The 57,671-nt window shown below is 52.9% G+C and carries 48 protein-coding genes and 1 riboswitch (2 of these 49 only partly in view); of the genes, 22 read left to right on the top strand and 26 right to left on the bottom strand.

All coding sequences use genetic code 11. The annotated features are described in order from the left end of the window. Positions 1-983, bottom strand: the 5' portion of a protein-coding gene (locus LX87_RS17140) for an MFS transporter (RefSeq protein WP_170139383.1). The gene continues 370 nt to the left of window position 1, outside the view; only the first 983 of its 1,353 coding nucleotides appear in the window; the start codon lies at positions 981-983; its stop codon lies off the left edge, out of view. A gap of 151 nt (positions 984-1,134) precedes the next feature. On the opposite strand from LX87_RS17140, the gene LX87_RS17135 reads away from it, so the two are divergent. From LX87_RS17135 to LX87_RS17125, 3 genes are all read left to right on the top strand, one after another. Beyond that, positions 1,135-2,541, top strand: a complete 1,407-nt coding sequence (locus LX87_RS17135; protein ID WP_111629491.1) for a BamA/TamA family outer membrane protein — start codon at positions 1,135-1,137, stop codon at positions 2,539-2,541. Between the two features lie 22 nt (positions 2,542-2,563). Continuing rightward, positions 2,564-4,390 carry an ABC transporter ATP-binding protein gene (locus LX87_RS17130; RefSeq protein ID WP_111629490.1) on the top strand — a complete coding sequence of 609 codons (1,827 nt, stop codon included), beginning with the start codon at positions 2,564-2,566 and terminating at the stop codon, positions 4,388-4,390. Positions 4,391-4,543: 153 nt separating this feature from the next. Next, positions 4,544-4,912, top strand: coding sequence for an iron chaperone (locus LX87_RS17125; protein ID WP_111629489.1), 369 nt, complete (start codon positions 4,544-4,546; stop codon positions 4,910-4,912). Positions 4,913-4,915: 3 nt separating this feature from the next. Here LX87_RS17125 and LX87_RS17120 read toward each other — a convergent pair whose 3' ends face one another. Further along, positions 4,916-5,899: an App1 family protein phosphatidate phosphatase gene (locus tag LX87_RS17120; protein WP_229310702.1), complete on the bottom strand. Its 984-nt coding sequence runs from the start codon at positions 5,897-5,899 to the stop codon at positions 4,916-4,918. A 204-nt stretch (positions 5,900-6,103) separates the two neighbouring features. Between LX87_RS17120 and LX87_RS17115 the strand changes: the two genes are divergently transcribed. Continuing rightward, positions 6,104-6,988, top strand: coding sequence for a diacylglycerol/lipid kinase family protein (locus LX87_RS17115; protein WP_111629487.1), 885 nt, complete (start codon positions 6,104-6,106; stop codon positions 6,986-6,988). Positions 6,989-6,993: 5 nt separating this feature from the next. On the opposite strand, the gene LX87_RS17110 is transcribed toward LX87_RS17115, so the two are convergent. From LX87_RS17110 to LX87_RS17070, 9 genes are all read right to left on the bottom strand, one after another. Next, positions 6,994-7,410: a hypothetical protein gene (locus LX87_RS17110; RefSeq protein ID WP_111629486.1), complete on the bottom strand. Its 417-nt coding sequence runs from the start codon at positions 7,408-7,410 to the stop codon at positions 6,994-6,996. 165 nt (positions 7,411-7,575) lie between these two features. Further along, positions 7,576-9,999 carry a T9SS type A sorting domain-containing protein gene (locus tag LX87_RS17105; protein WP_111629485.1) on the bottom strand — a complete coding sequence of 808 codons (2,424 nt, stop codon included), beginning with the start codon at positions 9,997-9,999 and terminating at the stop codon, positions 7,576-7,578. A 3-nt stretch (positions 10,000-10,002) separates the two neighbouring features. Beyond that, a complete protein-coding gene (locus LX87_RS17100) occupies positions 10,003-10,671 on the bottom strand; it encodes an SGNH/GDSL hydrolase family protein (protein WP_111629484.1) in 669 nt (222 codons plus the stop codon). Positions 10,672-10,709: 38 nt separating this feature from the next. After that, positions 10,710-11,819, bottom strand: a complete 1,110-nt coding sequence (locus LX87_RS17095) for a D-TA family PLP-dependent enzyme (RefSeq protein ID WP_111629483.1) — start codon at positions 11,817-11,819, stop codon at positions 10,710-10,712. Between the two features lie 54 nt (positions 11,820-11,873). Beyond that, positions 11,874-12,338, bottom strand: a complete 465-nt coding sequence (locus LX87_RS17090; RefSeq protein WP_111629873.1) for a RidA family protein — start codon at positions 12,336-12,338, stop codon at positions 11,874-11,876. Positions 12,339-12,480: 142 nt separating this feature from the next. Continuing rightward, positions 12,481-13,800 (bottom strand): gluconate:H+ symporter, encoded by a 1,320-nt coding sequence (locus LX87_RS17085; protein ID WP_111629482.1) that lies wholly within the window; start codon positions 13,798-13,800, stop codon positions 12,481-12,483. Between the two features lie 101 nt (positions 13,801-13,901). Beyond that, the gene (locus tag LX87_RS17080) at positions 13,902-15,167 is read right to left on the bottom strand and encodes an McrC family protein (protein ID WP_111629481.1); all 1,266 of its coding nucleotides are present in this window, start codon (positions 15,165-15,167) and stop codon (positions 13,902-13,904) included. Between the two features lie 30 nt (positions 15,168-15,197). Further along, on the bottom strand, positions 15,198-16,067 hold the full coding sequence (locus LX87_RS17075) for an META domain-containing protein (RefSeq protein ID WP_170139382.1): 870 nt from the start codon (positions 16,065-16,067) through the stop codon (positions 15,198-15,200). Between the two features lie 57 nt (positions 16,068-16,124). Then, entirely contained in the window at positions 16,125-17,201 is a 1,077-nt protein-coding gene (locus LX87_RS17070; RefSeq protein WP_111629872.1) for a Gfo/Idh/MocA family protein, read from the bottom strand. Positions 17,202-17,312: 111 nt separating this feature from the next. Here LX87_RS17070 and LX87_RS17065 point away from each other — a divergent pair, with 111 nt between their 5' ends. Continuing rightward, the gene (locus LX87_RS17065) at positions 17,313-17,735 is read left to right on the top strand and encodes a hypothetical protein (protein WP_111629479.1); all 423 of its coding nucleotides are present in this window, start codon (positions 17,313-17,315) and stop codon (positions 17,733-17,735) included. A gap of 181 nt (positions 17,736-17,916) precedes the next feature. On the opposite strand, the gene LX87_RS17060 is transcribed toward LX87_RS17065, so the two are convergent. Further along, the gene (locus tag LX87_RS17060; RefSeq protein ID WP_111629478.1) at positions 17,917-18,948 is read right to left on the bottom strand and encodes a galactitol-1-phosphate 5-dehydrogenase; all 1,032 of its coding nucleotides are present in this window, start codon (positions 18,946-18,948) and stop codon (positions 17,917-17,919) included. Positions 18,949-18,984: 36 nt separating this feature from the next. Next, on the bottom strand, positions 18,985-20,571 hold the full coding sequence (locus LX87_RS17055; RefSeq protein ID WP_111629871.1) for an McrB family protein: 1,587 nt from the start codon (positions 20,569-20,571) through the stop codon (positions 18,985-18,987). Between the two features lie 88 nt (positions 20,572-20,659). Between LX87_RS17055 and LX87_RS17050 the strand changes: the two genes are divergently transcribed. Continuing rightward, complete coding sequence (locus LX87_RS17050; RefSeq protein WP_146624498.1) at positions 20,660-21,544, top strand: hypothetical protein; 885 nt, start codon at positions 20,660-20,662, stop codon at positions 21,542-21,544. Positions 21,545-21,556: 12 nt separating this feature from the next. On the opposite strand, the gene LX87_RS17045 is transcribed toward LX87_RS17050, so the two are convergent. After that, positions 21,557-24,520: an FAD-binding and (Fe-S)-binding domain-containing protein gene (locus LX87_RS17045; RefSeq protein WP_111629476.1), complete on the bottom strand. Its 2,964-nt coding sequence runs from the start codon at positions 24,518-24,520 to the stop codon at positions 21,557-21,559. Positions 24,521-24,675: 155 nt separating this feature from the next. Here LX87_RS17045 and LX87_RS17040 point away from each other — a divergent pair, with 155 nt between their 5' ends. Next, positions 24,676-24,858 carry a hypothetical protein gene (locus LX87_RS17040; RefSeq protein ID WP_111629475.1) on the top strand — a complete coding sequence of 61 codons (183 nt, stop codon included), beginning with the start codon at positions 24,676-24,678 and terminating at the stop codon, positions 24,856-24,858. Positions 24,859-24,869: 11 nt separating this feature from the next. On the opposite strand, the gene LX87_RS17035 is transcribed toward LX87_RS17040, so the two are convergent. Further along, complete coding sequence (locus tag LX87_RS17035) at positions 24,870-25,355, bottom strand: DUF1648 domain-containing protein (protein ID WP_111629474.1); 486 nt, start codon at positions 25,353-25,355, stop codon at positions 24,870-24,872. 12 nt (positions 25,356-25,367) lie between these two features. Further along, positions 25,368-26,747, bottom strand: coding sequence for an MATE family efflux transporter (locus tag LX87_RS17030; protein WP_111629473.1), 1,380 nt, complete (start codon positions 26,745-26,747; stop codon positions 25,368-25,370). A 110-nt stretch (positions 26,748-26,857) separates the two neighbouring features. Here LX87_RS17030 and LX87_RS17025 point away from each other — a divergent pair, with 110 nt between their 5' ends. The 11 genes from LX87_RS17025 (at position 26,858) to LX87_RS16975 (ending at position 39,910) form a co-directional block, all read left to right on the top strand. After that, a complete protein-coding gene (locus tag LX87_RS17025) occupies positions 26,858-27,625 on the top strand; it encodes a DUF4290 domain-containing protein (RefSeq protein ID WP_111629472.1) in 768 nt (255 codons plus the stop codon). A gap of 121 nt (positions 27,626-27,746) precedes the next feature. Continuing rightward, a complete protein-coding gene (murA, locus tag LX87_RS17020; RefSeq protein ID WP_111629471.1) occupies positions 27,747-29,054 on the top strand; it encodes a UDP-N-acetylglucosamine 1-carboxyvinyltransferase in 1,308 nt (435 codons plus the stop codon). A 240-nt stretch (positions 29,055-29,294) separates the two neighbouring features. Then, on the top strand, positions 29,295-29,486 hold the full coding sequence (locus LX87_RS17015) for a hypothetical protein (protein ID WP_146624497.1): 192 nt from the start codon (positions 29,295-29,297) through the stop codon (positions 29,484-29,486). 636 nt (positions 29,487-30,122) lie between these two features. Further along, positions 30,123-30,755: a ribonuclease H1 domain-containing protein gene (locus tag LX87_RS17010; RefSeq protein WP_111629469.1), complete on the top strand. Its 633-nt coding sequence runs from the start codon at positions 30,123-30,125 to the stop codon at positions 30,753-30,755. Positions 30,756-30,837: 82 nt separating this feature from the next. Further along, positions 30,838-31,536 carry a tRNA1(Val) (adenine(37)-N6)-methyltransferase gene (locus tag LX87_RS17005; RefSeq protein ID WP_111629468.1) on the top strand — a complete coding sequence of 233 codons (699 nt, stop codon included), beginning with the start codon at positions 30,838-30,840 and terminating at the stop codon, positions 31,534-31,536. Positions 31,537-31,617: 81 nt separating this feature from the next. Beyond that, positions 31,618-32,586, top strand: coding sequence for a glycosyltransferase family 2 protein (locus tag LX87_RS17000; RefSeq protein WP_111629467.1), 969 nt, complete (start codon positions 31,618-31,620; stop codon positions 32,584-32,586). Positions 32,587-32,734: 148 nt separating this feature from the next. Next, complete coding sequence (locus tag LX87_RS16995; protein ID WP_111629466.1) at positions 32,735-33,364, top strand: inorganic pyrophosphatase; 630 nt, start codon at positions 32,735-32,737, stop codon at positions 33,362-33,364. Between the two features lie 268 nt (positions 33,365-33,632). Next, positions 33,633-35,396, top strand: a complete 1,764-nt coding sequence (gene sppA / locus LX87_RS16990; protein WP_111629465.1) for a signal peptide peptidase SppA — start codon at positions 33,633-33,635, stop codon at positions 35,394-35,396. Positions 35,397-35,495: 99 nt separating this feature from the next. Beyond that, positions 35,496-36,692, top strand: coding sequence for a helix-turn-helix domain-containing protein (locus LX87_RS16985; protein ID WP_111629464.1), 1,197 nt, complete (start codon positions 35,496-35,498; stop codon positions 36,690-36,692). A gap of 74 nt (positions 36,693-36,766) precedes the next feature. Beyond that, a complete protein-coding gene (locus LX87_RS16980; protein ID WP_111629463.1) occupies positions 36,767-37,948 on the top strand; it encodes an acyltransferase family protein in 1,182 nt (393 codons plus the stop codon). Positions 37,949-37,972: 24 nt separating this feature from the next. Beyond that, a complete protein-coding gene (locus LX87_RS16975; protein ID WP_111629462.1) occupies positions 37,973-39,910 on the top strand; it encodes a pyrroloquinoline quinone-dependent dehydrogenase in 1,938 nt (645 codons plus the stop codon). A gap of 334 nt (positions 39,911-40,244) precedes the next feature. Here the strand turns inward: LX87_RS16975 and LX87_RS16970 are convergent, their stop codons facing one another. The 3 genes from LX87_RS16970 to metE are packed head-to-tail and all read right to left on the bottom strand — an operon-like array spanning position 40,245 to position 43,274. After that, the gene (locus LX87_RS16970; RefSeq protein ID WP_111629461.1) at positions 40,245-40,631 is read right to left on the bottom strand and encodes an acyl-CoA thioesterase; all 387 of its coding nucleotides are present in this window, start codon (positions 40,629-40,631) and stop codon (positions 40,245-40,247) included. Between the two features lie 21 nt (positions 40,632-40,652). Continuing rightward, complete coding sequence (locus LX87_RS16965; RefSeq protein ID WP_111629460.1) at positions 40,653-40,898, bottom strand: cysteine-rich CWC family protein; 246 nt, start codon at positions 40,896-40,898, stop codon at positions 40,653-40,655. A gap of 48 nt (positions 40,899-40,946) precedes the next feature. After that, entirely contained in the window at positions 40,947-43,274 is a 2,328-nt protein-coding gene (gene metE, locus LX87_RS16960; protein ID WP_111629870.1) for a 5-methyltetrahydropteroyltriglutamate--homocysteine S-methyltransferase, read from the bottom strand. A gap of 160 nt (positions 43,275-43,434) precedes the next feature. After that, a riboswitch (cobalamin riboswitch) is annotated at positions 43,435-43,651 on the bottom strand. 99 nt (positions 43,652-43,750) lie between these two features. Between metE and LX87_RS16955 the strand changes: the two genes are divergently transcribed. The 4 genes from LX87_RS16955 to bioB all read left to right on the top strand — a co-directional run bounded on the left by LX87_RS16955 (position 43,751) and on the right by bioB (position 47,993). After that, positions 43,751-44,194 (top strand): hypothetical protein, encoded by a 444-nt coding sequence (locus LX87_RS16955; RefSeq protein WP_111629459.1) that lies wholly within the window; start codon positions 43,751-43,753, stop codon positions 44,192-44,194. A 163-nt stretch (positions 44,195-44,357) separates the two neighbouring features. Then, positions 44,358-45,674, top strand: a complete 1,317-nt coding sequence (locus tag LX87_RS16950; protein WP_211325322.1) for a hypothetical protein — start codon at positions 44,358-44,360, stop codon at positions 45,672-45,674. Between the two features lie 30 nt (positions 45,675-45,704). Beyond that, positions 45,705-46,955: a hypothetical protein gene (locus LX87_RS16945; RefSeq protein ID WP_111629458.1), complete on the top strand. Its 1,251-nt coding sequence runs from the start codon at positions 45,705-45,707 to the stop codon at positions 46,953-46,955. 36 nt (positions 46,956-46,991) lie between these two features. Next, complete coding sequence (gene bioB / locus LX87_RS16940; RefSeq protein WP_111629457.1) at positions 46,992-47,993, top strand: biotin synthase BioB; 1,002 nt, start codon at positions 46,992-46,994, stop codon at positions 47,991-47,993. 74 nt (positions 47,994-48,067) lie between these two features. Here the strand turns inward: bioB and LX87_RS16935 are convergent, their stop codons facing one another. The 7 genes from LX87_RS16935 to LX87_RS16905 form a co-directional block, all read right to left on the bottom strand. Continuing rightward, positions 48,068-49,318, bottom strand: coding sequence for a glycosyltransferase family 4 protein (locus tag LX87_RS16935; protein ID WP_111629456.1), 1,251 nt, complete (start codon positions 49,316-49,318; stop codon positions 48,068-48,070). 60 nt (positions 49,319-49,378) lie between these two features. Next, complete coding sequence (locus LX87_RS16930; RefSeq protein ID WP_111629455.1) at positions 49,379-49,876, bottom strand: metallophosphoesterase family protein; 498 nt, start codon at positions 49,874-49,876, stop codon at positions 49,379-49,381. Positions 49,877-49,973: 97 nt separating this feature from the next. Beyond that, positions 49,974-51,431, bottom strand: coding sequence for a TolC family protein (locus LX87_RS16925; RefSeq protein WP_111629454.1), 1,458 nt, complete (start codon positions 51,429-51,431; stop codon positions 49,974-49,976). After that, on the bottom strand, positions 51,409-54,597 hold the full coding sequence (locus tag LX87_RS16920; protein ID WP_111629453.1) for an efflux RND transporter permease subunit: 3,189 nt from the start codon (positions 54,595-54,597) through the stop codon (positions 51,409-51,411). Before LX87_RS16920 ends, LX87_RS16925 begins: the two co-directional genes overlap by 23 nt. Before the next feature lie 108 nt (positions 54,598-54,705). Then, positions 54,706-55,866, bottom strand: a complete 1,161-nt coding sequence (locus LX87_RS16915) for an efflux RND transporter periplasmic adaptor subunit (RefSeq protein ID WP_111629452.1) — start codon at positions 55,864-55,866, stop codon at positions 54,706-54,708. A 138-nt stretch (positions 55,867-56,004) separates the two neighbouring features. Continuing rightward, positions 56,005-56,349 carry a hypothetical protein gene (locus LX87_RS16910; protein ID WP_111629451.1) on the bottom strand — a complete coding sequence of 115 codons (345 nt, stop codon included), beginning with the start codon at positions 56,347-56,349 and terminating at the stop codon, positions 56,005-56,007. A 380-nt stretch (positions 56,350-56,729) separates the two neighbouring features. Then, on the bottom strand, positions 56,730-57,671 hold the 3' portion of the coding sequence (locus LX87_RS16905; RefSeq protein ID WP_111629450.1) for a NupC/NupG family nucleoside CNT transporter. Its footprint extends 300 nt past the window's final position; the window shows 942 of its 1,242 coding nt (coding positions 301-1,242); the start codon falls outside the window, past its right edge — the gene reads right to left on this strand; it ends in the stop codon at positions 56,730-56,732.

The following is a 57,671-nucleotide window of genomic DNA, read 5'->3' as shown; positions in this document are numbered from 1 at the left end:
GTCAGAAAAACCGCGTGGGTGCTGCGCCGACCCAGCCGGGCAGCAATCGGCGGCAAGAGGAACGAGATACCAAAACAGCCGACGTTGAACAAGGCAAAACACAGGTTGCTCCATTCCAGCCCTTTCGCAAAACCGACGGGATTGGTGTTGGCGTCGGGGGCGTTGAACGCATGGCGGGCAATGGACAGTGACAGATACTGCCACATCAGCGGTAGCCCGTACCAGGTAAAAAACTTCACCCACCAAAGCTGTTTCATCGTCGGCGGCATGTTGCGCAGGGCTTCGAACACGTCGGCAAACGCATGGAACACGCCCCGCTTTTCCTGCTTCATGCGCCTAAATTCTTCCATGTTGTCAGGTGGGTACTCGCTGGTGGTGTATAACGTCCAGAAAACCGCCCCCAGAATAGCGACCGCCCCAATGTAAAAGGAATATTTGACAAAATCCGGGATGTGGTTCCCGCCGGAAGCCGCCAGTGTAACGCCAAAGAGGGGGAGCAGGAACGGCATGAGATTGGCCAGCGTTTGTCCGAAACCGACGAAAAAACTCTGCACGGCAAACCCCAGATTGCGTTGCTCTACATTCAACTTATCGCCAATGAACGCCCGAAACGGTTCCATCGTAATATTCAACCCGGCATCGAGCAGCCACATCAGACTGGCCGCCATCCAGAGTGCCGACGAGTTGGGCATCATAAACAGGGCGAAACTTGTAATAATGGCACCAACCAGAAAATACGGTTTTCGGCGGCCCCAGCGTTCTGACCACGTACGGTCGCTCATCGCCCCAATAATGGGCTGCACCAGCAACCCCGTTACCGGCCCGGCCAGCCACAGAATGGGAATAGCGGATTCTTCGGCGTTCAGGTAGCGAAAGATTGGGCTCATGTTGGCCTGCTGGAGACCAAAACCGTATTGAATACCCAGAAATCCGAAACTCATGTTCCAGATTTGCCAGAACCGCAGCCGGGGCTTGTCGTGCATGAAGAATGGAAATTAGTCTGGTTTGTATCGGATCGCAAAACGGCTCAATTCTGACAATAATAAGGATTTTATTGCAAGATTTTAAGATCGTTTTTACCTATTTTTTTATTGCGGTACTTTTAAAGATTCATCGGTCAAGACCGCGTATTTCATGCTTCTTTCCATCCTGATCTGGTCATTGTCACTGTCGGACACAACGGCAACACCGCAGCCCGTCGCCGATTCGGTGCAGACGGATTACTGGGTGGTCCGGTCGGTACAGATTCGCGGCAATCAGCGGACGCGGGAGCGCATCATTCTGCGCGAAATGGAACTGAAAGCGGGTGACACGATCCGACGGCCCGTATTGACCGAGAAACTAGCCTGGGACCAACGCAAAATCACCAACACCAATCTGTTCGTTACGGTCGATGTGGCGGCCCGGGAAGTGGGTTCGCAGCAGATTGATATTGATGTAAACCTGAAGGAACGCTGGTACTTTTTTGTGATCCCGATTTTTGACCTGGCCGACCGTAATTTCAACGAATGGTGGTACGAGCGGGGCCGCAGTCTCCGGCGCACCATTTACGGTGCCCGGATCAACTACAAAAATGTAACCGGCAATGCCGACCGGCTCAATGCCATTTTTGAATTTGGCTTTGCCCGCCGGACCCAGGTGCTGTACACGCTGCCGTACATTGACCGGGCGCAGAAAACGGGTCTGAGCGTGGGAGCCTCCTACCAGACCAACAAGGAGGTAGCCTACCGCTCGGCGCTGGACAAACTGGTGTATTTCAGAAGCGAAGACCTCATGCGCGAGCGGTTTTACACCAACGTGATTCTGACCCGCCGAAACCAGTTCTACAACTTCCACCGCCTGGAACTCCGCTACGTCCGCAACTCGATTGCCGATACCGTTGCCCGGCTCAACCCGGACTATTTTCTGAACGGCCAAAGCCGCCAACGGTATTTTCTCTTAAGTTACCTCTTTACCCACGACCGGCGCGATGCGGTGGCCTATCCGCTTCAGGGCCATTATTTTAATCTGGCGGCTAATCAGTACGGTTTGTTACCGTCCGATAATCTGCGCCTGTTCGAACTCACTGCCAGTTATACCCGTTACTGGCCCATAGGTGCCAGATTGTACGCCAGCAACAGCCTGCGCGGCAAGCTATCCTGGCCCGAACGCCAGCCGTACCTTAATTTGCGGGGGCTGGGTTATACGTCGGATTTTGTTCGTGGCTATGAACTGTATGTGATCGATGGGCAACGATATGGCCTCTTACGCAACACCCTGAAATACCAACTGCTGAACACCCGAAAGCAGCTAAACTGGATGCCATTAAAACAATTTAATACGGTGCCTTTGGCATTATATTTGAACGTGTTTGGTGACATGGGTTTTGTGGATAATTCACTGGCTCAGAACTATAACAGCCGTTTGGCAAATTCGCTATTGTATGGAGGGGGACTGGCGTTGGATATCGTTACTTTTTACAACATTGTCGGGCGAATTAGCTACTCCGTAAACCGGCAGAGACAAACTGGAATTTTCTTCAGCTTCACGTACGATTTATAATAAAATAATCACCGTAACTTTCATGCAAAATCCCTACCTGGCCCTGCTCCGCACGGCTTGGCAATACGCACGTCAGGAGAAACGACGGTTTGTTTTCGTTTACTTTCTGTTTATTCTGGCAAACATCATTGCCGCCATGCACCCGCTTTTATTCGGGTGGTTTGTTACGACGATTCAGCAAAAAGACGCCCCCGTTCAGTCCATCGTTTTATGGTATGCCGCCGGTTATCTGGCCCTGCGGCTGGGCGAATGGTGTTTCCACGGTCCGGCCCGCGTTATGGAGCGCGAACTGGCCTTTACGCTGAGCCGGAACTTTCTGATGGAGCTTTACCACCAGACGATCAATCTACCCGTTAGCTGGCACAAGGACCACCATAGCGGCTCGACGATCAACCGGATCCGGAAGGCTAATGACGCTCTTAAGACCTTCTTTCAGAGCGGCTTTGTGTACCTGCACACCATTTTCAAATGCCTGTTTTCGTTCGGTGCCATGATGTATTTCTCGCCGGTTTTCGGAACCATCGGCGTTATGCTCGGTGCGCTGACGGTGTGGCTGATCATGAAATTCGACAAGCCGTTTATCAAAGCCGTCGACGAGTCCAACGAACGCGAACACCAGGTATCCTCCACGCTTTTCGACAGCCTTTCCAATATCATTACCGTCATCACGCTCCGGCTGGAAAAACAGATGGAAACCAGCCTGTTGGGCAAAGTGATGGCCGTCCTTCCTCCGTTCCGGCGGCACGTCCGTATCAACGAATGGAAGTGGTTTGTGGCCAGCATGATGATTGCTCTGATCTACGGTGTTATTACAGCGGGTTACGTTTACCAGCATTATATACCCGGTGAGGTGTTTGTCATCGGCGGCCTGGTGACACTGCTGGGCTACATCAATCAGTTTAACAGCGTGTTTACGGATATAGCGTTTCAGTACACTGAAATTGTGCAGTTCAATACTGATGTGCAAACGGCCCGCAGCATTGGTCAGGCTTACGCCCAGCAACACCGCCCCGAAACTGTCGAAACCCTGCCCGCCCGTTGGCAAACCATCGACATTGAAGGGTTGAATTTCAGACACACCAAGGACGATGACCTCTTCCAGCAACTCGGTCGGTTCAAGCGGGCGGGTCTGCACGACCTCAGCATCCGTATCCAGCGCGGTCAGCGTATTGCCCTGATTGGCGAAAGCGGCAGCGGAAAAAGTACCTTACTGACTCTGTTACGCGGTCTTTACAAACCCGAACCGGGTATAGACCTCCGGGTGGATGATCAGGCGTATGCGGATTTGAGCCTGATTGCCGATACGGTGACGCTGATGCCCCAGGAACCGGAGATTTTCGAGAACACCATTGAGTATAACATCACGCTGGGCCTGCCGTTTAGCGAAGACGATATTCAGCAAGCCTGCGAAACGGCCCGGTTTACGGATGTGGTCAACCAACTGCCCAACGGCATGGAAACCAGTATTCAGGAGAAAGGCGTGAACCTGTCGGGTGGGCAGAAACAACGGCTGGCGCTGGCCCGGGGTGTTCTGGCGGCCCGCAGCAGCGACATTATCCTGCTCGACGAACCGACCAGCAGCGTAGACCCGAAAACCGAATTTGAAATCTACCACCGGATGCTCACTAACTTCCGGGGAAAAGCCGTCATCTCGACCCTGCACCGACTCCACCTGCTGACGATGTTCGACTATATTTACATTCTCGGCAACGGCCATGTTATTGATGAGGGCAGCTTCGTCGAGCTTAGAGAGCGTAGTTCTACCTTCCAGAAGATGTGGGAACACCAGAAAGTGCAGCAGCACGAAGCGCACGAAGTTGAACGGATACCCGTAGAGGCTGTGCTCTGAATTAGCCTGGCAGGCAGGTACTTAAATCGACAGGCATCAGTAAATACCCAATCCAGCGATCTTTTGTAACAGGAACGGCTCACGTCGTTCCTGTTTTGGTAGCTATCCCGCTCGACGTTCCCCAAAAGCCGTTCTCTCCAGACCTTAATTGCCATGACGACCGCTAAACCCGAAACCATTGATGACTACATTGCCAGCTTCCCCGCCAACATTCAAACGCTTTTGGAGCTAGTTCGCAACACGGTGAAGGCCGCAGCGCCGGACGCGCAGGAAACCATCAAATACGCCATGCCGACGTTCGTACTGAACGGCAATCTGGTTCATTTTGCGGCTTTCAAAAACCACATCGGCTTTTACTCAACCCCGTCGGGGCATACCGCCTTTCAGGAAGAGCTTTCGGCCTATAAGGGAGCCAAAGGTTCGGTACAGTTTCCGATTAACCAACCCATGCCGCTGGACCTGATTACCCGCATTGTTAAATTCAGGGCGCAGGAGAATCTGGAAAAAGGCGGGAAGAAATAACCCCTACTCCCGCACGTCGGCCTTCTCGACCAGCCCGATTTTGGCAGAATGACGGATGGCTTCGGAACTGTGTCTGAAGTAACAGCAGGGCACACCGGCCGCTATGATCTGATCGACGAAACCCTGCGTCCGCCCTTCGTTTTTCTGGTGTACCCGGCGCAAATACACACACCGAATCTGCCGCGGGAAGTGTTGCACCAGCGAAGCATAAATATTGGGGTCTTCCTGGGTGTCGTCGCCCAGAAGCACGAATCTCATTTCCGGAAAAGCGTCCAGAATCCGGACAATCCGCGTAAACTTGGTCATGTGTTTGTTCTGACCGGTTTTCCAGACTTCCCGTAACTGCTTGATCTGATTTAGTAAGAAAACACCGTCAGGAATGCCGTTTCTTTCACAAAACGTCAGAATGTAATCGTACAGATTCCATTCGCTGCTCGATACGAAAAAGAAAGGGTTGGGGGCCTTTTCGTCGGTTCCGGAGCGGGCCAGCAGTTGGTAGTGTTCCACCACATCCTCAAACGGATCACGGCTGTAGGCATTTTCGGTCAGCAGAACGAGCAGTCGTTTGCGAAGGTTGGCCGAATGCGAAATCAGAAACGTATCATCGATGTCGGAGATAAAACCGTATTGCGTCGAATGCGCCTGAAACACCTTCCCTTCGCCCGTCGTAATGGGATCATTTTCGCCCAGATTGGCGGTAATTAATTCCACTTTTACCGAATGCCAACCGGGCGACAACGGTTTTTGGGGCTTCCACTCCAGCCGAAAAAAACCGTCTTTTTCGGTAATATACCGTACATCTTCTTCAATACCGGCCACTTTTACTGTCATACCGGCCACGGGTCGCGCCATAAAAAGCCGTAGCAGCGCGAAGCTATTGGACCAGAAATTCTGCCGGTATTTTTTGCGGGGCAACGCGCTTCTCCGCAGGACATGACCAAATACAACGATGTTGCCCTGATGAACATACCCCCGATATACTTTCACGACGGGCCTGTCACTAATCCGCAGCCACGTTAAGATTTTGCTTTTTGTTCCGCCACTTGCCTCCATTCTTTGTTTATTGTACGTAACGGGTCGTTGAACGGCCCTTTACACGTGATAATCCGATAATTTAGTACGTTAGCTGCCAAAAACGGCAAACGTCAGATTTATTTCACTTCATAACCTAATCATTGCTGAATCAGGAACATGCCGGAAGCTAAAAAGTTAAAATTTCTGTTCGCCATCAATCCAATTTCTGGCGGGCAGGACAAATCAGTATGGGAAACGGGTATTCAGGATTTTTTCAAAGAACAACCGCATTCGGCCGATCTGTTCCTGTTAGACGGCAAAACTGACCATGAAAAGCTTCCGGAGCGCATTGCTTCGTACCAACCTGACCGGCTGGTAGCCGTGGGCGGTGACGGCACCATCAAATTTGTGGCCGAATACGCCCTGGAAGCCAACCTGCCGCTGGGGATTCTCCCGGCTGGCTCGGCCAACGGCATGGCCCGCGAACTGGGCATTCCCCCCGCGCTGGAAGACAGTCTGGCGGTGGTCGTCAATGGCATGGTGAAACCGATTGATCTGATTTCCATCAACGGAACCGAACACTGCCTGCACCTGAGCGACATCGGCATGAACGCCCAACTGGTGAAGTACTTCGACGAAGGGAATATGCGGGGCAAGCTGGGGTACGCACGGGGCGTTTTGCGGGTGCTGATGCGCCGGAGGCTGCTGCGGCTGCAAATCAATCTGGGCGACCACGTGGTGCATCGGTCGGCCTTTATGGTTGTGTTGGCCAACGCCCGGATGTACGGAACGGGCGCCGTTATCAACCCCGACGGTGACGTTTCCGACGGGAAATTTGAAGTCGTCGTGATCCGGAAGCTGTCGTTTCTGGCCATTCTGCGGATGTTTATTAATTTCCGCCCCTTCGATCCGAGCCACATCGAAATCTTCCCGGCCACGTCGGTCCACATCGTTACGAAGCGGAAAGCCTATTTCCAGATCGACGGGGAATACCGGGGCAAAATCCGGGAGATTACCGCCGAAATCTGGCCCGGCAAATTGCAGGTGATCTTGCCGGAGTAAACGGGTTACTGAACCGTCCCGAACGGTTTCCTGCGGAACGTTACCTGACTCATCGCGTCTTTCTCGTAGAGGGCCAGGCAATACGGTTCAAATTTGCGGTCAAAATTCGGTTGTTTCCGAAAAAGTTCGAGCGGAGCGGGTTTGTCGGCCGGGAAGAAGTACACTTTGGTGTTGCCGTATTTGGTATACAGCATCAAATCGCCGTATTGCCGCATTTCGTCCCAGCGCGTTGTGTCGCTTACCGTCACGGCATAAATCCGGATGATGGGGCCGGTGTTGTTTTCATTCCGGTACATGGCCACCTCCTTGTAGGTGCCCTTCAGGTCGTCAATTCCCGGCTCTTCGCTCGCATCGTAGAGAATATACCCAACCAGCAGCGCGACCAGACCCAAAAGAATGTATTTAACTCGTTTGCTCAGCATGATGCCGTAAAGTTAATGGATTGTTTAAAGAAGTGGCTGTTGCAACAATCTCACAATTAATTACCTGAGTAGCCAGCCACTAAAATTGCTATTTGCAACTCCATGTCATCCTTTAAATCGACCTGATTCAGGTGGGTAAACGAATCTCTCTAGCTATGATTTCCACTATTTATAAACCATAAACCGTAACGTCTGGTGCCCCCGGCTGCCGGTCGCCCGGATGACGTAGGAACCCGCCGGCCATAGGGACACATTGATCTCCTGTTGTTGAGGCAAACCGGTCCCCTTGAGCGGAATGGTTCGCAGCACCTGCCCTTTCGGATTGATTACCGCCAGATTGACCGTCCGCCCCGGCTGCTCAGTCCATTCCACATATACTTTGTTTTGACTGGGATTCGGCCACAACCGTACGGTCAGGGTTCGGGAATAAACCGGGGGGCTGCCTAACGGTTTTAAGACCGTTACGGTGGTTGAGCCGGAAGCCGTACCCGCTCCGCAGGCATTCTGAACGGTGGTAACGCGGTATGCGGTGGTTTCAACGGGTTTCACCACAACCGTCGCCGGACTCTGGCTGGCCGTAAATGATTGACCGTTCGAGAGCGTGTACGACCAGGGCGGTTCGCCCGTAAAGGCAATGGTTAGCCGGGTGCGGTCGGCCACATAGATCGACACCGGTTCGGAAGTTACGGTGGCCTGCGGTCGGGGCCGAACGGTTAGTGGCGGGCTTGGTTCGCCCACAATCCGGCCCTGGGGTGTTCGGATCATCAGCCGGGTACGGTAGCTGCTGCCCATCGGTAAACTGCTGGGCAAAACGGCCTGAATAGCACCCGTACGGCTTTCGCCAATGATGGTCGTCGAGTCATCCGCAAACTGCCCGTTCTGGTCCGACAACTGGAGCAGGTAATTCCCGGCCATCACTTCAGTGGGTATATCCGACTGAAACGGCACGTTAATGGTTTGCCCGGCACAGGCCGAGAATCCGGCCGGAAGCTGCGTTTTCAGCACCGGGGGCCGAACAATGACGGTCAGTTTACCGTTCACCCGGGCGCTACCACACGGTACGCGAACGTCCCGGATTTCCACACTACTGTTTTTAAAGAATCGTACGGGCGTCTGATAGTCCGTTTCTACCTGTTTCCAGGACGTTACCCCGGCTTCGAAAAAGGGAATTACCTGATCGTTGATCCGGAGTGTAAGCTTCTGATACCCTTCGCTCTCGGTAGTAACCCGCACCGGAACGGCTTCTCCGAACCCCACCGTAATCGACTCTGCTGACGTGGTTGCGGCTGCTAACCGAACCGTGGGCGTTTCGATGATATTGACAATTTTGCTGTTAAGGCAGCCCGATAAAGCCGGGTGGGTCGATACCACCTGAACCTGGTAAACAGTCAGTTCTTTTAACGCTTCGGGAATCGAGAACGCCAGTGTATGCGGTTTTCCCGGTACGGCGGCAGCCGACACTTCGGTCACTTTTCGGACTAACATATCCCGATCAGACGCCCAGATCGCCACCTTAAATTCATTATCAGGCTGAAAGCTCCCTACGGGCGTAAAAGAAGTGTACACCGTTGCGTTCCTGCAAAATGCCAGCGGATTATTTGCGGCCTGCCCCCCAGCCGGTTCATAGAGCGAATCGGCCAACATATACGTATCCGGCAACGTTCCGGTTACGGAATACCGCTCCTTCCCCACGCAGGTTTCCCGCAACCGGAACTGTAACCCCACTTTCATGCGTAGATACTGGCCCGGCGTAAAATGATAGTTGGCCGGGCAGAATGGCGTGAAATAAGACATGAAATTGTCAAAATCGGGCGTGTACACCTCTCCCCGCTCGTCGGTCACCCGGCAATAGCGTTCACAAACTTTGGTATCCGAGTCGTAGCTACGGAAACAATTTCCGTACGGAGTTGGATCGGCGGGGGTATCACAGATCAAATCCCCGGTTGTTTCGCAATTAGCCTCAGGCCCGCGTGTCACCAGTTCCCGGCCCATTCCCGTTTCGAAGGGATGGAACAACCCGAAATAATGGCCAAATTCGTGGGGAAGCAGGTATTTACACAGGTTTTCAAAATCGCTGAAATTATTGATAAATATAAAGTTCGAGTTGGCTGAATTGCTTGGAAACATAGCATACGAACTGCTCGTCAGTGGATTAGAGATCATGTAAAGGTTAATGGCCTGATTGACATCATACAACCGGCGCATCGCCTGCACTTCGTCGTTGTTTGTGAGAGAAGCCCAGCGGTCATCTTTCACAAAATTGACCTGACCATCCAGATGAAACCGTATCCCGGCGGGCAGAAACGCCTGATTCAGATACGCAATACAGGTATCGACCTGCGGTTTGGTCACCGGTCCGTCGCCGTTGCTGAACTGCATCACGTTAACCCGGATGGCCACATCCGTCACTTCGTCAGTCAGCCGCTTTCCGGCCTGCTGCCGGAGATACTGCCTTTCAAGCTCCAGTAGAGCCTGCCCGAATGCCCGGGTGGGCGGAGGGGTGCTGCAAACGGGCGTTTGCCCGGCTGCCTGAATAGCAAAAAAGGCCACGAAATACATCGCGGCCAGTGAGCTTCCAAACGGTTTCATGACTTATTTCGCAGTAACCATCAGCTTATACATCTCGTCAGCTACCAATTGGTTACCGGCGTCGTTCAAATGAACGCGGTCGGTCGTCAGAATGCCTTTTTCCTGGTTTTGGGGATTATTTTTAAGATTATAGTCCAGAAACGCTTTCCGAAGGTCGCACAGGGGCAGGTTGTGCCGGGCGGCAATGTCGCGAATCAGTTTGGAATACTGTTGCAGATCACCGTCCTGGTCGTTGGAATAATCGGTTTTTTCGCCAATCACGGCGGGCGTACACAGAATCACCCTGCTCCCGGCAGCTTGCAGTTTTTTAATCACCGCATCGTAAAACTTCACAAACTTGTCCGCGTCGGTACCGGTGCCGTGGGTCCGCTTGTGCCAGACATCATTCACCCCGACGTAGACAAAGGTAATGTTGGGCTGTTTGACCAGCACATCCTCGTCCATGCGCAGAAACAGGTCGTAGATTTTGTTGCCGCCAATACCGGCTCCAATTAATTCGTACGCATTGCCCAGGTTGTTTTTTTTCAGCATATCGCCGATGCGGGTGATATACCCACCCGGCTGAACGCCAGCCTGCGTGATGGAATCACCGAAGAAGATCACCCGGGTCGGTTTGGAGGGTGTCAGGGCCAGCCACATAAACGTCAGCAGCAGAATAGGAAACGTACGCATGATTCAGGTTCAGGAGTAGGGTTTGATTTGTTGCCTGGTTAATAGGTAATTCGGCGTTTGCGGGCATCGATGAGCCAGCGCCCGGCTACCTCGCCGTCCAGAATAATCTGAGCTTCGTCGTGCAGGGCCACCGTTGGGCAAATGTGATAGGGAACACCGTACAGCACATCGCCAATCTGAATGGCATCCCAGTTGGAGACCTGCAACACCAGATGCTCCTCGCTTTGCCCGGTGATTTCGTACCCGTTCAGATTCAGAAACTTCACCCGTTTGTTCAGCGGATTTTCGGCGGCTACGGCTTTATGGCCCAGATCGGTCGTCACAATGCCGGGAGCCGGTTTCGACACCACCCGCGTAATCAGCAGCGCGGCCCACTCAAAGCCTTGCTCGGTCAGCAGATCGCCGTATCCCCAGTCCCACAACAGGCAGGTTCCGGGGCTGCACCAGACGTTGGGCCGGTGGGCATGGTTCGAAAACGTCGGTGTTCCGCCCACAACAATCAGCGGTCGGGTCTCCCCTTCCTCTTCCAGCTTATCGGCCAGTTCTTCCAGCGGTTTTAGGGCCGCATCGGCCTGGGCCTGCCGAACGGTAACGTCCGGATTGTGCAAATGCCCGTCGTACGCGTGGAATCCCCGGACGTCAAACCGTTCATCGGCTTTCAGTTGCCGGTAGAGTTCTTCCAGCTGTTCATCCACGGCATGGCCCGTCCGGTTCATGCCCAGGTTCACGTCGATGTACACCACGGGTTTGTGGGTTGTTTTTTCAAACTCATGCGCGAGTTCTTCTGCCGACACCCAGTTATCGACCAGCGACGCCCACTCGACCCAGTTGTAGGCCTGCACGAGTTCACAGAACCGGTGGAGTTTCGGGCCGGTCAGCTGGTAGGCAATCAGGACGTGTCGCGCACCGGTATCGGCCAGCATTTCGGCTTCCGCGACGGTGGCGCATTTGAACCTGGTAATGCCCGCTTCGACCTGCATCTTGGCCACTTCGGCCATTTTGTGCGTTTTAACGTGCGGAATCAGCTTGTCGGCGTCGCCATCCACCATGTCCAGCATGGTCTGGATGTTGTGGGCAATGCGCTCAGGGTACAGCACCAGGGCCGGCGAATCGATCAGCTGAACGTTTTGAATCAGATAGTCATCCATAAAAAAACTACCCCAACCCCGAAAGAATCACGTCCGGGATTGGGGTAAAAATGGTTAGTCGGCCAGTTCAAACATGACTTCAATCTCCACCGGAATGTTATCCGGCAGCGTTCCCATGCCCACGGCCGAACGAACGCCAATGCCGTTTTCCTCACCCCAGACTTTGGCGAACAATTCGCTACAGCCGTTGATGACGTACGGATGGCGCTGGAAATCGGTGGTACCATTCACCATGCCCAGGGTTTTCACAACCCGTTTGATTTTGTTCAGGCTGCCCAGATTGGCTTTGAGCGTCGACAGAATGGTTAATCCAACCTGTTGCGCGGCCAGTTTTCCTTTTTCCATGTCCAGGTCAGCGCCCACACGGCCAATGATCAGGCTCCCATCGTCCTGCACGGGACCATGTCCGGACACATACACGAAGCGATCTACAATCAGGAACGGTTTGTAAACACCCAACGGTTTGGGGGCGGGCGGCAGATTCAGGCCCAACTGAGCAAATTTTTCGTCTGGAGTCATAAGTGAAGGATCAACACTATTGTCAATAGCGTCAGGTTCTGGTTCGAAATTTAAATTTTTATCTGGTTCAAAGCCCAGGTTCAGATACATATGCGAGGTATATTCCATGGCGTAAAGCGGTTTGGTAACTTGACTACCGTAATTAAACCACCAAATTTAACGCTAAAACCCCGAACAGACCGATAATCGATACAATTGTTTCCATCACCGTCCAGGTTTGCAGGGTTTCCCGAATGCTCAGGTTGAAATATTCCTTAAACAGCCAGAATCCGCCGTCGTTCAGGTGCGACATCATCAGGCTGCCGGAGCCAATGGCCAATACCATCAGCTCGGGTTTTATGTTGGTCTGGTTTTCGATCAGCGGCAGAATTATCCCAACCGTCGTTAAACCGGCCACCGTTGCCGACCCGACACAAACCCGAATGACAGCCGCAATGCCCCAGCCGAGCAGCAGGGGCGAAATCGAAACATCCTGCAACAGAAAACCAATGTATTTGCTCGTTCCGCTGTCGATAAAAATCTGCTTCAGCGCACCGGCCCCGGCAATAACCAGCAGCACCGGCGATGCGGCTTTGATGGCTTCTTCGAGGTCTTTCATGACGGCCTTCATCGTCAGCCCCCGCTGGATGCCCAGGGCGTACACTGCCACCAGCACCGACAGCAGCATACCAATGTACGGTTCGGCCAGCAGGGTAATGAGTTTATCGGCAAACGATCCTTCCGGAAAAACCGTTTTGAGCGGCCCCGTCAGCGTCAGCAGCAACACCGGCAATAACGCGACAAAAAAGCTGATGCCCGCGCCCGGCAATTCATGGTCTGGAATCTGGCGGATTTTAAACAGATCGTGGTCAATCTGGGGACGGTATTTGGTCAGCGTTTTTCCGAAAATCGGTCCCGCAATGACAATGGCCGGAATGGACACAATGATACCGTACACCAGCGTACGGCCAATGTTGGCGCCCAGCTGACCGGCAATGGCTGCGGGGGAAGGGTGCGGGGGCAGATACCCGTGTGCCACCGACAGAGCCGCCAGCATCGGAACCGCTACCGTCATCATCGGCAGGCCCGAAGACGCGGCAATCGTAATAATCAGCGGGAAGACAATAATGAAACCGGCATTGTAGAACAACGGTATGCCGATGATGAAACCGGCCAGCGCCAGCCCCCACCGCAGGTTTTTAACCCCAAATACTTTAATCAGGACGTTCGTAATGCGCATGGCGGCCCCGCTTTCGGCCACCAGTCGGCCCAGCATGGCCCCAAAACCCACAATCAGGACCAGTTCGCCCAGCGTACCGCCGATACCGGTCTGAATGGATTTGCCAATGGCTACCACATCCATACCCGCTGCCAGACCAATGGCGAGCGATACGAGAACAAACGAAATAAACGTATCAATCTTGATAAATGCGATCAGAAAGACCAGGGCCAGAATGCCCAGAAAGGTAAGTACGAGTGGCATTTAGGGAAGCTGAGGTTGTTTAGGAGCTCGTAAGATAGTCAGGAATGATGATTTATGAATAATGAGCAAGGAATTATCTCTATCTCTGCTCCCCTCAGCGTTCATCCTTTCTCCTCCTTCATAACCTTCACAACGGCTTCTTCCAGCGGCTGATTGATGTCGAACGGCACCACCCGCAGGTGCATGGTTTCATCGTAGCCGAACAGTTCCAGCGGCTCCTGAAATTGCTCGGTGGCCGGGTAAATCAGCACCAGTTCAGTGGCGCCGTATTTTTTGCCGTAGGCGTAAAGCTGGTACAAATCCGCCTGATCAATGCCGTAATTTCCGGCGGTATTGGTTGCATCGATGCGCTTCCATTTGGTATCCAGAACCGTCGTTATGCCGTTCCGGCGCAGCAGAATGTCGGGCCGTAACCGGAATTTCCGCCCCCCGCCGTGGTTCTCAATCAGATGTTGCGAGGATTCCTGAAGCGTCACGTCGCCATCCGTCACATACCGTTTAAAACCAGTTCCTACATACTCTTCAAACACCCGTTCCATCGGAAACAGCAACGCCAGGGTCAGGTGCCGGCCCGCCGTCAGGCCAAACGCCCGGCCACTCAGCAAGGCTTCTGCCCACTGAAGGGCCGGTTGATAATGAGCAAAAAGCCGGTTTTGCGTAGCTACAGCCCGTAAATCGTCCGAAAGCCGTTTGGAAGTCGGAACGTCGTCCATCGCAAACAGCAGTTGTCGGATGCGGCTCTGGTTGGGAATCGTCCGGGCACGCTTCTGCACGAATTCCAGTGCGGATTTCAGCAGCCGGTTCGGTGGCAGGTCGGCGGTCTGTTCGTCGAATGTAGTCACCAGGCGCTCGGCGTGAAATCCGTTCTGCCGAATCTGTGCAGCCAGTTCCAGCTTGCCCTTTAAAAACCGTTGATTAGCCGTTTGCGCGACGTACGACTTTTGTAAGCCCCTCGTAACAACCGGCGTTACCGCATCCAGAAATAACGTGATGAAAATTTCCCACAATGGTAGTTCATTAGAACCCTGCCAGGCCGATTCGACGGACCGGAATGGGCTGTTGCGCCAATACCGCAGCATCCGCAGCAGGGTTTTGCGGCCCTGCCGGGCATCAACGGCTTTGGGTAAAATTTCGAGTTGGCTCCCATCCCGGGTTTCGAGCAGCCCGACATAGTTCTTCACCCGAATACACTCCCGGCCTTTTTGCAGAAAAAAAGTCAGGATTGCATCGGCTTCGGTTTCGGTCACAAAATCCCGAAGGGCTTCAAAGGGCGCATCCGGCAGGTATAATTCCGTCAGCGAACTGACGGCTTCGGGGAAATCCCGGCTGCGCCGAATCAGGCCGTATTCAGTGATAACAAAGGGCATTGGCGTACTAACAATCGGAATCCATCCGGACTACGGCCCGGTGGCCGGGGTTTCTTTTTTCACGGTTTTCCGAAACGTCATCACGTACTTGCCATCGGCCAGCAGCGTCAGGCGGTTGTTGCTGATGCGGTAAAGCGTCACGCTCTGCAAGGCCGCCAGAAAACCGGTTTCGAAATCATACGGACACGCCCGGCGCGTGGTAGAAACGGCTTCGAAGCGGACGTTATCGCCGTCGGCCTTTACTTGTCCCTGTAGGGTGTTGCAACCCGTAAATCCCTGCAACCGCTTTTCTTTCACGTTGATGTCCAGCGTCGGCATTTTCCGGTTGACAAACTGCTCGGCATGAAGCCGCTGTCCGCGGTAGGTTTCGAGCACCCACTGGCTGTTGAGCCGGGCCATCCCGTTCAGAAACATTCCGCAGCCGCTATACCGCTGGCCGTTGGTTTCCACCGTTACGCCGTACGCATACACCTGTCCGTTGCGGTTATCCCGGCACACCACCGGACTGATGATGACTTTTAGCCGGTCGTTCCGGCGGCTGGCTGATGCCGGTCGGCTGGCGGTTCGGCGGGTTGACCCGGCGGGGTCAGGCAGGACCTGGGCATCGAAAAGGATACCGCTTCCGCCCGGTTCGCGCTGCGATTTCGGCACGGCAGCAATGAGTACCGGCCCATTCGGAGCCTGGAAACGAATGGCCTTGGTAAAATCAATATCCAGCGCCCAGCCCGGCGTTGCACCGTGCGCCGTAAAATCGATTCCCTGCCGTCGTTTGCTGTCCAGATCCGTCGCCAGTGCGGAACCCGATGCCGCCGGTTTTGTGTGACCGACGGGCATTTTTCGGCAACCGTCGGTCAGTATCATGATGAGGATAAGAGAAAAAAGCGGTGTTAGTTGCTTCATAATCCGATGAATTACTCTGAAAACGTACATCCATCGGTTTTTGTTGAATCGAAGCTCCTAAAAGCGGACGGGCTGCTTCGTACGGGTCGATTCGTAAATGGCCTCAAACAAAGCAACCACTTTGCGCCCCTCCTCACCCGTCACCAGCGACGGACGGCCTTCATTAATCGCCTGGCAGAAGTCGGCCAGTTGCCGCGCAAAGTAATGGCTTGACGAATCAACGCTATTGAACACCTTATCATCTTCTGCCTTCCAGACGCTTTGCAGATCGGCCTCGTCGGGCACCGACCAGACATCGTTGTAGGGTGCATCCTGAATGGAAGTCATCCCGGCAATAAACATCGAGCCACCGTCGGTTTGGACGCCAATCGAAGCGCCGTTCTGTCCGTGAATGTGAACTTTCCCGTAGAGTCCCGGTTTTTGCGAATTGCTGACGATCACGTTGCCAATACCGCCGTTTTTGAAACGAACAACGGCCACCGCCGTGTCATCCACTTCAATTTCCGGGTGGTTCAGGTTGGACCAGACGCCGTACACTTCTTCCATTTCGCCCATATACCAGAGCAGCAAATCCAGTTGGTGCGGAGCCTGATTAACCAATACGCCCCCGCCTTCGTGCTCCCACGAACCGCGCCAGGGGTCGCTGCGGTAATACTCCTCGCTTCGCCAGCCGAACAATTGCGCGTGCCCCAGTACCGGTTGGCCGATTTTGCCGTCGTCGATGGCCTGCCGCATCCGCATACAAGGTTCGTAGAACCGTCGCTGGCTCACCACAGCGAGCTGCCGGTTGGCTTTGCGGGCGGCTTCAATCATGGCATCGCAATCCGCGAGCGACGACGCCAGTGGTTTTTCGACCAGCACATTGGCCCCGGCTTCAAAAGCGGCCACGGTCACTTCACGGTGGGCCGGGTGCGGGGTGCAGACAATGCAGACGTCTACCTTCTCGCGCTCCACCATGTCATAAATATCGGAGTAGGCGGCAATACCGTATTTATCGGCAAACTCCGTGGCCCGGGCGTGGTTCCGCCCATAAACGGCGACAAGTTTGGTATCCGGTGTTTCAAGAACGGCCCGGGCGTGGTTATGCGCCACTTTTCCGGGGCCAATTAAGGCAATGTTGAGGATTTTCGGCATGGGTAAAAGGAGAATGATAAAATAGAGGTATTCGTTGAAGTGCATGATCTTTGCAATGGACTCCAACGATTCGCCCACAAAATGACTCTTGCTTACAAATGTAGAAAAGTCATGAAACAACTGATTCTATTTGTCTTGATTTTGGGCATGTCGATTTCCTGCCACAAAGCCGATCAGGACGCCACTCCTGCCGATCCACTGTATCAAACGTGGAAGCTGGTCGAAATCCAAAATAGTAAGGGTACCTGGGAGTCGGTTTCCTACGAATCCGTCCTGGAACTCCGCGCTGATGGCGACATTCTCTATCCGAAATCCGAACCGGGCTGCTGCTCACCCATTCGTTTTGAACGCCAGGACGAAACGCTCAAAATCACCGAAACGTATGGCGGAGGAGATTGTATTTACGTGGATTGCGCGGCCCCTTCGGCCTATAAAATCGTATCGGTAACAGCCAGCGAGCTGGTTCTTGACATGGTATACGGCATTTCTGTTCCGGTCAGCTATAGTAGCATGAAGTATATCCCAATCAGGTAGGCCGTCCAAAACCTGTTACTTTAGTCAGCTTCCCTACTCCTGAAAATCCGGCTTCGACATATTGGCTTCACTCCTTGTCTGTTAATTAATAAGGATTTTCTAGTTTACGGTTTTGGGATTGACTCGTTTTTGAAAGCAACTCCGGATTAGTACAACCCCAAAACCGTACACCCGATTGTTATCAAGGCTTCAATACAACCTTGATCAAGCCCTTTTCTTTATCGTATAACCGCCGAAACCAACTGGCACCCTCTTCCAGCGGTACTTCGGCGCTCAGAATTGCTTCCACGTTGATTTTGCCGGACGAAATCAGATCCAGGGCCGCTTCGTATTCGCCGTTGATGGCGCAGGAGCCCTGCAACCGCAATTGACGCGTCACAACCGCCTGCAACGGAATAGAAACAGATTTGGCGAGATTACCGACCAGCGTAACCGTAGCTCCTTTTCGCACACAGTCGATGGCAGTTTGGACCGTGGGTTCAATTCCCACCACTTCAAACGAAATATCAGCCCCGCGCCCGTGCGTCAGCGTCAGCACTTCCGCCGTCACGTCCTGCCGACCGGTGTTGATCGCTACGTCTGCCCCCAGTTTTTGGGCCAGCACCAGCCGGTCATCGTCCAGATCAACCGCGATGATAGAACCACAACCCGCCAGTTTCAGCGCCTGAATGACAAACAACCCGATCATTCCGGCCCCCACGACCACCGCCGTATCATTTACCTGAATGGGGGTCAGACTGAGCGCGTGCAGCGCCACCGCCACCGGTTCCACCAAAGCCGCCTGCGTAAAGCTGACGTTCTCCGGAATCTGATAAAGAATGTGCTGCGGCACCACAATAAATTCGGCAAAAGCGCCCTGCCGCCGGAAATCCGGGGTCGAAACGCCCAGCACTTCGCGGCCATCGCTGAGGTTATACATCCCCCGACGGCTGTACCAGTCGTCCAGCGCATACACCGTTGAATCGAAGGTAACCCGGTCTCCAATCTGCCAGTTTTTAACGGCTTCACCGGTTTCGACAATGATACCCGAGGCTTCGTGCCCCATCACAATCGGCGGAATCCTCCGGCCGCTGCTGCCGTCCATGCCGTGAACATCGCTGCCGCAGATTCCTACGGCCTGGACTTTCACCAGCACATCGTTCGGGCCGGGTTGCGGACGCGAAAGGTCTTGTAGTTCAAAATGGTTATACTCAGTCAGGACGAGAGCTTTCATACTTTTGGCATACCAGCAACGTCAATTGCTGGTACTTTATGGTTTTTGATAAATGGTACTAAAGGCTTCTCCGGGTATCTGGTCGTATTCGCGCCGGAGCAAATGCGGGTTAATTTCAAATGTAACTACTTCCGTCAGTTCGTCCGGTTCTTCACCGAACAGTTCTTTTGTCAGAGCAGGCCGGTATTGTTTTTTTACCCAGATTAATTTCTGATCGGGCGTTTTTCCCCAGGCCGGATTGTCGCCCAGCACAAATTGGATTTTTCGCCAATCGTTGTAAAAGTACTCCTGCAACAACGGGATGATCCGGTCGCTAAACACATCGCAAAGGTCTTCGTGCGACTGAACGTTCATCAGATACGCATGGCCCAGCAGGTGATCGCGGTCGTAAAGGTACTCAATTCGCTCATTCAGCGTGCGCAATAACGCGCTCAGATCCACGCCATCGGCCATCGAAAGCAAACCCATGTCTGGTAATACTTCCCGGAAATGAAACCGGCGACGCAGGGCAATGTCCAGCAAGGCAATCGACCGGTCGGCGGTGTTCATGGTGCCCACCAGATACAGATTGGCCGGCACCCCAAACCGCTCCTGCGAGTACGGCAGCGTCAGCCACAGTTCGTGGGTCGCTCCGAGTCGTTTATCGGGTTCAATCAGCGTGATCAGTTCGCCAAACACCTTGGAAATATTCGCCCGGTTGATTTCGTCGATGATCAGCAGATGGGCGTCGGCCCCGGCAATTTTCTGTTGACGGGTTTCGGGCACGTCGTTCAGGCAGTCGGCCAGCGTTGCATAACCGGCTTTTTGCAGGGCTGTCAGACAGGCTTTATAAAAAATACCTTTGGCAATTTTGTAACTGATCTGACTACCACGGGTTTCAGGACGGATTCCTTCCACAAACTCTTCGTAACCAAACGAAGGGTGAAACGTAATCCAGTCGCTCTCAAACGCCTGACTCAATTGCCGGGCTTCAAACGACTTGCCGGTTCCGGGCGGACCATACAGAATCAGATTCTGCGGAATCGGGGGCCGCGCCGGTTCTTTTTTCTCGTAGACCGCCGGTTCTTCGGCCACGCCATTCCAGTGATCGGCAGCCGTTTCTGATCGGAACGCATCCGCCATGATTTCGCCCCGAACGGCCTCATCGTCGGCCGCCTGATAAATAAACCGGTTGTGGCTGGCCGTGTGCGGACCCCGTTTGGTCGTCACCAGTAATTCCATTAACGAGTCTTCCCAGCAGCTTCGCAGCACGGGATGGTTCAACAAATGGTCGGAAGACTGGCCGATGATGACGGAAATGTATTCTGACTTTTCGGACAACGGCTTTACATCCACCACCGCCAGCGATTCAATCCGTTCGCGACAGTCCTTTTTAACGGTCAGCCAGAATTCAATTTCGCCCTGCCGGGGCCGGTAGAGCCGTAGTGCCAGAAAAAAGTTGATATACGCCGAAATGGCCTTTTGATCCCGATTCACGACAAACGCCAGCCGGCTGTCGCCATTGGGCAGGTTCACGGTTTCGATCAGTTCTTTCAACAAGCCAAAGTATTTCCGAATCGCTTCCGGCTGGTCGATTGCCCGTAATTTTTCAATGAATAGATGTCGTTGCTGAGTTAAGGTCATGGTATTGTTGGGCCTCCCGCCCATCGAAACTACGACATTTTGCCAAATAGTTCGTATTTTGGTGGTCTCGTTGTTTCCTGTTCTGTTAATGATGAAAAACTGGTTTAGCTACGGATGGATTGCCCTTTTTTTATTAGGTTGTACAGTCAACGGAACCAACCCGATCAACACGGCTTGTTTCGTTTCCGAAATTATTCGGTACCAACTGGATCAGAATGTCCCGCAGGAACTTAGCCGCCAGACGATTAACTACCAAAACGGTCGATTATTGCATTATAGCGACCGGAGTTCGGAGCGCTCCATTTCGTTTGAATTTAAATACATCGGTGGAAAAGTGGCCTCCGCTTATACGTCGGATGGCAGCACCGTCCTCAGTCTCGACTATGACGAACTGGATCGCATCCAGACGGCTTCGTATATCGTCAACAACAAGGAACAGTCGGTTTTTTCGCTTTATTACGATCCCGAGGACCGTGTTGCCCGCCTGATTCGCCTGGTTGAGACGCGGGTAACCATTCCTACCAATTCGTTTATTTCCAGCCGGATCTTTCAATTTTCGTACGCCGAAATTGCCCCCAATACCGTCGATGTTGTTGCCCAAACGGTCCAGAATGGCTACCGGGACGGTTCGCGGACGGAAGAGGAAATGACCTTCGTGCAAAGTGCCGACAACCACTCGCCTTTTTACGATTCCGCCCAGAGCATTGTGCTGACACTGCTGGCGCTGACGAACCATACCGAATTCAATGCGGCTTACTACCTGCAACGGTTTGATACAAAATCCCATACCCGCCAGATTATTGCGGCCGACGGCGGTATTACCCTGCGGGAAACCAGCCAGTTTACCAGCGAATACGACAGCTATTTTAATCCGGTTCGGTCTATCCAGTCTTCGCACATAACGGCTCCGGCCGACTCAGACCCCGCCCACCGAACCTATCAGCAGACGTTTCAATACCGTTGTGAGGAGTAAGCCCGCCAGCGGTTACAGCAACGCATCGAACAGAATTTCGGCCGGGTGTTTCGCAATCCGGCCCGTACCGTCCTTAATCTGGTGGCGACAACTGGTTCCGGGCGCGGCAATCAGCACATCCGCGGGCTGCTGACGAACCGTTGGAAACAGGACCAGCTCCCCGACCTGCATCGAAACGTCGTAATGTTCTTTTTCGTACCCAAACGATCCGGCCATACCGCAGCAGCCTGATGGAATCAGTTGCACCTCGTAATTTTCGGGCAGCGACAGCATTCTTTTCGTGGGTACCAGCGAGGTCAGCGCCTTCTGGTGGCAGTGACCATGCAGTTTGATCAGCCTTTTTTCGGTTGTGAAAGCGGTTTTGGCGATGCGTCCTTTATCAATCTCCTGCGCGATAAATTCCTCAACCAGTAACGAATGTTTGGCCAGGTGCTGGGCGTCGGCTTTCAACTGCTGCGGAACCAGATCCGGGTACTCGTCGCGGAAGCCCAGAATGGCCGAGGGTTCAATGCCAATCAACGGCGTTTCGGCCGTAATCAGGTCTTTCAGACGCCTAACGTTTTCGGTAGCAATCTTTTGTGCATCCCGAACCAGGCCCTTCGACAAGTAGGTACGTCCGCTTTCCAGATGGTCCGGAATACTAACTGCATACCCCAGCCGTTCCAGTAGCTGCACGGTTTTCATGCCCACTTCTACGTCGTTGTAATTGGTAAACTCGTCGCAGAACAGATAGACTTTTTGCGGTGAAGCAGACCGGGGGCGGCCTTTTACCCACTGCCGCAGCGTGGTTTTTCCTAGCTCCGGCATGGTCCGTTCGGGATGGAAACCGGCCATTCGGTTGGCCATCCGGCGCAGGGCGGGCGTGTCATAAATTGCGTTGTAAGCCCAGGGTGCCAGACTCGCCAGCGACATGAGTTTTGTAAAATTACCGACCAGCCGGGAGCGTAATGGCACCCCGTTGGCGTCGTAGTAATGCTGCAAAAATTCCGCCTTCATCCGGCTAATGTCAACGCTCGACGGGCATTCGGATTTGCAGCCCTTACACGACAGGCAGAGATCCATCACCTCCTTGATTTCCTCGTGGTCGAAGGGGTTGGGCTTGTCGGAATGGGTTAGAAACTGGCGGAGGATGTTGGCCCGCGCCCGGGTAGTATCCCGTTCCCGACGGGTGACCATATAACTCGGACACATGGTTCCGCCCGTCACAGCGGTTTTGCGGCAATCGCCCGAACCACTGCACTTTTCGGCCAGATTCAGGATATTCTCTTCCGCCGAAAAATCAAAAATGGTGTCAGGTACACCGGTCTTCTGGTCCGGTTCATACCGTAAAAAAGCGTTCATGGCGGGCGTATCGACAATCTTGCCGGGATTGAAAATACCGTTCGGGTCCCACGACTTTTTCACCTCCTGCACCAGCCGGAAATTGGCCTCTCCGATCATAAACGGAATAAATTCACCCCGCAGCCGACCGTCGCCGTGTTCACCCGACAGCGAGCCGCCGTATTTTTTAACCAGAGCCGCCGTATCGGCCAGCAGATCGCGGAACTGCTGGCGCCCCTGCTCCGATTTAAGGTTGATCAACGGCAAAACGTGCAGTTCACCCGCCCCGGCGTGGGCCGAGTACTCGAGTGTCAGGCCGTGTTTTTCGGCGGCCATCCGGTCCAGTTCGTCAATGTAATCAGGCAGGTCGCGAACATCCACGGCACAGTCTTCAATGACGTTGGCCGGTTTCTGATCGCCCGGAATGTTATACATGATGCTCAAACCCGCCTTTCGCAGATTCCAGGCTTTAACCGCATCGGTCCCGAACAACACCGGATAGGCGTACCCCAGCCCCTGCTGCTGCAAGGCCGCAATAAGCTCCGAGGCCCGCCGGGTAACTTCCTCCACGGTGTCGGCGAAAAACTCGATCATGAGCACGGCTTTGGGGTCGCCCTCCACAAAATCGCGGTTTTTGGCCTGCTCAATGTTGCCTTTGGTCAGTTGAAGAATGTAATCATCGACCAGTTCCGACGCCGAGCAACCGTGTTCCAGCGCCACCAGATTGGCTTCCAGCGATTGCCGGATGGTGCTGAAATGGGCACAGACCAGGGCGCTTTTCTGCGGAGGCAACGGTAGCAGGTTCAGTTTGGCTTCGGTAACAAAACAGAGGGTTCCTTCCGAACCCGCAATCAGGTTACAGAAATTAAAGGATTGGTCCGAAGGGCGTTCATCCGGATGCTGCTCAAAAAACGGCACCAGCGCATCCAGCGCGTAACCCGTATTCCGACGCGTGATGGTCGGCTTGGGAAAACCGTCCCGAATCTGCTGCTGGACCGCCGAATTGCCCAGCACATGCCGGATTTGCTGGTAGATTTTCTGTTCCAGCGGGCTCACCACCTTTTCGCCCCGGCATTTCTGTTCAAACTCATCGCGGCTCAAACGACGGAACGTTACCTCTGCACCGTCGCTCAAAACCGCCCGAACCTCCAGCAAATGATGCCGCGTAGTGCCCCAGATAATCGAATGCAAACCGCAGGAATTATTGCCGATCATACCGCCCACCATCGCCCGGCTGGCCGTTGAGGTTTCCGGCCCAAACATCAGACCATGCGGTTTTAGAAGGGCATTCAGGTCGTCGCGAATGACACCCGGCTGCACCCGCACCCACCCTTCGGCGGCATTGATTTCCAGCACACCCGTGAAGTATTTGGAACAATCGACCACGATACCACCGCCCACCACCTGCCCGGCCAGCGACGTACCCGCGGCCCGGGGAATCAGCGACGTATGGTTCTGGCGGGCAAACCGCACCAGCCGCCGGATGTCTTCTACGGTTTTCGGGATGGCAACGGCCAGCGGCTTTTCCTGATACACGGAGGCATCCGTAGCATAGAGCAGACGCATGGCGTGGTGTTCCGGGGACTCGTCGAAATACAGATCGCCCTCAAACGTAGGGGCAAGCGATGAAAATGTGGGGTCAGGAATTCTAAACATACTAGGTTAAAGCCGGTCTGGAAGTCGGCAAAATTAGGGTCTAATTTACCGAAAAAAAACAAAAGACGGGCCTTGCAGAAAGATACTGCACCGGTTGACAGCCATTTTTGGCGGAAAATAGTTTACTAAGGTGTCAACCTTTTCAAGTCACAGAAATGAGCGTAAAAAGCATCTTTGGAATTATCCTGACGCTGGTCGGATTGATCGGTCTGATTTACGGGGGCATGGACCTCACCAGCGGGGGGGTGGCCCGGGCGTCGTGGGTGTACCTGTTCCTGGGCGGTATTTTCTTTTTCTCCGGCATCAGTCTGATCCGGAGTACAAAGGACGCCACCTAGCCGAAAAACCGTCAAGCCCGTCGGACGTAGAAGATGGTGATGCCAGCGATAGCCAGTAGTAAAAAAGCAATGGGAAGCCCCTTCTCCACGACCGGTTCAGAAGCCGAGGCCGCCTGTAGCCAGTTCCAGAATGTCCATGTCATAAAGACCATGACAACGAACAGCAACATTGCCAGCATCTCATGCGTGTTGCGAACCAGACGGCCCCGGTTTTCGGGCGTCAGCGGAGCCGACTGATTATAATACTCCGCCGGGATCTGGCGCATTCCCCAGAATAACATCAAAAAGAATACTGAAAGCCCTGGAACCACAAGCAGGTTTGCGCGTCCACCCCACCGATCTGGTCTGCCGTCCAGCCCGAAATGAACCGGAATGCGTTCGGGCAGATTGGAGTAATACCCAAAAACCAGCACCAACTGACTCATAATCAGCAGCAACGCCAGGGCATTTAAAAGCCGTTCGGTTGGCGGGACGGTGGTGGATAAGAGGGCTTTCATTTCGCCATCATTTTAGTTGTAAAGAGGCTTCTCCGTGGTTTCAACTTTCATCCGGCGAATGAGTCGGAAAAACCGGAGCGGCAGCAGGACAGCCGCCATCGTCAGGCCCGCCAGTAGTCCCACCCAGATACCGGCTGCGTTCAGATTCAGCCAGAAGCCCAGCACATAGCTAAGCGGCAATCCAACAATCCAGTAGGCAAATAAGGTGATGATGGTGGGCACATTCACGTCGGATATACCTCGTAAAATACCGACCCCAACAACCTGCACGCCGTCGGATAGCTGGAAAAACCCGCCCATGATGACCAGCGAAGCCGCCACCGCAGCCACGTCGGCATTATCCCGAATGTACAAACTGACCAGCCAGTCGTTGGCCGTCAGAAAAATCAGGGCGGTAAAGCCCATAAAACCCGTAACCAGCCACAAAGCCGCCACGCCCGCCCGGCGCACCGCCGTCTGACTGGACCGGCCCAGGGCACTCCCCACCCGAATGGCTCCCGCAGACGAAATACCGGTGGCCATCATGTAAGTCGTGGAGGCCATGTTGATGGCAATCTGGTGGGCCGCCAGTTGATCAGCCCCCAGCCAGCCCGCCATCATAGCCGCCAGCGAAAATGTGGCCGCTTCAAAGAAGTAGGTAAAGCCACCCGGCAAGCCCAGCCGCAGGATTTTCCGGACGTAATCGCCCACCCGAAACGCCCCAAACGCGGGCTGAAAATACCGCTGAAACAGGTCGGCCCGCCGAATGTACAGAATAATGGCAACCGCCATAAAAACCCGCGACAGCAAGGTTGCTACCGCCGAACCATAAACGCCCCATGCGGGAAACGGCCCAACGCCCTTAATGAGTACGTAGTTGAATACCGCATTCAGCACCAGCGCCGACAGGGTGATCGACATCGCCACCCGCGGCTGGGCCAGCCCGTCGCACAACTGCCGGGCGGCAATGAACAGAAAGAGCGGAATGTTTGACAGGCTGAGAATCAGCATAAAATTCCGGCCAATTTCCGTCACCTGAGGGGTTTGCCCAAAAACTTCGAAGTGATAGGCGAATGCGGTTCCGATGAGTCCCAGAACCAGCCCCAGCAGAAGGGCAACCCGCAAACCGGCCCGAAATAATCGATTTATTTCGGCAGTATCGCCACGCCCGTTTGCCTGCGAGACCAGTGCCGCAATGACCGATAAACCGCCGACACCGATGCTCGAAACCAGAAAAGTCAGCGATACCGACAGACCCGCCCCGGCCAGCGGAATGGCCCCCAGAAGCCGTCCTACGAATAAATTATCGGTTACGCCCATCAACACCACGCCCAGTTGCGCAATCACAATTGGAATACTCAGCCGGACGGTATCGGCCAGTTCCGGCTTATAAATCTGGTACCACTGCTTCATACTTTTCCAACAGCAACGTTCCGTTCCCTGTTCCGGCCTACAAAGGATTAATATTGTACAAGACTTTTTCTTACTTTTGTCTCAACACACTTTAAAGATGCCCCAAGCGATTGAAAGAGTACGGCAGCAATATCCAAAAATTAGTCGAATATCTACAGACTATTGAAGACCGCGAGAAGCGCACCCGCTACGCGCATATCCTGGTGGAACTGATGCGGCAAATCCATCCCAACATGCGGGATAATCAGGACTACTATAACAAATTGTGGGATGATCTCTACATCATGTCGGGCTTCACCCTGGATGTAGACAGCCCATACCCGCCCCCGACCGCTGAGGTGCTGGGCAAAAAACCGCAACCCGTTCCGTATAATACCCACGGTTTGCGCTATAAACATTACGGCCAGAACATCAACTTACTGATTGCCAAAGCCATTTCCCTGGAAGACCCGGAAGAACGGCTGGCCTTTGTGTCGTATCTGGCCCGGCTGATGAAAACGTTTTACTCGACCTGGAATAAAGAAGCCGTTGAAGACGAAACCATCCTGACCAATCTGGACGAAATGGCGAACGGCAAGCTCCACGCCGACATCCAGTCCATTCGGACCAACGGTTTTGTCGATGCCACTCCGCGCGAACGGACGGGCGATCAGCCACCCCGGCGTAATCCCAGCGGACCGTCATTCAGTCGGAACGAGGGTCCGGGCCAATCGTACAGCCGGAACGAAACGTCCGGCAATCGCCAGAATAACAATTACTACCAGAATCAGGGGCGTGGCCACCGCGATGGTAACAACAACCGCGACAATCGCAACGACGGTCACCGCAACGACCGCTTCCGGGGCAATAACCCTAACAATCGCAACAAAAGACGTTAACAGAGTAACGAGTGAAGTAGTAAGACGGGGCCGCCCGGCGGTGAAAAGTTGGCTGGACACATTTAGCTGGCTGAAACGTTCTTACCTCTTCTCTCCTGACTCTTAATTATTAACTCCACGTATGGCATCATTCCGCATTGCCGGTGATCAACATTTAAAGGGCGAGATTAATCCACAAGGTGCTAAAAACGAAGCCCTTCAGATTCTTTGTGCGGTTTTGTTAACCGCCGAGCCGGTCACTATTCATAATATTCCCAACATCCGCGACGTCAACAAACTGATCGAATTACTGGGGGACCTGGGCGTTAAAGTCGAGCGTCTGTCCGACTCATCGTGCCGTTTCCAGGCCGATCAGGTTGATATTTCCATACTGGACACGGCCGCCTACCGTGAAAAAGCATCGGCCCTGCGCGGGTCGGTGATGTTGCTGGGACCGATGCTGGCACGCTTCAAAACCGGACGGATTCCGCGGCCGGGTGGCGACAAAATTGGCCGTCGTCGGTTGGATACGCACTTTCTGGGCTTTGAAAAGCTCGGTGCAAAATTCAACTTCGATTCGGACGAAAGCGGTATGTACAACGTCGATGCCAGCCATCTGCAAGGTACGTATATGCTCCTGGATGAAGCTTCGGTGACGGGCACGGCAAACGTGGTGATGGCCGCCGTAATGGCCGAAGGTAAAACGACCATTTACAATGCCGCCTGCGAGCCGTATCTGCAACAGCTATGCTCGATGCTGAACCGCATGGGCGCTAAAATCAGTGGTATTGCATCAAACCTGCTCACGATTGAAGGCGTTGAAAAGCTGGGCGGAACCGAGCATACCATGCTACCCGACATGATCGAGATCGGGTCGTTTATTGGTCTGGCGGCCATGACGCAGTCGGAAATCACGATTAAAAATTGCCAGATTCCGCAGTTGGGCATAATTCCAGACGTATTCAAGCGGCTGGGTATCAGGATGGAATTCCGCGGAGACGATATTTATGTACCGGCTCAGGAACACTACCAGATCGAAAGTTTTCTGGATGGTGGCATGATGACGGTTTCCGACGCTCCCTGGCCCGGCTTCACCCCCGACTTGCTGAGCATTGTGCTGGTAACGGCCATTCAGGCACAAGGTACGCTGCTGGTGCACCAGAAGATGTTTGAAAGCCGGTTGTTCTTTGTTGATAAGCTGATTGAAATGGGTGCGCAAATGATTCTCTGCGATCCGCACCGGGCCACGGTCATTGGCCTGAACCGCCAGCAGCAACTGAAGGGCATTCGCATGTCGTCGCCCGACATTCGCGCCGGTGTCGCCCTGCTGATTGCGGCTCTTTCGGCGAAAGGAGATAGCATCATCGATAACATCGAGCAGATTGACCGGGGGTATCAGAACATCGACGGTCGCCTGAATGCCATTGGCGCGGTCATCGAACGGCTCTAACTTCCTGATAAATACCACTTAAAAAGCCGTTCACGCAATGAACGGCTTTTTGATTTATACTCATTTCAGGCCAGACGTGTCAAAACAATAAGCCATCATTCTAACCTATTGCACTGGCTTGATGTGATAGGCGTACAATTTTTTTGATGAATGGTAAGTAATTTTGGGCGAAACGGCCGTTATAGTTAAAAAGGATGCGCGGCAGATCCTACATTGTTTTATTTTAAAAACAACAAAACCATGAACCTCACCAGTGAACTCTACCAGCGGCTGAGCGCCCGCCGGAACGCCCTCTTAGTACACTACGGCCACAATAATTCCTTAAAAACGAGCGACCCAACTACGTACCGAAAATACCAGAGTGAGCTTCGGGACCTAAACCGAAAACTGCGTCTGATCCGGGGTCAGCTCGACGATAATCCGATTCTGTAACCCGTATTTCTTGTAGGTTATAACAACCAGATTATCACCTGCTCAACCACAGGTGGAGTATACGCTATTGCCCAATCGACCTCTTTTAGGTATAAGAACTCTTTGGCTTGGGCGACGAATTTTTCATTGTTTCCGGCTCGGAATCAGGCGTATTCAAATGCAGGAAAAAGGCCCGATGGCAGCGCCGGCAGCGGAAATATTTAAGGGGTAGATAGGCATAAAGCCGACGTACATACAGCGGCCGGCTGGCCCTTTCCAGGTGCATGGATGTCCGACAATGCGTACACGTGCAACGTTTCTGTATTGTTAACAGAATGATTAGCAGGCCCAAAACGTATATACCCACTAAACCCAATAGTGTGTAAAGTAAAAAACTCATTTACAGGTAGACAGTGTTAGATAGTTTATGGATAGAATGCCACCAAATATACGATTCAATTAGAATTTTAGTTTAGCCGATTGTCCAGAAATTTCTTCCTTTCTTCCAAGCAAATTTAAAATTACCGTAACATATAAAACTCCTATTGTCTGATATTTTGTTCTGCGCTCGCTGCCGAACTTGTCTTGCCAGCGAAAATTTCCACAAACATCCACGCTCCTCCTCGTATCTTTGCCTGATATTGACGAAGGATTACAATGGCAAAATCGCCTAAATATTACGTTGTCTGGAAAGGACGCCAAAAAGGAGTTTACGATAGCTGGGAGGCTTGTCAGGAGCAGATTCAGAATTTTCCGGGTGCTCTGTATAAATCATTTGAAAGCCGTGCGGTAGCCGAAAAAGCACTCGGCGAAAAACCGCATATTCACCTTCAGGGTAAGGCAGCGGGGAGCACCGGAAAAGAAAAAAAGTTATTTACTGGTCAACCCATCCGGGACAGTATTTCCGTTGATGCCGCCTGGAATACGGCAACCGGCGACATGGAATATCAGGGGGTGCATACTAGTACGAAACAGCTTCTATTCCACCAGGGGCCCTTAGCCGACGGGACCAACAACATCGGTGAATTTCTGGCCATTGTTCACGCGCTGGCCTGGCTCAAACAGCGAAACAGCGATCTGCCCATTTATTCCGACTCCCGCACCGCCATCAGTTGGGTGTTAAAAAAGAAAGCCAATACCAAACTGGAGGAGACGCCACGCAACGCCACGCTGTTCGAAATGCTCGACCGGGCCGAAACCTGGCTGCAAACCAACACGTACTTTAATAAAATCCTGAAATGGGAAACCGAATACTGGGGCGAAAACCCCGCCGACTTCGGACGTAAGTAATTAAGAGTTAAGAATTAAGAGTGAAGAGTTAGTTTGCTGACACATTAACTCTTAATTTTTAACTCATCATTCTCAACTCATTGTGTTTCGTTTCAAGCAATTTACGATTCAGCAGGACCGGACGGCCATGAAGGTTTGTACGGACTCGTGCCTTCTGGGTGCCTACGCCGATGTGGGCGTGGGTGGTCGGTTGCTGGATATTGGTACCGGGACGGGTTTGCTGGCGCTGATGGCCGCCCAACGCAACCCAACGGCCCGGATCGATGCGGTGGAGGTGGATAAGGCGGCTTTTGAACAGGCCACGGAAAATGCCATCGCCAGCCCCTTTGCCGAACGAGTTGAAGTGGTTCACACGCGGATTCAACTCTTTTCGGCGGAACCGTACGACCGCATTCTTTCCAATCCGCCTTTTTACACCAATTACCTGCGCTCACCCAATTCGGCGGTTAACCGGGCGCTTCATAACGACGAACTTCCGTTTGATGCGTTGATTACCAGCGTACGGCGCTTGCTGAAACCGGATGGACAGTTCTGGGTTTTACTGCCGCCGTTTGAAATGGAGAGGTTGGTTACGCTGGCTCAAACCGCCGGGCTGCACCCGTTCCGGCAACTGGCCATTCGGCATCACGACCGCAAACCGGTGTTCCGAACGATTACGGGCTTCGTTTTAACGGGCACTCCGGCTCTTCAAACCGAGGAGCTTTCAATTTTTGAACCCGACGGGCGCACGTACACCGGATCATTCCGTCAGTTATTGCAAGCTTTTTACCTGATTTTCTAAAAACTTACGACCTTTGCGTTACCCTTTGTGCGCCCAACGTTTTACAGGCCGCAAAGCCTGTCTCGATAGGAGGCTATTTACATGACTGATAAACTTCAACTTTCCGTCGTCATACCGCTTTACAACGAAGACGAGTCATTACTCGAATTGCACGACTGGATTGTGCGCGTGATGACGGAACAGGGCTATACGTACGAAATTTTGTTTATTGATGACGGCAGTACCGACCGGTCCTGGGAGGTAATCAGCCGACTTTCTGAGCGTAACCCGCACGTCCGGGGGGTTCGGTTTATGCGCAATTACGGCAAAACGGCCGCGCTGCAAACCGGCTTTCAGGCTGCCCGCGGGCAGGTCGTCATTACGCTGGATGCCGACTTACAGGATAGTCCCGATGAAATTCCGGAATTATACCGCATGATAACCGTCGACGGCTACGACCTGGTTTCGGGCTGGAAACAGAAGCGGTATGACCCGCTGTCGAAAACCATCCCGACCAAGTTTTTTAATGCCGTCTCGCGCTGGGTGTCGGGTGTGCAGTTGCACGATTTCAACTCGGGCATCAAAGCATACCGCCAGCCGGTGGTCAAGTCGATGAATCTGTACGGCGAAATGCACCGAAATCTGCCCATCGTGGCCAAATGGAACGGCTTTACCAGAATTGGCGAAAAGGTGGTGAAGCACCAGGCCCGCAAGTACGGCAGCACCAAATTCGGGCTCGACCGGTTTATCAACGGCTTTCTGGATCTGCTGGTCATTGCATTTGTCCAGAAGTTCAGCCGACGACCGATGCACTTTTTCGGCACCTTCGGAACACTGTCGTTTTTTATCGGATCGCTGATTACCGTTTATCTTATTGGTGAGAAGTTATACAACATCGCCAATCAGCTTCGGTATCGGAACGTGACAGATAATCCGCTGTTTTTTCTGGCTTTAGTCGCTATTATTCTGGGCGTTCAGCTATTTTTGGCCGGATTTTTGGGCGAGATGATGGTCAGACAATCCAGCCATAAAACCGGAGATTATTTGATTTCGGAAAAGGCCGGGTTTTGAACTTATCAAATCCTCTCGGAAACATCTCAGAATCTTATCGTCAAAACCATTAATTCATTTTAGCTCTATATTCCAGCCATTTATTAACCATACAATTAAGTAACCATTGTTAACCATACAACCGCCTAGCGATTTACCCGAATTAAGTATGAACAACCAGTTTAAAGCCCATCCCTGGCACGGGATTCCCATTGGTGAACAGGCACCCAAGCAGGTAACTGCTTTCATTGAAATTGTACCGACTGATACCGTTAAATACGAGGTTGACAAGGATACCGGCTACCTGAAAATCGACCGGCCCCAGAAATATTCCAACATTGTTCCGGCACTTTACGGTTTTATTCCGATGACCTACTGCGACGAGCAGGTGGCATCGCTGGCCCGCGAACGGTCGGGGCGCGAGATCGAGAAAGGCGACGGTGACCCCATCGACATCTGCGTACTGAGCGAACACGCCATTACACACGGAAACATCATTCTCCAGGCAATTCCGATTGGCGGTTTCCGGCTGCTCGACAAAGGCGAAGCCGACGACAAAATCATTGCCATTCTGAAAGGCGACGGGATGTATCAGGCATACGACGATTTAAGCCAGCTGCCGGAAAGCGTGGTGCAACGCTTGAAACACTACTTCCTGACGTACAAGAACTTGCCCGGCGAACCGATGACCTGCGAGATTATTAACGTGTATGGCAAGGAAGAAGCCCACGACGTAATCCGGCGTTCGGTAGAAGATTATTGGCTGCTGATGCGGAATATGGCAAAACAAAGCAAATAAGGAGAAACCGCCGGAACGCAGAAAGACAGGAGACACGGGAAAGCCTAAGCGTCATTCCTCCCTTCCGCCCCTGGTTCCATTCCTCCTTAAATACACACTTTCAACACAAATATGGGAGACGGGGAGCCGTCTCCCTTTTATTTTTGTTAAGGTAGTAACGTGAATACGTATCTTTCTTGTTAGATTAAAGACCTGAGATAAAAGAAGTCTGAAAATAATCGCTCTCCTGTCTCTAATCCGTTGTCTCATTTATTTCGTTGACTAAAACATGCGTCAATTCCTAAAATACGTTCTTGCAACTATAGTCGGTTTAATGCTATTTTCTTTCGTGGCTTTCCTGATGCTTCTGGCCATCGGCTCCGTTTTTTCGGCGGCATCGAGTGATGAGGTAGCCGTAAAGGAAAACTCCGTTCTGAAAATCAACCTGAATAGCCCCATCCGGGAAGTTGGTGTCGATAATCCGTTTGGCGGTTTTGGCGCCCTCAATTCAACGGGCAATGCCATCGGTCTGATTGACCTGAAACAGGCGCTGGCGAACGCCAAACTCGATCCGGGCATCAAAGGGGTTTACCTCCAGACTGAGTACCCGCAAACCGGCTGGGCGTCGCTCGAAGAAATCCGGAATGCCCTGATTGACTTCAAGAAATCAAAGAAATTTGTGGTGGCTTACGGCGAGGTAATGACCGAAAAAGGCTATTACATCGCGTCGGTGGCCGACAACATCTACCTCAACCCCGCCGGGGCGCTGGAATGGAACGGTCTGGATGCTGAGTATACGTTTTTCAAAGGCACCTTCGATAAACTGGGCATCAAACCGGTTATTTTCCGGGTTGGTGAATTCAAAAGCGCCGTGGAGCCCTTCATTCGTGATAACATGAGTGAAGCCAATAAGGCCCAGACTACTTCTTTTCTGAATTCGCTCAATAGCCATTTTATGGCCAACGTGGCCCAGAGCCGCGGTTTGCAGGTTGCCCAACTAAAGAAACTGGCCGACGATCTTACCATCCAGACCGCCGGTGATGCTCTGCGGACCAAGCTGGTCACGAAAGTTGCCTACTACGACGAGGTGGAAGCCGATATTCGGAAATCACTGAAGATTGACGAAAAGAAAAAAATTGACTTCATAACGCTCAGCAAGTACGAAAACGCCAAGAAATACGTCGAGGAAGGAAGCACCAAAAACCGGGTAGCCGTTATTATCGCCGATGGTGAAATTGTTTCCGGCAAAGACGACGATAACATCGCTTCCGACCGCGTAGCCGAACAAATCCGGAAGGCCCGGCTGGACGACAAAGTGAAAGCCATCGTCATCCGGGTGAACTCGCCGGGGGGCAGCGCACTGGCCTCTGATGTGATGTGGCGCGAAGTGGTTCTGGCCAATAAAGTCAAACCCGTCATTGCCTCCATGTCGGATTACGCGGCTTCGGGTGGGTATTACCTGGCGATGGGTGCCCGCAAAATTGTGGCCGAGCCTAACACCATCACCGGTTCCATCGGGATCTTCGGTATGGTGTTCAACACCGAAGGTTTCTTCAAAGATAAACTGGGCGTCACCTACGACCGGGTGGTAACCAACACACACTCCGATTTCCCATCGTTCACCCGCGAAATGAGCGATTTCGAGAAAAACGTGTTGCAGCAGAGCGTAAACCGGGGTTACGAAATTTTTACGAGCAAAGCCGCCCAGGGCCGTAAACTTCCAATCGATAGCCTGAAGGCGCTGGCATCGGGGCGCGTCTGGTCGGGTGTTCAGGCCAAGGCCAACGGGCTGGTCGATGAGTTGGGCGGACTCGATAAAGCCGTTCAACTGGCCGCCAAAGCCGCCAACCTCAAAGAAGGTGATTACCGGGTACGGTATACGCCCGAAAAGAAAAATGCCATAGAAGAATTGATCAAATCCTTCACTGGCGACGAAGAGGAGCAGTTGCAGGCCAAACTGGGCGATCTGGCTCCGTATGTAAAATACCTCAAAATGCTGCAACGAATGGAAGGCACGCAGGCCCGTCTGCCCTTCGGACTGGATATAAAATAACGGAACAGGGCTAACGCTCGTGAACCCGAACGAGACCTGTAAGGCGTAAAAACCTTGCAGGTCTTTTTTTGTATCTTGCAGACAGATTGCTGTCGTTGTATGAAGATTCTCCCGGTTCAGATTGATGTTTATGCGCTCATTATCCTGCTGGGCGTAGTGCAGGGGTTGTTTCTGGGGGTTTTCTTTCTGACGAGCAAACGCGGCCAGAATATAGCAAACCGCTGCCACGGCTGGCTGACACTGGCATTGGCGGCCGTCAGTGGCGAAATCTTCCTGAATTACACCAACTACACGTTTCAGGCCCTATGGACGGGAGATTTTTCAGAACCGCTCAACTTCGTCATCGGTCCGCTGTTCTATTTTTACACGTTCAGCCGGATCAGGAAACGTCTGCCGCATCGATGGGGCTGGCACCTGCTTCCTTTTGCCGTTTGGGTAGTCAATTCGCTTACCTGGCACTATCAGCCTATTGAGTTCAAATACAACTCGTATGTTCATGCGTGGCACCCCGAGTTGCCGTACATCGACGCGGACGAATATCTGGAGGAGGATTTCACAGAATTACGGGCGTATATCAGTGAAATAACAATGGTCAGTTGCCTGATTTACGCCGTGCTTTCGCTGCTCACGATCCGGAACGCCATCCGCCAACGTCCTGAACTTCGGTCGTCAGATCAGTTGCAGTCACTACGGTTTCTAAGTTGGATGTTTGCGCTGGTTCCGTTGCTGATCGTTCTCGTAAAACCGCAGTTTCAACGGGATGTGGGCGATTACCTGCTGGCTACCTACATCGCGGCAACCATCTACGCAACGAGTTTTCTCGTCATGCGCGGTTCAGTTTTTTTCCGGGAAGACCTCCTTCCCGACTCGCCGGCACCGGAAACCGAGCCTCCAGCCGATACCAGAAAAAAATACGAACGCTCGTCGTTATCGGAAGAAATCGAAGAAAACCTTCTGAACCGATTGAACCGGCTTTTTGAAGACGAAAAACCGTACCTCGAAAGTGACCTGTCGCTGCCCAAACTGGCCCAGCGGCTCAACACCTCGCCCCACCACCTGTCGCAACTGCTGAACGACCGGCTGGAGCAGAGTTTCTTCGACCTGCTGGCAACTTACCGCGTGCGGGAAGCGCAGCAACTTCTGCGGGATGCTGCCACCGTTAACCTGAAGATCGACGAAATTGCCGAGCGCGTCGGGTATAATTCCACCTCGGCTTTTCACACGGCTTTCAAGCGCCTGACGGGCCAGACTCCAGCGCAATTTCGATCTATGGCGACTTCGTCCCGTTCGGCGTGAACTTCGTGATGATCGGGAAATGGCTTTTTTAGCGCACTGGGCAGCCATCTTTGTCCCATTCAAACGAAAACGCCATGCAATCCATCAGCGTCCCAACGGCCCAAAAACTTACCGCAACCCGTCGCTACGACCTCGACTGGCTACGCGTGCTGGCTATCCTTATCCTGCTTTTTTATCATACCGGTATGATCTACGTCAGCTGGGGGTTCCACATCCAGAGTTCAGAAACCAGCCCATTGTTCGAAGATGTCATGCGCTGGCTGCACCGCTGGCGAATGCCCCTGCTTTTCTTCATCTCGGGAGCCGGAACGTACTACGCCCTCCGCCGACGCACGACTGGCGAATACGCCAGTGAACGGTTTAAACGGCTTTTCATCCCGTTGCTCTTTGGTATGTTCGTCATTGTGCCGCCCCAGATTTATTTTGAATGGCTATTCCGCGGACGGTTTTCCGGGGGCTACGCCGACTTTTACCCCAACGTGTTTGGCTTCGAGCCGTATCAGGATGGCGGCAAGGGTGGCGCTTTTAGCTGGCATCACCTGTGGTTTATCCTGTACCTCTTTCTCTACTCGCTGCTGAGCATTCCTGTTTTTCGCTACCTGAAATCGCCCGCCGGCCAGCGCCTGATCGACCGTCTTGAAAAACTCGTTGCCAAACCGGGCGGAGCCATGACCTTTGTTGGCCTGATCCTGCTCAGTCAAATTCTGTTAAGACCATTCTTTCCCGACGACACCCACGCGCTGGTGAACGACTGGGCCTATTTCGTCTTCAACCTGTTGCTATTCTGGTTCGGCTACGTGCTGGTCAGTCGGCCCCAGTTTGCCCAGATTTTGTCCGACCAACGGCGTATCTTTCTGTTCGGAACGCTGCTTTGCACGATTTATCTCTACGCATCGCGGGCGTATCTGAGTCGGCATCCGGAGCTGGACGATCAGGCCCGGTGGGAAATCCTGTACCACCTCAACGTTAACTGCCTGACCTGGTTTTCGGTCCTGACCTCAGTTGCGTACGGGTACCGGTATCTTAATGTCAACCGGCCCATCTTACCTCACCTGACCGAAGCCGTCTACCCGTTTTACATCCTGCACCAGACCGTTATTATCGTCATCGGTTACTACGTGCTGAAGTCGGGGCAGTTCGGTATTTACGGCGGTTTCGGTCTGATCAGCCTTTCAACACTGGCGATCTGCGTACTGGTTTACTGGTTCCTGATCCGCCCTTTCAAATTGACCCGACTTCTGTTCGGCCTGAAATAAAACTGTCGTATTTAGCTACCCTGAATGATGAAACGTACCCTTTTCTGGATTACCTATTTCGCCGGTTTCCTGGCGCTAAACGGCTTTGCACAATCCACTCAAAACCAGGAATGGCCCGCTTACGGCAACGATCCTGGCGGTATGCGGTATTCGCCCCTGAAACAAATTAATACCGAAAACGTCAAACAACTGCGCGTTGCCTGGACCTTCCGGACGGGCGAACTGGAGCATTACAAAGGCACCGATGCCTCCGAAAAAGCGGCTTTTGAAGCCACACCCGTTATGGTCGATGGGATGCTTGTTTTCTCCACCCCTTCCACCCGGGTTTTTGCGCTGGATGCGGCCACCGGCACCAAAAAATGGAAATACGACCCCGACGTGTATCTCCGGCAGGACTTATCCGAAGTCACCTCGCGGGGCGTTTCCATCTGGCCCTCGGCTACCGACAAAGCCAACGCCCGTGCACCCAAACGGGTGATAGTCCCCACGCTCGACGGTCGGTTGATTGCGCTGGACGCAGCCACGGGCAAGCCCATTGCGTCGTTTGGCAAAAACGGTGCGGTCGATTTGCGGCAGGGCGTTGGTAACATCAGCGTCACTTCTCCACCCGCCATTATTGGCAACACGATTGTGGTTGGTTCGTCGATGGGCGATAACCAGCGGTTCAATTACGAACGGGGCGTTGTCCGGGCCTACGACGCATTGACCGGCCAGCTTCGCTGGAGTTGGGACCCGATTCCGCGTTCCCGAAAAGATCCGGGTTTTAAAACCTGGAAAGGCGACAATGCCACGCAAACCGGAGCGGCCAACGCCTGGTCGGTGATCTCGGCGGACGCGGACCGCGATCTGGTATTTGTTCCCACCACCTCCCCCAGCCCGGACTATTACGGCGGTGAACGGTTGGGCCAGAATCTTTACGCCAGTTCCATTGTGGCCATCCGGGCGTCTACCGGTAAAGTCGTCTGGCATTTCCAGACCGTTCACCACGACTTGTGGGATTATGACAATGCTGCTCAACCGTTGCTATTCACGTTTAACAGGGACGGTAAAGACACGCCCGCCGTAGCCGTCGGCACCAAAATGGGCCACGTTTTTATACTCCACCGCGAAACCGGCGTTCCGCTGCTGCCCGTTGACGAGCGGCCCGTTCCGGCGTCGAACGTTCCGGGCGAAGAGGCCCACCTGACCCAACCCTTTCCGGCCACGCTTCCGGCCCTAGGTCTGCACAAGGTGGAAGCCTGGGGCGCTACACTGGCCGAAAAAGCCGTGGCCGAAAAACGGATTTCGGCTCTGGAGTATAACGGTATTTTCACACCGCCATCGCTGAAAGGTTCGATTATCGCACCGAGTAACGTGGGAGGCATCAACTGGAGCGGCATGTGCTACGACCCCGAATCCGGTTTGCTCATTACCAACGTCAACCGCATTGCCGCCACCATCCGGCTGCTGCCCCGCGAGGGGCTGGCCGTGGCTGTCAAGGACGATCAGGAATTGCTGCGCTCCGAAACCGGCTTTCAGGCCGGAACGCCCTATGTACTGAAACGCAGCTATCTGTTTACAAAAAGTGAACAGGGTCTCTCGATGCAAACCGCTCCGCCCTGGGGAACACTGGCGGCCATAAACCTGAAAAAAGGTACGCTGGAATGGGAAGTGCCGCTGGGTTTTATGTATAATCCGGCTCAGTACCCGGAAGCAAAAAAATGGGGTTCCATTAGTCTGGGCGGAGCCATCACCACGGCGGGCGGACTGGTGTTCATTGCGGCTTCGCTGGATGGGCATTTTCGGGCGTTCAAAACAGGTGATGGCAGTTTGCAGTGGGAAATTCCGCTACCCGCCGGAGGGCAGGCCACGCCAATGACATACCAGCTTAACGGTAAACAGTATGTAGTCATTGCCGCCGGAGGACACGGAAAGGTCGGGACAAAACTGGGTGATTATCTGGTGGCTTATGCGCTGCCGTAACGCCGGTTTAGCGATTTCGGCAGCGCATCAAAAAAACTTTTTCGCTTACGCAACCGTTTGGCCTTCTGGTTCGTATATCTGGCACAGAAGCCTTTGACTCGACCTACCTATGATAACGAAGCGACAGGGGAACCGCTGATGTTACCGGTTCGCGTCATGAGGTCTGCTTGAATACGCCCGGTTATTCCGATTCGTTCGGAATGGCCGGGTGTTCTGTTTTTTTGTAGAAACTGACCTGCAAAATCCTGACCGCTTTCCTGGCATGAAATGCTCATCTCCGCCCCACTGGAACGAAATGAGCAAAGAAGCAGTGGGATCGGGAGCCGGGAAATAATCAGAGAATCTTCACCGGGTTCTTGTGTTCATCAATGGCCACGAAGGTAAACGAACCATGAACGGCCCGCTCGCGGTGTTCACTGTACATTTCTTCAACAAAAATCTCAACGTCGATTTTGATGCTGGTATTGCCGATATGAGCCACGTTGCCGATCAGTTCGACGATGGTTCCGGCCGGTATCGCTTTGTTAAAATTGATCTTGTCTGACGAAACCGTCACGACGCGTTTGCGCGTAAACCGGGTGGCCGTGATGAACGCAATTTCGTCCATCATCTGCATGGCCGTACCGCCAAAAAGTGTGTCGTAATGGTTGGTAGTATTCGGAAAAACGGCTTTGAAAACGCGGGTTTCGGCTTGTTTAATTCTTTCTTCGAGTGAATCCATAGGGTCAAAAGTAGAGCGGTTTCAGTGTGCATTCCTGAACCTCTCCATCTTTTTTTGATGTTCAAGTTGATTGTATTCGGTCCGCACTTCGCGCAGGCAGTTGGCGCACAGGCAATTGGCAAACCGCGAACGTATGTAATTTCGCTGTTCTTCGCTGAGTTGAACCGCCACGCACTGGCACTGGTTGATGCTGCCAACCTTGCATTCGAAAGCCATACCGCAACGCGGACAACCAACAGTTTCGTGTTTCCTGCCTTGTGTTTCCATACGTTTATAACAAATTCCGGCCGACCGTGGCCGGCCGGAATGATTATTTTATACGTTTTCGGTTACCAGATGACGGGCGGTTTGGGCCGCCTGCACCATGTTTTTGAGCGCCTGCTCCGTTTCGGGCCACCGCCGGGTTTTCAGCCCGCAGTCGGGGTTGACCCACAGGTTCCGAACTGGCAGCACGTCGGCGGCTTTATTTAACAACGCCACCATCTCTTCTTTCGTCGGCACGCGCGGGCTATGAATGTCGTAAACACCGGGGCCAATTTCGTTTGGATAATTGAATTGCACAAAAGCGTCGAGCAACTCCATCTGCGAGCGCGACGTTTCGATGGTGATTACGTCGGCATCCATGTCGGCAATCGGCTGAATGATGTCGTTGAACTCCGAGTAGCACATGTGCGTGTGAATCTGCGTTTCATCCTGCACACCCGACGCCGACACCCGGAACGCCTTCACGGCCCAATCCAGGTAAGCCGCCCAGTTTTCACGACGCAGCGGCAAGCCTTCCCGAATGGCCGGTTCGTCAATCTGAATCACGCGGATTCCGGCCCGTTCCAGATCAACCACCTCATCCCGGATGGCGAGCGCAATCTGCATACACGTGTCCCGGCGAGGCTGATCGTCGCGCACAAACGACCATTGCAGAATCGTCACCGGTCCGGTCAGCATCCCTTTCACGGGTTTGTCCGTCAGCGACTGCGCGAACACGGTCCAGCGAACAGTCATGGCTTCGGGCCGGTGTACATCGCCGTAAATAATGGGCGGTTTCACGCAGCGCGAACCGTAGCTCTGCACCCAGCCGTTCTGGCTGAAGGCAAATCCGTCGAGCAATTCGCCGAAATATTCGACCATGTCGTTGCGCTCAAATTCGCCGTGTACCAGCACGTCCAGCCCGATTTCCTCCTGCCAGCGAATGGCCTTCCCGGTTTCTTCCCGAATAAACGCTTCGTATTGCTCCAGCGTCTTCTCCCCTTTCTTGAATTTAGCCCGGTTTAACCGGACGTCTTCCGTTTGCGGAAACGAACCAATCGTTGTGGTCGGGAAAAGTGGCAGATTCAGCCGCTGGTGTTGCAGGGATTGTCGTAGAGCGAAAGCGCCCTGACGATGCGTATCGGCGTCGGTGAGTTGGTTTACCCGTTGCTGAACGTCCGGGCGATTGATGAGTGTGGATTGTCGGCGGGCGGTCAGCACGGCTTTGTTTTCGCGGAGCCAGGTTTGCGCCGGTTCACTGTTGGGGTCGGCGGAAATCGTCGCCAGTTTGACCACTTCGGCCAGTTTTTGTTTGGCAAACGCCAGCCATTGTTTGATTTCGGGCGTTAAACCGCTGGCGTCGGTTTCCAAGTCCAGATCGCAGGGTGTATGCAGCAACGAACACGAAGGCGCCACCAGTACGCGGTCGTGACCCAGTGCGTCGGTGGCTTTCCGGATCAGATCCAGCGAACGGCTTAAATCATTGATCCACACGTTCCGGCCATCGACTACGCCCAGCGATAGGGCCGTGGTACCGTTAACAAAATCCGTTTTCAGAATATCATCCAACTGGCTCGGACAACGGACCAGATCCAGGTGCAGGGCGTTTACAGGCAACTGCGTTGCCAGGTGCAGGTTTTCGCCAAAACACTCAAAATACGACGCGACCAGCAGTTTCAGTTTTGGAAACCGTTCGCGCAAAAACCGGTAGGCCGTAGCGTAGGCCACCTGTTCGCGTTCTGGCGAATTCAGCACCAGAGCGGGTTCGTCCAGTTGAATCCAGTCGGCGTCCTGTTCCTGCAAACGGGTCAGAATCTGTTCGTAAACCGGCAGCAGGCGGTCCAGCAGATCCAGCCGGTGAAAACCGTCTTCTTTTTCCTTGCCCAGCAGCAGATACGTCACCGGCCCGAGCAACACCGGCTTCGGCACGGCGCCCAGCACGGTTTTAGCCTCTTCAAATTCCGCAAAAAGCTTTTCGGAACGGAGCGAGAACGTTTGATCTTTGGTAAATTCCGGAACGATGTAGTGGTAATTGGTATCGAACCACTTGGTCATTTCCATCGCAATCAGGTCCAGACCATCTTTCTGGTAGCCGCGCGCCATGGCAAAATACAGGTCCAGTTCGGCCGCGTCCGGTTTTTCGGCGAGGGGCCAAAACCGCTCCGGAATGGCGTTGACCGTCAGCGACCAGTCGAGCATCTGGTCGTAAAACGAAAAATCGTTGCACGGAATAATCGAGATTCCGGCCTGTTGCTGCGTCAGCCAGTTGTCGCGCCGAATGCGCTGCCCGGCTTCGAGCAGTTGATCGTGGGAAATTTTTCCGGCCCAGTACTGTTCACTGGCCTTTTTGAGTTCGCGGTGGCTACCGATTCGTGGATAGCCGAGGTTGTGTGCGACCATTTTTGGAATGTTGGTTAAATAATGGTACCGAGTTCTTTGCCGAACTCCCTGCACCCGCACGCTGCGAAAACCAACACCCATGACACACCTCACCCGGCCTTTTTGAAAGGCAGGAAATAAAGAAGAAGTCAAGTTTGATGGAACCCAGAAGCGTGTGGGCTTGATCAAGTAGGCTAAGGCAAGTCTCCTGGCTTGTGACAGTATTTGCCGTCCTTCTCATCCCGTCGCAACGGCGAACCGCTGGCGGAACAATGGACATCGAGGGCAAACCCTTTTCTAAATGGTCACTGACAGTAGCAACGTCTGCTCGTGATTCTCACACGATTCCTTTTTCATCCCCCAACACTCTTGGGGAAACCGTAGCCTGTTTGACGGAAAACAAAGAACAACACCGCAAACTAACGGGAATCCGGCGGTAAAAGCAAAACGGTTCCGTTTGATTAACTAGTTTTACACTTCACCAATCCGTCCACCCAATGCGATTTTATCTTTTCTTCAGCGCGCTCCTAACGGTGTTCAGTAGTTGCAATAGTGGTTCTAAACAAACCGACACCCCAACCACGGAAGCCGCTGCAACATCCCCGGATACGGTTTGCTACCAGCAGGTAACGGGGCGCGATACCACCACGCTCCGGCTTGTCGTCAACGGCTCGGACGTAACGGGCGAACTGGCGGTTTTGCCGTACGAAAAAGACCGGGCGCGCGGGCCAATCAGCGGAACGCTGGCAGACAACCAAATCCGGGCAAACTGGCAGCGTACGGGCGAAGGCGTCACGCAACCCTACGAAATTACGTTCACGCTGGCGGGGGATGCCGTCACCTGGCGGGAAGGCGAACGGGTAGAACAGCAAGGGCGCTGGATTTTAAAAGATCCTTCAGGCGGTTTTGAATACAAGGTCTTAAAGACGGAATGCCGGTAAAAGGGTTTGTGTCGCGGAGGTAAGCGGAGTCTCTGCTAAGCTCTATTTCCTCCGCTTAACTCCGCGAAACCACACCTCTCCCCAGCAGACGATCATTTCTAAAATTTGGTAGCTACCGCGGGTTTACCGAACTTTACCCTAAAATCAAACTGCACCTGCCTACATGAACTTTTTTGAGGATACGGTTTCAATCGTCAAAGTAGCCGTGTCGTTGCTACTTGCCATTTTTAGCTGGCTGCTGATCCGATTTCCCGCTCCATTCCAACGCTTGCTGAATCCCCGACCGGCTTTGACACTCTGGGGATTTTTTATTTTTTTCCGAATTCTTCCCTTTATTCTGGTTTACCTCGTCCTGGACTTTGCGCCCCGCAGCGATACCGAATTTTTCTATAAGAAAGCATTTGCGGCCTACCAGGGCAAAATGGTCTACCGGGATTTTCTCTCCTACCACGCGCCGTTGTTTGGTTATCTGATCAGCCTGCCGCTCTTTTTGTGGAACAACGCCAAGATTCTGATCCCGTTCATGGCCATCTTCGAATTTGTCATTGTCTGGGCTACCTGGCGGTATTACCGCGCGGTTCGGCCGGATGCCCTGCTGGTGGCGGCCCTGTATTTTGTGCTGCCCATGACCTTCGTCGCTATGGTACTGAGCAGTGAAGAAGACATCTGGTTCTGGGGGGTCGGGCTGATTACGCTCCACTACGCCAGCCGTCAGCAAAGCAGTCTCTGGATCGGGGTGATCTGGGGCTTATCGATGATTCTGATCAAAAGCATGGTCATTGTGCTGCTGATTCCGATGTTTTTTCTGGTCGATAACAAGTTTAAATACGTTCTGGGGCTGGCCCTCGTCGGTATTCCGTCGATTGTCATTCTGTATCTGCTGATGGGTGACGCCTTTTTGATGCCGCTGCAACACTCCGGCTACCACATGACGCCCAACCTTGTCAGCGTTACGCGCCCGATTCTCAGCGGCTTATACAACCAGATCAGCCTGACGAACCTCAATACCATCAGCCTGTTTATCACCATGGCCCTGTCGTCGTGGGCGGCCATCCGGTACAAACACCTGGGCTACCAACGGCTTTTCCCGACGCTGTTTGTGCTCACCTTCGGCATTTTTATGCTGGTGCAACCCAGCGCGCCGGGCTTTTATCTCTATTTGCACATGATTGTGGTGCTGTTTGAGGTAATGAGAAGCGAAGACCGCGCTTTTGGTTTTCAGCTCATCCTGCTTAACTTCCTGCTGGTCATTCAGCCGATTACCTGGGTGATTTACATCGGCATGAAAAACTACGACGACTGGCAAGCCGTTTTCGCTTCGTCCGTTACAGCCGCCGATTACGTTATTCAGGTTGTGGAAGTGGCCCTGTTGATTGTATTGGTCTGGAAGACGTATCTTCACTTAAAAATGCTCGATCGGACCGCGAGCCCAGCCTATTCGATTCCGTCGCAGCGTGCAGGCAGTTCTTCGGTATCCTAATCGTGATTGTCCATTTTCGCTGTCTCTAGCATGTTTATAGTTCTTTCGAAGGCAGTTGTGTCGGTTTTGCTGGGGGCTTTGGCGCTGTTGATGGCGTTTCGGCGCCCGGTCATTGCCTCGTTTCTGGACCAAAGCCGACGGCCCTGGCTGCTGATTTTCTGGGTGGTGCTACGGCTGATTCCTTTCGTGGGCATTTATCTGGTGTTCGGTTTTACGCCCCAGTCCGATGTCGCCAATTATTATTATCCCATCGGCTTATCAGCCAAGGCCCTGGAAGTACCGTACCGGGATGTGGTCAATCCGTATTCGCCCTTTTACGGTTTCTGGATGGCCATTCCGCTGCTGTTCTGGAACAATACGAAGGCGCTGGTTCTGTTTCTGACGCTGATTGAGTTTCTGGCGGTCTGGCTCACCTACCGTACCTACGACGGTTTGTTAAGCCGGGGCGAACGGCTTTTCCGGGCACTGTTTTACCTGATGCTGCCGGTTCCGTTCTGTATGTCCGTACTGAGCGGACAGGAGGACGTGATGCTCTGGATCTTTGCCCTGCTGGCCATTGTCGTCCTGAAACGGTATAACAACGATTACCTCTGCGGGCTGCTGCTGGCACTCGGCATACTCTCAACCAAGGCCGTCTTTATCCTGGTTTTACTACCGTTCTTTCTGTTGAGCCGCCGACCGATTCCGTTCATGGCAGGGCTGGCGACGCTGGGGCTGCCGGTTTTTGTTTTTCTGTACCTCAAAACCGGCGTTCTGTTTATTGAGCAACCGTTGCTGGAAGGCGCTTATCTGAAAGCCCCCAACTGGGCATCGGTTCTGCACCCCTGGATTTCCGGCTTTACCAATTTCGAGTTATCGATCTGGAACTACGCGGGTTTGCTCATCAGTCTGCTGGTGGGCATCCAGACGCTGCGGTTACGCGGTCAGCACGACTATCGAACGTATTTCCCGTTGTTCTACATCGCAACCTTCAGCATCATGACGGTGGTACAGAAAAATGCCATCGCCAATTACGCCTACCTGTTCATGCTGCCGCTGGTAGTTCAGATGCTTGATTTTCGGAACCGGACCGCGCTGGTTTTGCTCGTCCTGTTCAATATACTGGCCGCCGTTCATCCCTCTTTCTGGTGGCGAATCGGGCAACCGTATTACCAATCGGTGAGCGAAATTCTGAGTCGGCCGGATTATATGCTGGACTACGGCATGGAGCTTTTTATCATCGGTTATTTGCTCTACCTGGTTGTAAAAGCGCAAAAATTACTCAAACTGCCCTATATTTGATTTTCTTACCGTGAATTACGCTATAGACTGATTGATATGACTGACGTACGCAATGACTGGACCCGCGAGGAAATCGCTGCCATTTATAACTCCCCCGTTCTGGATCTCATCTATCGCGCAGCCACCGTTCACCGCCAGCACCACGATCCGCAGGAAGTACAGGTTTGTACGCTGTTGTCAGTGAAAACCGGGGGTTGTCCCGAAGACTGCGCCTATTGCCCGCAAGCCGCTCGCTACCATACGAATGTAAAAGTTCACAAACTAATGGAAGTGGACGAAGTTCTGTCGGCCGCTTACCGGGCCAAGGAATCCGGCAGCACACGGTTTTGCATGGGAGCCGCCTGGCGCGAAGTGCGCGATAACCGCGATTTTGACAAGGTTCTGGAAATGGTAAAAGGGGTTAATCAGATGGGTATGGAAGTCTGCTGCACCCTCGGAATGCTAACCGAAAGCCAGGCCGAAAAACTGAAAAATGCCGGTCTGTACGCCTATAATCATAACCTCGATACCAGCGAGGAATACTACGGGGATATTATCTCGACTCGTACCTACGACGACCGGCTGGATACGCTGGGTCACGTGCGGCAGGCTGGTATATCGGTTTGTTCGGGCGGGATCATCGGCATGGGCGAATCGCATCAGGACCGTATCGGTATGTTGTATACACTGTCGAATTTGCCCGAACACCCGGAATCGGTGCCCGTCAACGCGCTGGTGCCCGTGGAAGGCACGCCCCTGGAAGAACAGCCCCGGGTGTCGGTTTGGGAAATGGTGCGGATGATTGCTACCGCGCGGATCATCATGCCAAAAGCGATGGTCCGGCTATCGGCAGGCCGGGTCCGGATGAATGTCGAAGAGCAGGCGCTTTGCTTCCTGGCCGGCGCCAATTCCATTTTCGCGGGTGATAAACTACTCACGACGCCGAATCCGGAAGAAGATATGGACCGCCAATTGTTCCAGACGCTGAATATCCGCCCACGCAAGGCATTCAAGGATGCCGAACAACCGGCCGTGGTTTTCGAGCAAATACCGTTATAAGTAGCTACCTCGCACAAAGAGTATTATCATAAAAATGCCCCGATCAGAAGTCGGGGCATTTTGTTTTAAATCGATCAAACAATAACTTTTTCCTGCCCGATGGTGCTCATCAGAGCATCCTCGATTCGGTCGATGGATTTTTCAAACGTCCACTTTTCCTGAACTACCCGCCGAGCATTGCGCGAAAGCCGGTCGGCCAGCGCCTGATCCGTTAGCACCCGTTCGACGGCTTTTGCCATTTCCTCGGGTTTCCGATTGACCAACAGACCGTTGTAATTATCAATAATGGTTTCCCGAACACCGCCCTCGGCTACCGCCACTACCGGCAGTCCGCAGGCATTGGCTTCCAGTGGTGCCAAACCAAAGGGTTCCAGTGTTGAAGTATAGAGCAGACAGGAAGCGGTATTGAGAAGCCGGACCAGTTCTTTGTGCGGTATTTTTTCGCGCGGCTCAAAATTTACCCCCCGTTCCTGGCTTAAATTTCTTAATTTATCAACGTACGCCTTATCCCCCATATCGCCCACCCACACGAGTTTAGGCCGAATGCTTTCCGGAATCAGGGCCAGCGACTCGATGGCCATATCCGGCCGTTTATGCTGAAAAAAGGCGCCTAACCCCATCACAAACGGTTCGCGGGGTAAATCCAGAAACGGAAACAGAGCGGAATCAATGCCCAGATAGCAGACTTCACCCGCCCCGCCGTAGGCCCGGAGCAGGTTTTCGTTGCTGAAATACGAGTTGACCAGTACTTTGTCGTAGTTCCGGTAATTCTCGATTTCTTCACGCACCCGTACCCGCGCCTGACGAATCTTGAAAATATCATCCCAGTATTGGCTCCGGTAGTCGGCTTTTTTCCAGTTGCCATTGGCAGCCGGCAGCCCCTCCCAGATCAGTTCGGGCGACGATTCGAACAGCGTGCGATTGGGTTCACCCAAGTACAGTGCTTTCGGAATGTTGATAAACCGCCCGATGTAGGGCATGGAGAAGATGATGCAGGAGTTGGCAAACAACACATCGAAACCGCCCTCATTAATCTGTTCGGCACATTGGCGGCAAAACTCGAGCATCCGCCGGATGCGGGTTTCGGGTTCAAACTTGACCGCCCAGATTTTATCCCGGTATTCGTCGCGAATCCGAATATCCATCGACAACGGCAATACGTGCGTTTTGGTCACGTATTGATCTACATCCAGAAACTGACTATCCGCGATCGACGACGTCCACACTTCGATGGTATGACCGCGTTGGGCCAGCCCCTTGATGTGCTGGTGTAAAGCCCGACTTCCTCCCCCGCTCCGCAGGTTATGCCAAACTGCAATTTTCATTGATTACCGCTTAATCCAGGTAAAACGGTGGCCAATATAGTATTTTTTTCTGATAACTCCCTACCGGCTCCCCAATTCAAGCACTTCCATATTCGTAATCCGTCCTGCATCCAGGGCGAACCGTATTCCCGTACGGACCCGATGAAAACCGTGTTTACCGCACGCTCCAGGATTGATAAACAACAAATTATTCATTTTTAGATCTCTGGTTACTTTTAAGATATGCGAATGACCGCAAACAAAAATATCCGGAGGATTTAGTAACAAACTGGGCCGGACAATAGGATTATACCGGGGTGGCGTCCCTCCAATGTGCGTCATCCAGACGGAGAGCCCTTCAAGTTCAAAGCGCTGATGCTCGGGACATTCCTGTACAATCTGCGCATTATCGATGTTTCCATAAACAGCCCGTAGCGGTTTGAAAGCCCGTAGTTGATCGATAATTTCCAGCGAACCGATGTCTCCGGCATGCCAGATTTCGTCGCACTGGGCAAAATGCGTGAAGAATTGCGGGTCTAAAAAACCGTGGGTGTCAGAAAGCAGGCCGATGCGGGTCAATAGTATTACACAGAGTTTATCAGAGGATATCAAAGTTAATCAGTGTTTCTCTGATAACCGCTAATTCCCTCCGATAAACTCTGTGTAAGAACCCCAATTACTGCCAGCCGCCCCCTAACGCCCGGTAGAGGTCGATAAGGGAAAGGAACTGTGCCCGTTTGGTATTAATAAGTGACAATTCGGCCGTCAGCACACTCCGTTGCGCCGTGATTACCTCCAGGTAGTTAGCATAACCCGTCGCAAAAAGCTCATCGGAAATGGTTGCCGCCTGATTCAGCACGGCGACTTCCTGCGTTTGCAGGTCGGCCACTTTCCGGTAGTTTTCAATCCCGCGCAAACTGGTCATCACCTCGCTAAAGCCGGTCAGTACGGTTTTCCGGTAGTTATAAAAGGCTTCCCGGCTCTGGGCGATGGATAGATTATAGTTCGATTTGATATACCGACGGTTGAAAACCGGGGCCGACAAACTTCCTAAAGCACCCAGGGCCAACGAAGCCGGATCAAGCAGAACCGACGCCCGGAACGAGTTCAAACCGATGTACGGCGTTAAATTCAGCGAAGGCAAAAACTCCGCACGCGCTACATCAATGTCGATATTAGCGGCCTGCATCGCCAGTTCGGCCTGTTGAATATCCGGTCGGCGACGCAGCATCTGACTCGGCACACCCGCCGAAACCTGAGCCGGTAGCGCCTGGTCTGTGAGGGTTTTGCTGCGCGGAATCGGCTGCGGAAACCGGCCGAGAAGCTGATTCAACTGATTCTCCGTTTCCACAATCTGCTGCTGCACCTGCGCTTCCAGGCTCCGCGTGTTGATCAACTGCGCGTTGAACTGCTGTACTGCCAGTTCGGTCACACGTCCGGCGGCTTTCTGCACAGCCACCAATTCAACAGCCCGTTGTTGCAGTTCGGCGTTTTCCCGAATGATGGCCAGTTCGCTATCCAGCCCCAGCAGGCTGTAATACTGACGGGCCACCTCCGAAATGAGCGACGTAGTAATCAGGTGACGGCCTTTCTCGGACGCCAGAAAGCGGATGTAAGCCGCCCGCTTGCGGTTGCGTAACTTGCCCCACAGGTCGATTTCCCAATTGCTCCGGAAACCGAGGAAATATTCAGGCGTTGCATCCGGAATGCGCTGCTTACCGTCAATATTCGGCGACAGGTTTGTATCGTAGTTTCCCACACCGTTCAGCGTATACCGTCCATACCGATCCACTCCAGCAGCGCCCACGGCATTGACCGATGGCATCAATGCTCCGCGCGTGAACTCGAAGTTGGCCCGCGCCACTTCAATCCGCTGCGTGGCAATCTGCAAATCCGGATTCCGGGCCAAAGCCGTGTCAATCAAACTTTCCAGATCGGGGTCTGCAAAAAAACCTTTCCAATCCAGGTTACCAATGGAAGTGGAATCGGTGCTTCCCGTAAACGATGTGGGTACGGGTGTAGTGGCCGGTAATCGGATCGGCTCCGAAACCCGGCAACTACTCAACAATAAAAGCGGAACACAATACCAGAGAACGTTAACGGGATTAATTTTATGAATGAACTGTCGTACCATTTTCGTGATTTTGAGTGAATACCGGAGCCCGTTCAGACTCATCGTCTTTGGGCGATTTGGATTGTAGCTTCTGCGCCAGTTTGGCAAACACCACGTATAGACCGGGAATCAGGAACAGCCCGAACAGCGTTCCGATAAACATCCCACCCGCGGCTGCCGTACCAATCGAACGGTTTCCCAGGGCACCGGCACCGGACGCAATACAGAGCGGAATCAGACCGGCGATGAAGGCGAAAGAGGTCATCAGGATCGGACGCAGACGCGACAACGCCCCTTCCATAGCTGCTTTCAGAATGGACATGCCCTCCTGCTGCTTCTGGTTGGCAAACTCTACGATCAGGATGGCGTTTTTACCCAGCAACCCGATCAGCATGACAAGCGATACCTGCGCGTAGATGTTGTTCTGCAAACCGGCCAGCTTCAAGCAGAGGAACGACCCGAAAATCCCGGCAGGCAGCGACAGCAATACCGCCATCGGCAGGAACAGACTTTCATACTGCGCCACCAGCAGCAGGTACACGAAAACAAGACAGATCACGAAAATCCAGACGGCCTGGTCGCCCGAAAGAACTTCCTCCCGCGTCATCCCCGACCACTCAAATGAGAAACCACGCGGCAGCTTTTCTTCTGCCACTTCCTGAATGGCTCTGATGGCATCCCCGGAGCTGTAACCGGGAGCGGCTTCCCCGTTGATCATGGCGGACGTAAACATATTATAGCGGGTCAACTGCTCCGGTCCATACACCCGTTCCAGCGTCACGAAGTTGGAATACGGAACCATTTCGCCCTGATCGTTCTTCACCCGCATGTTCAGTACGTCTTCCGGTTTGGCGCGGTAGCTCGGAGCCGCCTGCACCATCACTTTATACATCTGGTTGAACCGGATAAAGTTAGACGCATAAAAGCTTCCCATCATCGTCTGAAGCGTACTCATGGCGTTGTCGATGGAAACGCCCTTCTGAGCGGCTTTGTCCTGATCGACATGGAGCAGGTATTGCGGGAAGCTAGGGTCAAAACTCGTAAATACCCGGCTGATCTCCGGCCGTTTTTCCAGTTCTGCAATAAAGTTATCAGCTACCTTTTTCGTGTTTTGTAGGTCATCGCTGCGGGTTTTATCCAGCAAACGAATCTCGAAACCACTGGAGTTACCAAAACCGGGCACGGTCGGGGGCGAGAAGAACTGAATGCTGGCGTCGTTGATGTGCTTGGTTTTTTCGGCCAGAATCGCAATCACGTCATCCACGGTTTCCTTCCGCTGGTCCCAGCTTTTGAGGTTAATCATCCCCATCCCGTACGAAGCACCGGCTCCGTCGGTCATAAGGCTCAATCCCGCCAGTGTCGAAACGTTTTCCACCGACTCCAGGGTAGAAGCCGCCTGCTGTACCATGTCCATCACCTCCTCCGTCCGTTCTACGGTAGCACCAACCGGCGTGGTCACGTTCACATAAATCATCCCCTGATCCTCCGTCGGAATAAAACCAGCGGGCAGTACAGTATTGACGCCCCAGGTTGCCGCCACAAACAGTAACAGAACGCCCCAGGTAACCACACCCCGGTTTACGAAAGGCCGCACCCCGCCCATGTATTTCCGGGCCAGCGCATCGTAACCGCGATTGAATTTGGTAAAAAACCGCCCAAGCCAGCCGGTTTGCTCACCGTGAACGGGCCGCAGCAGCAGCGCACACAAAGCCGGCGTCAGCGTGACGGCGTTAATCCCCGAAATCACAATGGAAATGGCGAGGGTCAGCGAGAACTGCCGGTAGAAGATACCAACCGGCCCCGACAGGAAAGCCACCGGAATAAATACAGCCGACATCACGAGCGTAATGGCAACAATGGCCCCGCTGATTTCTTTCATGGCCGCAAACGTAGCCGCCCGCGGAGACAGATGCTCTTCGGTCATTTTGGCGTGTACGGCCTCCACGACCACAATCGCATTATCGACGACAATCCCGATGGCAAGTACTAACGCAAACAGCGTCAACAGGTTGATGGAGAACCCGATTACCTGCATGAACGCAAACGTTCCGACCAGCGCCACCGGCACGGCCAGCGCACAAATCAGCGTGGAACGCCAGTCTTGCAGGAAGAGGAACACCACGATAAACACGAGGATAAATGCTTCGAACAGGGTCCGGACCACTTCGTGAATCGACGCATCCAGGAAGCGCGAAACGTCGTAGGCAAAGTTATAGGTCATACCGGGCGGAAAGGTCGTTTCCTGCAGCTCGGCCATTTTTGCCTTCACGTTGTTAATCACTTCCTGCGCATTGGAACCGGGCCGCTGCTTCAGCATGATAGCCGCCGAGGGCTTTCCGTCGTTTTTAGACAAAATACTGTAATCCAGCGATCCGAATTCTACATCCGCAATGTCTTTCAGCCGGAGCAGTGAACCGTCTTTTTCGGTACGGAGAACCAGATTCTCGTACTGAGCCGGGTCAAAAAATTTACCGGTATACCGCAGAACGTACTGCAACACCTGGGCGTCGCGGTCGGAGCTTTCACCGGCTTTTCCGGGCGCGGCTTCGACATTTTGCCTACGGATTGCATTAATTACATCGTCCGGCGATACTTCATAAGCCGTCATCCGGTCGGGTTTGAGCCACACCCGCATGGAATATTCCCGGGCACCCAGAATGTCAACGAAGCCAACCCCGTCGATCCGCTTCAGTTCCGGGAAAATATTGATATCTGCAAAGTTGTAAATAAACTTCTCGTCCGCCGTCGTATCGCTGCTGATCAGGTTGAGATACAGCAGCATACTATTCACTTCTTTTTCAGTAGTTACCCCGGCTTTGATTACCTCCTCGGGTAACTCATCCAAGACGGTTGTTACACGGTTCTGCACGTTTACAGCCGCCAGATCGGGGTCCGTACCAACTTCAAAAAAAACTTGTATCAACGTTGAACCGTCATTCCCCGAAATAGACGTCATGTACGTCATATTTGGCACACCGTTGATGGCCCGCTCAATCGGCATGGCCACGGCTTTCGTACTCACCTGCGCATTCGCTCCCGTATACATGGCCGTGACGGTAACCGATGGCGGAACGATGTCGGGGAACTGCGTAACGGGAAGATTCATGAGCGCCAGTAAACCCAGCAACGTAATCAATACCGAGATTACGGCGGAGAGTAGAGGCCGTTTTATGAAGGTATTAAACATAATTTACGGTTAGTAAGCCTACATAATACGAGACCAACCCTTCAGATCGCTGCCGCGCCGAAAGGTTGCTTCGTATGGTAGAATGGATTAGTAGATGAATAGGCTACCTTAATTGGTAACCCCCTGCATATCCGGTTGTCCGGGAATAAGCGTTAGCAGACTGTCGCTCGACATTTCCTGGGGAACAATTTGCATCCCTTCCCGGATGTTCTGGATGCCTTCGTAGACTACCTTTTCGCCCGGTTCGAGCCCTGACTTGACGAGGTAAAACTGCGCCAGACGGCTCTGGGGCACAAAGCTGCGCATCTTCACTTTATTAGCCGCATCGACTACATAGACGTAGTTCTTATCCTGAATTTCGAAGACGGCTTTTTGCGGAACCAGCACGGCGTTATCCACTTCGTTTTTCAGGCGGATTTTTCCCGTAGCACCGTGTTTGAGAACCTTGTTGGGATTCGGAAAGCGGGCGCGGAAAGCAATCGTACCGGAACCATCGTCAAACACACTTTCCATGGTTTCGATTTTTCCCGGTTGCCCGTACGGCGTGTTGTCGGCCAGCAGCAGATCTACTTCCTGGCCAGCCTGGTTAGGCCGCGTTTTGGCTTTCTTGATGTATTCGAGGTATTCTTTTTCCGAAACGTGGAAGTAAGCGTAAACCTCCCGAATATCCGAAACCGTCGTGAGCAGAGAGCCTTCTTCGATCAGACTACCCATTTTAAACGGAATCCGGTTAATCACCCCGTCGAATGGCGCCCGAACGCTGGCCTGCGATAACCGCAGGGAAGCATTCTGTTCAGCCGACTGGGCTTCTTCAATAGCGGCTCTGGCACCTTCCAGCTTCGATTTCGCCAGTTCCAGTTCGGAGGGTGAAATTACTTTTTTATCGACCAGCAGCTTCACCCGACCCAGTTCAACTTCGGCGGTTTTGGCTTCAGCCATCGCACTTTTCAGGTTGGCTTTAGCCCTGGCCAGTTCAGACTGATATTCAGCCTGATGAATTTGGAACAGCAACTGCCCTTTGGTAACCTGCTGTCCTTCATCAACATATATTTTATCGAGATAGCCCCCAATGCGGGCCCGCAGTTCTACATTCCGAACGGCTTCGACGTTGCTGGCATACTCCCGTTGTAGCGTCGTCGACTGCCGGGTTACTTCAAAAATAGGTAAGGTCAGCTTCTCAGCTTCGCCTTTTTCCTCAGTTGTTTCTGACGAACAACCGAACATCAAGCTACTGATAGCCAAGGCACTTACAATGATGTATCCTTTCATGGTTGTGTATGATTTCCTGTTAAGCGTATTAGGTATAGTCATGACGCAGCACATCCGGCTGGATGTCTGCCCTGTAAATTCAATGTAGGATTGTAACCGGGTTGTAGGATATAACCATTTCGCCGAAGCGAAGCGCTTTTATTGCTGGGGTGGAGGTGACGTTATCTCCAGGACGTGCGAAAACACACGAAGAAAAGAGAGCCTTATCGGCCTTGTAATCAGATGCCAGCTTGCTGGCTGTAGTGAAAATGAGAAAAGCGGGGCAGAAAAATAGTCGTGTTCAATGTTAAGGACGTCAGAATCCTTATCGGATTCATCCTGTTCCGGGCAGGCATCAAAAATGCCCAGCCACTCCTCCAGAACCAGCTCACCGATACTCTCAATTTTGTTGACGGATAAGTCTGCTTTGCTAGCACCATGAAGCCTTCTGGGCGAATAGTGCTCAGGCACATCAACACTGATGTTGATGATATGCAGCGCCATTAGCCAGCAGAATAAGCGGTGCAGAAAGAAGCTTTTTCTCCGTTTACTCATTTGAAATTGTATCCTTTATATTTCAAAATTAAGCACATATATCGGAAATATGCAAATTCCATTCCAGGAATAGGCTATATTTATAATTATATGCTGGTTTTTCTCCGATCATTACAATTTCGTGCTGAACTAAAAACTTTTCATCCACCGCGCTAGATCGGTCAGCAGCAGGGCGAAATTTTGAATTAGACTTGATTAGTATGCCTATACTAAAACAACGTATAGGAGCGAAAAGAGTTCAGTATAAATGAATTAAGGTCCAATCACAGCGCTAAATGGGAGTCAGTTGATTCAAACTCCGCTTAGCGCTGTGATGGATTATACCCGATTTATAGCAGCAGACCGGCCAGAGTGGCCGACATATAGGACGCTAATGTTCCGCAAATCAGCGCCTTGAAACCTAATTTAGCCAGATCACTCCGGCGAGAAGGCACCAGTTCACCAATACCGCCAACCTGAATGGCGATGGAAGAAAAATTGGCAAAACCGCAGAGGGCAAAGCTGGTGATGGCAATGGTTTTAGGATCAAGCGTCTGCTTGATTTTTACCAATTCAAGGTAGGCGACAAACTCATTGACCACCATCTTAGTTCCCATCAGCGCACCAGCGGATTGAATGTCCTGACTCGGTACGCCCATCGCCCACGCAAAAATGGAAAAAACGTTGCCCAGCATAAAGTTCAGGCTTAAGTTCGGAAAACCGAAGATGTAAAAACCAATCCAGAATAAGAGGCTATCGATCAGGGCGATCAGCGCAATGAAACCGATCAGCATGGCCACCACGTTAAAGCCCACTTTCAGTCCTTCACTGGCACCGGCCGCAATGGCATCCAGCAGGTTGGCATAAGGCTTCTTGATCTCCAGTTTAACGGTTCCCTGGGTTTCGGACACTTCCGTTTCGGGGAACACAATCTTGCTGATAACCAGCGCGCCCGGAGCCGCCATCAAACTGGCCGCCAGCAGGTAAGGCGCCGGAACACCCAACGAAATATAAACCGCCATCACCCCGCCCGCGATGCAGGCAAAACTGCCCGTCATTGAAGCCAGCAATTCCGAATTGGTCATGGTTTTCAGATACGGCTTGATCATGATCTGCGCTTCGACCTGGCCAACAAATGTGCTTGACACGTTTGATAAAGCCTCCGCTCCACTCACCCCCATCAACCATTTCATAAACCGGGCCAGCACCGCGACCACGCGCTGCATGATGCCCAGATGGTAGAAAATATTGACCAGAACCGCCACGAAGATAATCGTCGGAATGACCTGAAA

The organism is Larkinella arboricola (genome assembly GCF_003259745.1).
Classification (GTDB): Bacteria; Bacteroidota; Bacteroidia; order Cytophagales; family Spirosomataceae; genus Larkinella; species Larkinella arboricola.
This window is presented reverse-complemented; position numbering and strand designations above follow the sequence as displayed.

Excerpts from the sequence above, each read along its gene's own strand:
- LX87_RS16970 (WP_111629461.1), bottom strand. The coding sequence starts at position 40,631 with ATGGATTCACTCGAAGAAAGAATTAAACAAGCCGAAACCCGCGTTTTC.
- LX87_RS17130 (WP_111629490.1), top strand. The coding sequence starts at position 2,564 with ATGCAAAATCCCTACCTGGCCCTGCTCCGCACGGCTTGGCAATACGCA.
- LX87_RS16910 (WP_111629451.1), bottom strand. The coding sequence starts at position 56,349 with ATGGCGCTGCATATCATCAACATCAGTGTTGATGTGCCTGAGCACTAT.
- LX87_RS17050 (WP_146624498.1), top strand. The coding sequence starts at position 20,660 with ATGATGAAAAACTGGTTTAGCTACGGATGGATTGCCCTTTTTTTATTA.
- LX87_RS17030 (WP_111629473.1), bottom strand. The coding sequence starts at position 26,747 with ATGAAGCAGTGGTACCAGATTTATAAGCCGGAACTGGCCGATACCGTC.
- LX87_RS16955 (WP_111629459.1), top strand. The coding sequence starts at position 43,751 with ATGCGATTTTATCTTTTCTTCAGCGCGCTCCTAACGGTGTTCAGTAGT.
- LX87_RS16945 (WP_111629458.1), top strand. The coding sequence starts at position 45,705 with ATGTTTATAGTTCTTTCGAAGGCAGTTGTGTCGGTTTTGCTGGGGGCT.
- murA (WP_111629471.1), top strand. The coding sequence starts at position 27,747 with ATGGCATCATTCCGCATTGCCGGTGATCAACATTTAAAGGGCGAGATT.
- LX87_RS17115 (WP_111629487.1), top strand. The coding sequence starts at position 6,104 with ATGCCGGAAGCTAAAAAGTTAAAATTTCTGTTCGCCATCAATCCAATT.
- LX87_RS17060 (WP_111629478.1), bottom strand. The coding sequence starts at position 18,948 with ATGAAAGCTCTCGTCCTGACTGAGTATAACCATTTTGAACTACAAGAC.
- LX87_RS17000 (WP_111629467.1), top strand. The coding sequence starts at position 31,618 with ATGACTGATAAACTTCAACTTTCCGTCGTCATACCGCTTTACAACGAA.
- LX87_RS17110 (WP_111629486.1), bottom strand. The coding sequence starts at position 7,410 with ATGCTGAGCAAACGAGTTAAATACATTCTTTTGGGTCTGGTCGCGCTG.
- LX87_RS17090 (WP_111629873.1), bottom strand. The coding sequence starts at position 12,338 with ATGACTCCAGACGAAAAATTTGCTCAGTTGGGCCTGAATCTGCCGCCC.
- LX87_RS16965 (WP_111629460.1), bottom strand. The coding sequence starts at position 40,898 with ATGGAAACACAAGGCAGGAAACACGAAACTGTTGGTTGTCCGCGTTGC.
- LX87_RS17135 (WP_111629491.1), top strand. The coding sequence starts at position 1,135 with ATGCTTCTTTCCATCCTGATCTGGTCATTGTCACTGTCGGACACAACG.
- LX87_RS16985 (WP_111629464.1), top strand. The coding sequence starts at position 35,496 with ATGAAGATTCTCCCGGTTCAGATTGATGTTTATGCGCTCATTATCCTG.
- LX87_RS17070 (WP_111629872.1), bottom strand. The coding sequence starts at position 17,201 with ATGCCGAAAATCCTCAACATTGCCTTAATTGGCCCCGGAAAAGTGGCG.
- LX87_RS17055 (WP_111629871.1), bottom strand. The coding sequence starts at position 20,571 with ATGACCTTAACTCAGCAACGACATCTATTCATTGAAAAATTACGGGCA.
- metE (WP_111629870.1), bottom strand. The coding sequence starts at position 43,274 with ATGGTCGCACACAACCTCGGCTATCCACGAATCGGTAGCCACCGCGAA.
- LX87_RS16925 (WP_111629454.1), bottom strand. The coding sequence starts at position 51,431 with ATGGTACGACAGTTCATTCATAAAATTAATCCCGTTAACGTTCTCTGG.
- LX87_RS17040 (WP_111629475.1), top strand. The coding sequence starts at position 24,676 with ATGAGCGTAAAAAGCATCTTTGGAATTATCCTGACGCTGGTCGGATTG.
- LX87_RS16935 (WP_111629456.1), bottom strand. The coding sequence starts at position 49,318 with ATGAAAATTGCAGTTTGGCATAACCTGCGGAGCGGGGGAGGAAGTCGG.
- LX87_RS17015 (WP_146624497.1), top strand. The coding sequence starts at position 29,295 with ATGAACCTCACCAGTGAACTCTACCAGCGGCTGAGCGCCCGCCGGAAC.
- LX87_RS17035 (WP_111629474.1), bottom strand. The coding sequence starts at position 25,355 with ATGAAAGCCCTCTTATCCACCACCGTCCCGCCAACCGAACGGCTTTTA.
- LX87_RS17080 (WP_111629481.1), bottom strand. The coding sequence starts at position 15,167 with ATGCCCTTTGTTATCACTGAATACGGCCTGATTCGGCGCAGCCGGGAT.
- LX87_RS17065 (WP_111629479.1), top strand. The coding sequence starts at position 17,313 with ATGAAACAACTGATTCTATTTGTCTTGATTTTGGGCATGTCGATTTCC.
- LX87_RS16920 (WP_111629453.1), bottom strand. The coding sequence starts at position 54,597 with ATGTTTAATACCTTCATAAAACGGCCTCTACTCTCCGCCGTAATCTCG.
- sppA (WP_111629465.1), top strand. The coding sequence starts at position 33,633 with ATGCGTCAATTCCTAAAATACGTTCTTGCAACTATAGTCGGTTTAATG.
- LX87_RS17105 (WP_111629485.1), bottom strand. The coding sequence starts at position 9,999 with ATGAAACCGTTTGGAAGCTCACTGGCCGCGATGTATTTCGTGGCCTTT.
- LX87_RS17010 (WP_111629469.1), top strand. The coding sequence starts at position 30,123 with ATGGCAAAATCGCCTAAATATTACGTTGTCTGGAAAGGACGCCAAAAA.
- LX87_RS17085 (WP_111629482.1), bottom strand. The coding sequence starts at position 13,800 with ATGCCACTCGTACTTACCTTTCTGGGCATTCTGGCCCTGGTCTTTCTG.
- LX87_RS16915 (WP_111629452.1), bottom strand. The coding sequence starts at position 55,866 with ATGAAAGGATACATCATTGTAAGTGCCTTGGCTATCAGTAGCTTGATG.
- LX87_RS17095 (WP_111629483.1), bottom strand. The coding sequence starts at position 11,819 with ATGGATGACTATCTGATTCAAAACGTTCAGCTGATCGATTCGCCGGCC.
- LX87_RS17075 (WP_170139382.1), bottom strand. The coding sequence starts at position 16,067 with ATGAAGCAACTAACACCGCTTTTTTCTCTTATCCTCATCATGATACTG.
- LX87_RS17125 (WP_111629489.1), top strand. The coding sequence starts at position 4,544 with ATGACGACCGCTAAACCCGAAACCATTGATGACTACATTGCCAGCTTC.
- LX87_RS16975 (WP_111629462.1), top strand. The coding sequence starts at position 37,973 with ATGATGAAACGTACCCTTTTCTGGATTACCTATTTCGCCGGTTTCCTG.
- LX87_RS17100 (WP_111629484.1), bottom strand. The coding sequence starts at position 10,671 with ATGCGTACGTTTCCTATTCTGCTGCTGACGTTTATGTGGCTGGCCCTG.
- LX87_RS16950 (WP_211325322.1), top strand. The coding sequence starts at position 44,358 with ATGAACTTTTTTGAGGATACGGTTTCAATCGTCAAAGTAGCCGTGTCG.
- bioB (WP_111629457.1), top strand. The coding sequence starts at position 46,992 with ATGACTGACGTACGCAATGACTGGACCCGCGAGGAAATCGCTGCCATT.
- LX87_RS16980 (WP_111629463.1), top strand. The coding sequence starts at position 36,767 with ATGCAATCCATCAGCGTCCCAACGGCCCAAAAACTTACCGCAACCCGT.
- LX87_RS17045 (WP_111629476.1), bottom strand. The coding sequence starts at position 24,520 with ATGTTTAGAATTCCTGACCCCACATTTTCATCGCTTGCCCCTACGTTT.
- LX87_RS16995 (WP_111629466.1), top strand. The coding sequence starts at position 32,735 with ATGAACAACCAGTTTAAAGCCCATCCCTGGCACGGGATTCCCATTGGT.